The following is a 57,671-nucleotide window of genomic DNA, read 5'->3' on the forward strand; positions in this document are numbered from 1 at the left end:
CCGTTTTGCGGAATAACACCGCCATGGGTAGTGACTGCAATTTCTTTTATGACACCACGTACTGGTGCTTTAAACACTGCACGATCTAAACTGTCACTACGACCCAGTACGACTTGTTGCTGCGTTTCAATATCAGTATTGGCTTTCGATAACTCTTCACGAGCCTGCACAAAATACTGGTTCTGCACATCATTCATTTTATTTTGCAAATCATTTGCTTCACGACGTAAACGTAAAACTTCAACCTCACTTGCCGCACCTTTAGCAACTAAAGGCTCCGTCATTGCCAGTTCTTGTTGTACCAGTTGCAAAGCCTGTCTAAAGCCTGCAAGTGTTTGTTCGAGATTAGCTCTGCGGGACGCATATAGCGCTGTTTCTTCATGTACAAGTTTTGGTTCTTTTAGCACAATTTCAGGAAAAGCTAATGGAGTACCATTCACCTCTGCACGTAAGCGTGCTGAAGTTGCCTGAGCGGAGATCAGTAAAGATCTTGATTCACCGACATTCGATGCCAAACGGGTTGGATCTAATTGCGCAAGAATTTCGCCTTTTTGAACAATGTCGCCTTCTTGTACATTTAGCTTGGTTAAAATACCACCTTCTAAGGACTGGATGACCTGTTCCTTAGACGATGGAACTACTTTACCCGTGCCGGTAGAGACTTCTTCAAGTTTAAATACCCATGCCCAGATAAAGAAAATAACTAAGCCAATCCCCACAATCCAGATCACTAAACTGGCACGTGGTAACGGTGGCTCACTATAAGAGACATTCATTGAACGGGTGAGTTCTTGTTTTGGTTCGCTCATGAATTATCCCCTTGCACTTGTTTTTGTTGGGCTGTTGATTGATTAAGGACCTGATCTCTTGGACCATCCATCACGATTTTGCCGTCGTTAACGACAATAATACGGTCCACCAGTTCTAAAACAGCGCGGCGGTGAGTCGCAACCACCAAGGTTCGATGGGCCAGCCAGCCTTTTAAATGATCAATCAGTTGTTTCTCTGCCACATCATCAATCGCTGCTGTCGGTTCATCCAGCAATAAAATGTTGGGTTGACGAATCAATAAACGAGCCAATAACAAGGCTTGTTTCTGACCACCCGAGAAACCAACCCCGCCCTCTAAAATCAGGTGATCGAGCCCTTCTTTTTTCTCTTGAACAAAAGGTAATGCACCCGTCACCACTAGAGCACGAAGAATATCTTCATCGGTTGCAAGCGGTGCGCCCAAAGTTAGGTTCTCACGAATCGTACCGTAGAAAAGATGTGCGTTCTGGTTAAGTAAACCCATATCACGACGTACATCAGATGGGTCAATTAAAGAAAGATCCAGACCATCTAAATGCACTGCGCCTTGAACAGGGACTTGCATGCCAGATAGAAGCTGAAGCAGTGTCGATTTACCAGCACCATTGCGCCCCAGAATTGCAATTTTTTCACCAGCACGAATTTTTAAATGGCGGATTGCTAAACTTGGTTTCGGGTCTTCTTCTCCATATTGGAACAAGACATTTTTTAATTCATAGTCGCCATTTAAAACTGCTTTATGTACCAGATGTGAACGCTCAGCCTGATCAATCGGGCGTTGCATGAGTTCATCCAGACTCTGTTTAGCCACTTTCGCCTGCTGTAAACGCCCCAATACACCCGTAATTTGCGCAATCGGCGCCAACATGCGTGAAGATAAAATTGAACAGGCAACTAAAGCACCCGTGGTCATTTCACCCTCCATCACTGCAAAACATCCTACCAAAACCACAATTGCATAGGTTAAGCCCTGAATCTTTTGGGTCCATGCCATTAAGGTACCGACAATTTTACGTTGTTTCATACCAATATCGGCTGAAACTTCATTCATGTGATTCCATTGGTTTTGGAAACGCGATTCGGCACGCAACAACTTGATATCTTCAATACCCTGCACCGCTTCAACCAGAATGGCATTCCGGATTGAAGATTCTCTCATGCCTTCTTGTGCCAATTGCGCTAACTTTTTCTGCACCAGAAGACCCGGCAAAATCATAAGCGGCACAACCAGCAACATCACCCAAAACAGCTTTCCGCCAATAATGGCAAAGATGGTCAGGAACAGGAAAAAGAATGGGAAATCGGCAATTGCACTAATGGTGGTAGAGGTCACCAGTTCACGAACACCTTCGAGCTCGCGAATCTGGGAAATAAAACTACCTGTAGACTTTGAACGATCTTTATTTTTGATTCTTAAGGCGTGACCAAATACACGGTCAGAAACAAGTAAATCTGCTCGTTTACCAATAATATCGGATAGATAAACTCGGGACACACGTAAGATAAACTCAAAAATAGCGGCAATCAGTACACCACCAGCCAGCACCCATAAGGTTGGAACAGACTGTGAAGGCACAACACGGTCATAGACTTGCATTGAGAAAACAATGGTTGCCAGTGCCAGCACATTGGCAATGAGTGAGGCAAACATAATATCAACGTAGCGCTTCCAGTCTCTTAGAACAATTGACCAGAACCAGCTTGCTTCATAGGGTTTGATATATTCATCAATACGCGCATCGGGAATAGAACTTTCAGGACGCAGGATATAGACATTCTTAATTGTATTTTTTAAGACATCTAAGCTTAAATTTTGAGAAAGTCCCTGATCCCCACTAAACTGGATACTGACATTACCTTGGGTATCGGCTTTATCAATAATGCCGACCTGTCCGTCATGAAACTCGACCATAACAGGTAGCCGCCACGGGTTCAGCAGCTCTAAAGAAAACGGTACTTTACGTAGGTTTAGCCCAACCTGACGTGTCATTAACTGTAAAACATCATCAAGGTTTTGATTCTGGTTCCAGTCAAGTTGTAAACGGATTCTTTCTTCTGAAGGCTCAATTCGATAATGTTTAGCAATCGTTAAGACCGCCTGTAACCAGGGCTGGTAATTTATTTTTGTCATCATGGTTGTACTTCGAACCCCTGAATTGAAATATTATTCAAGCCATAGGCTTGGCGGGAACGTCCTGTTGCCGAAATGTACTGAACAATACTGTTGTAGATGTCATAACGTGCGGTTTCGAGTTCTGAATTAGCACTATGAATGGCCTGCTCTGCATTCAATAAATCGACCAATGAACGTGTACCAAGTTTGTACTGCTCTTGATAAAGTTCACGTGTTCGAACCGTAGTGGCTTGGCGATTGGTCAGTACCTGCATTTGACGTTGTTTATTTTCAATTTGCTCACGGCTGGTTCTGATCTGATCAAGAACATCCAGATAGACTGAATTGACTTTAGATTTAGCTGCTTCTTCTGCATAACTCGCCATTTTGACCTGAGAAGAAACTGCCCCACCTTGATAAAACTGACTGGTTGCTTCAAGCATGACAGAACTGTACAGACCGTCATCTTTATCATTGTTTGGGTTTCTGCCGTTAATGGCCTGACTTAAAGAACCTTTTACCGCCAAAGTCGGATAACGACTCAGTCGGGTCTGTTCTTTTTGTGCTTTGGCAACTTCAACACCCGCTTGCGCCGCGATCATTTTTGGAATGGTATTAAACTCAGGCTCATTATAGAGGCCAGATTGCTTTACCAAATCATCAGGAATGACCCATGCCTTATTAAAAACATCTACTCCTACCAGAGTTCTTAGATGTTGCTGGTACTGACGTAATAAAGATTGCTGTGCAATGAGTGTCGACTGTGCAGACTCTAAATATGTTTGTGCCTGAACTGGATCAGCTTGGCTACTAATACCGGCATTTGCACGTAAATTGGCAATTTCCTGAATACGTTGAATCCCAGCAATTTGCTGCTCGGCAATTTTATTTAATTGAAGGTAACGCTGAATATTGACAATCGACTGTGCCACATCAAGTGCAATATCATCAATGCTAACCAGCACGTTGGCCTGCTCGACTTGTACTTTGGCACGCTCAACAGATACACCTGATTTTACTTTGCCAAAATCAAAAACCATTTGAGTCGCAGATAACGTGAGTAACTGTCTCCCCCGCTCACCACTACCCAAATCACCTGTCGTTATTCCACCTGAAAGCTGTGGATAATAACCAGCCTTTGCATAATCAATACCTGCGTTTTGGCCAGCTAAAGTTGAAATGGCTTGAGAAATATTAGGGTTTCGTTGAACTGCATATTGAATCGCATCAATTAAACTGACTTGATTGTTCCACATCGCAGTAGACGACGGTAAATAGTTCCCATCATTTCCTAGTCGTTGAAATTGGCTCTGATCAAACCCTAAATTGCTTAATTTTTGGAAATCGACAGATCGGTAGCTTTCATCTGGCGTGGGTTTAAAGAGTTGAGAAACTTTTTTTGTTAAGCTTTTTCCCGAGTTAACAGACGCGGTCTCTGCCTTTGTAATTGATATTGATACACTAGAAGCAATACAAAAATATAAAAAAAACTTCGTACCTGATCTGATTATAAGTTGGAAATCATTGTGGGAAAAAGGCAATTTACTCATTAGAAGATCTAATCTCTTGAAATATTGTAAAACAATCCAAAACTCAGTTAAAAATTATCAAAAATATTCAATTCCATACTTTAAATAAATAATTTTCAGAATAATTTTCTTTGCGAAAAAATAAAGTAAAAAATGATTAATTTTTAGCATCAGCAACTAAATATCTAATTTATCTATAGTTTAAATTATAAAATTGAGTTTTAAACATATATATTTAAAACCAATTAAACACCTACAAAAAATATAAAATTCAATTATTAGAATAAATAATTTCCATAAAAAAAACCTACCTCTTGGGGAAGTGGTAGGCTATAAACTCTAAAAAATCATATTATTAAAAATATATTATTTATTTAAATTCATCAATAATGATTTATTTAAAATAAAATTAAAACACATGATTAAAAGCATATTAAATGCATAAAATATTTTCTATTTATATTAGAGTACAACATATATGCTTTAAAAAGGTTGCCAATAGTAGCCCTTTTACATTTACATCTTTATGTGAGATCCAAATAACCAAATACAGCCTTTTCAACTCGCTGCTTTAAAGAAAAGAACTTCTTTAAAACTCGCTTAACTAACTACCAAACTGGTGGTGCGTTAAGCTGGTAAGTTCAGACATCTGCCCGAAAAACAACAATTGAAATTTCCTTGAGTCAAAAGCCATCTCAGTAGATGGCTTTTGTTTTTATAAACTTAAATAATTTCACCCAAAGGCACACAAAGAGTCATTAATGCCCTTTTAAAAGCTTAGAGCTTTACAACAACTCTGCCTCTTATTTTTCCATCTAAAATTTCATTTGAAAAACTTAAAGCATCACTTAGCTGAATTTCAGTAGTTAAAGTTTCCAATTTTGTTTTATCTAATTCTGTAGCTAAACGATCCCAAGCTTCTTTTCTTAACTCGATTGGTGCCATAACACTATCAATTCCATATAAGGTAATCCCTCTCAGGATAAATGGAGCAACTGTTGCAGGAAAATCCATTCCGCCCGCCAGACCACAAGCAGCAACTGCACCACGATATTTTGTACTAGCACATGCATTGGCTAAAGTATGACTACCCACAGTATCAATCACACCTGCCCAAATTTCCTTGTTTAGCGGCTTTCCTTGTGAAGATAATTCAGCGCGATCAATAATTTCGTTTGTCCCTAAACCTGTTAAATATTCCGATTCTTGGGGTCTACCGGTTGATGCTGTAATCTCATAGCCAAGATGGCTCAAAATAATAATGGCAATACTACCCACTCCGCCATTTGCACCTGTCACTAAAATTTTTCCATCACTTGGCTTGATGCCATGCTTTTGCAAGGCCATAACACACAGCATAGCCGTATAACCTGCTGTACCAATAACCATCGTATCCTTAAAAGAAAAAGCCGAAGGTTTCTGTATGAGCCAATCACCTGAAACAGTCACTTGTTTAGCTAATCCGCCAGAATATTTTTCACCAACACCCCAGCCATTTAATAGAACTTCATCTCCTTGTTTCCATGCAGGATGTTTTGATTCAATTACAACACCTGAAAAATCTATACCCGGTGTTAATGGAAAACTACGTACTACTGGAGAGCGCCCAGTAATGGCTAAAGCATCTTTATAATTTAATGTTGAATATTTTACTTCAACTGTAACCTCTCCTTCTTGTAAAGGCTTTGGAGTAATCTCAGCAACCTTTGCCACATAACCAGCATCATCTTTAGTGATTACGATACCTTTATACATAAAGCTTCCTCTTCATTTAATTAGACTAACTGTCTAGAATTAATTAAAAAATAAATGCAGATGTCTGCATTTATTTTTTAATTAATTTTTTACGTAATTTAGTTGTTCTACAGCTAAAGAAAACAAGCGAAAAAATGCTTCTAACGGACTCGTAGATTTGGTTAAGCGTGCTCTAAGAACCGCACCTTCCCACCCAATCCAAAATTGGTAAGCCACTTCATTACAATCTACTAAACTGTATTGAAAATAAAATTCACGCAAACAATCAGAAACTATTGTCTGCCAAACCTGAAAAATACTTTCTATTCGAGCAATAATTTCAGGAGCCAAATAAGAAACTTCTTGCCCTAAGTTCCCCAGAATACAGCCCCTCTTAAAATCATATTTCTGTAGTTTTTCTCCAGCGTCTTTTACAAAGTTTTGTAGTTTTTCTAGAGGTGTAAGATCTGGTTGACTTAAAAACTTATTCAATCGTTTCACAAAATAAGTTTCATAAGCATCTAGGACTTCTAAAATAAATGCCTCTTTGTTTTCAAAATAATGATAGAACGAGCCTTTAGGAATTTGAATAGGCTTCATGAGATCATCTAAGCTCATGGCATTCATTCCACGTTCTGTAAGCAATTCAATACCACGACGTATTAATACGTCTTTCGTATCGGCATAATTAATGCCATGTTTAGTTGGCCGACCACGTGGTCTTTTGGGTAAATTCGAATAATTCATATCAATAAAATAGACCATCCATCTAGAAATAGCAATCTTGTTAGATTAAAATTGATTTCAACAACTTATATAATTTTTTCTGACAATGACTTTCGAAATTTTTAGATACTTTATGTATCTTCAACTTTCTTAAAAAAAGTATAATGTAGACTTATTTAAAATTAATTAGTTGTTTTAAATCAAGATGATAAAATATGAAAATCATTTTAAACTTAAGCTTTGTGTTCTTTGATAGAAGTTTAGATTTTCATGTTTAACTTCAATATTTAGGATAATTTTTAAGTATTCTCTAACTCTATACAGTGAGTTCCGATTGTAGGGACTTACCCAGCTTTTTATTCGTTACATCATTTTAAAGTGCAAAAAATTAGAAACTTTAAGTAGAAATATCAAGCTCTTCCACTTAGCGATAACAACAGAGATAAAATCATGTATAAACGAATTTTAGGGGTAGTTATTGGAACTACGCTCACGTGCTTTCAAGTACAAGCGGCCCACTTCAAATGCCAAGACGATGTGAAGCACATACCCGTTACCGCCGAGGAAAAAAAGCTGGTTGACCAGTTCTGGGCCGAGTCACTGGTCTATTTAGACCAATATCTAAAGGCACTTGAGACACCTACTGGTCAGTGCAAGGACTCAGCACAAGCAACGACCCAAACATATTCTTCCGAAACGGGAAAAGCACAAACACGTTGCATCATGAAGTACCGAGATGTAGAACTGGTCGCGAAACACCTCAGGGCTGTACTAGCCGAACCAGACAAAGCAAAGGCATGTTTCGACCCACAAAAGAACTATAAAGAATTCACACTCTATACCCCTAGCCTACAAGTGCAAAATTTGTCAGCAACCTCCAAATGGATTAACCGTCCATTACTGACTGATTACTACAAAAAAATGGGTGGCACAATTGGTGCAGCAGGCTTGGAGTTGAACGAAAATTTCTTAGCAATTACTTCACGCACCGACACTACTTCACACTGGACGAAGGATGTGAGCATCAAAGGACTACCAACACTTTGGTCTTCCGTAGGTTGGATCCCGCTATACGCAGAAAACTCAAATGCGGGAAGCGACCGTTTCCGTGGTGGATATCTTTATGCAGAGGTCATGGGTCCATGGGGTAACTTACGGATTAAGGAAATTGATGGTGAAAAAGTAGGTGCAGAAATTGGTATGACCGTACAATTATTCAATACATCCTACCCCTACCATTATCACCACCCTCAAGAGATCTATATGACACTGACCAAACCGCAGTGTATTGATCAAAATAAGTTTATGGTGATGCATTGGGACAGCGACCAGTTCAAACAGAAACGCAGTGATAAAGGTTGGAATGTACAAATTGACGGGTCAAAAGGTAAATGGAAAAAGTGGTTTTCCAATCAAGATCCAGACCAGAAATGGCTAACCTACTTTGAACGTAATTCCATCCATGCATTCCATGCGCTTGAGGGCTGTAATCAAACGATTCAAAATTCTGGTTTAGTCACAGTTTGGGCCCGTACAACAGGACAGGATAATGAGCAATCTACACGCTTATGCCAACCTATCTCTGGTGATCCAAAAGATATAAAGAAAATGAAACCCGAAGAAAAGGCAATTTGTGAATTACACGACTGGAAACCCTAAAAATCCTTTCAAGTTCTTCCTAAAATGAGTAGTTGAAGAAGGCTTTGTTACAGAAATATTTACAAGATAAACTTACTGCAAGCTCAACAAATGAATTTGCAGTAAATCTAAAAACTAAAATAGCGCCTGTTGTACCCTTCACAACAAAAAAGACAGCTATCGTGTTACTGCAAGGTTTTATCATTTATTTAACAGAATCAATCTTTTCCCGAGTACAAAACTGAGCCAACTAAAACCGCTTGTCCTGCAATGCTGACATGTAATATTGAATCTGTTTTCTCAACTGTCACTAGAACTCGCCCCGGTCTTTGTATTGCGAGGCCTTGATACCCCCAATAACTTACTTTCTGGTCACATTCGATTAAATCGTAGTGAACAAGGTATGCTCCTGCTGGACCATTTGCATTACCAGTTACAGGATCTTCATTAATACCGATTGCGGGTGCGAACATTCGACCATAAGTAATAGGTTCTTGCTTACTACCTTCCAAGACAAATGGAAAAAACCCATTGCAACCTATTTCAGCGCTAATAGCTTTCAATTTTTCATTGTTCGGAATTAATCCATCAAGCTTACTTCTGCTCAGCATTGGCACCATCACCTTGGAATGTCCCGTCGTGACAACTTGTATTGGCAAGTCAGCAAAATCACTTTCACTCACACCCAGTGCGCTTGCAAGTTCACTCCGTTGACTCACACTAAAAGGTGGTAAAAATTCTACGCGACCTTGGGTCATTTTCACCAATAACGCTTCTGGACTTCTAAATATTGAAACGGGTAAATGACCAGCCCCCGTTTTTGCGATTAATGGATAGTCTGATTGGTGGCCTGTAGTTGCACGTAAAAAATGAGTGGCGATCGTCGCATGTCCACAGATCGGGACTTCATTTGTTGGCGTAAAATATCGAACATGTATGTCATGGTTTTGATCTTTAGGTGATAAAACAAAGGCAGTTTCTGAATACCCTGCGAATGCAGCAATATCTTGCATCTCTTGAGTTGTAAGATGGTCAGCATCTAGAACAACTCCCGCTCGATTTCCTGTATTTGGTTTGGTGGTAAATGCATCAACCACATAAATGGTCGTCATGGCAGAACTCCTCTGTTGTTAATATTGTGATCTCAGAAATAGCTCCCGCCATAACCAGAAAATCTTATTTAATTGCAGCAAAACATGTCGTAGCTCTAAAAGGTTTATAGTCGTCTCATATCATTAGTTTTTGAGTCCCTGTAGTGGTTGTTTGAATTGTATAAATCTAAACATCAGGGATACTATAGTTTTTATTGCAAACGCATTTTCTAAATATGGAAAGGTATGAACTGGGACGATACTAAAATTTTGTTAGCTATTGGGCGAACTGGCGGGTTAAGCCGCAGTGCAAAATTGCTTGGTATTAGTGTTTCTACCGTACATCGCAGAGCTGTTGAACTAGAGAAAAGTCTCAATGCGATTCTTTTTTCTCGAGACAATGATGGCTATACACTCACCCACGTTGGAAAACATTTTTTTGCTTTGGCTGAAAAAGCAGAAGAGCATTTAATAGCGATGGAACGTTACAACGATCAAGGGCAACAATCATTGTTCCGCATTGCTTTACCTGAGTTAATCGGGCAACAGTTGCTTCAGTCAAAGCTAACAGCATTGCAACTGAAGCATCCAGATTTACAATTAGAAATCTCAACGAGTGTCGTTCCTGTTGATTTTTCCCGACGGGAAGCTGACATTATTCTTCGACTTGTTCGACCAGAAAGCGGGCGTTATATTATTCGACGCCTTGGCCAACTAGAGTATGGTCTTTATTGTAGTCAGGATTATCTCGCCAGTTTCACAAAGCATGCTGAAACGTCTGATGATTTACTGAATCATCGTATAATCGGTTGGGACCGAAGCCTTCAATATACGTTCTTAGCACAATGGATGCGTGAACTCACCCAAGATGCAGCACCTGCTTTATCTTTTGATAACATGCACTCGCAACTACGAGCAGTCATTGAAGGACAAGGAATTACAGCCCTGCCTTGTTTTGTTGCAAAGGCTTCTGGTTTAGTGCCCATACTACCTAAGCAAACTTTAAAACAAGATGTGTGGTTAATGCGTCATTTAGATACTAAGGATAGTGACTATTCAACGTTGATTAGTGAAACGATTGAAAAAGAACTTCAAGAATATCTGTTGTAATAAAACTTAGCTTTTATTCTGATATTTAAAACCTTTTAAAAGTAATATTGAAACAACTACTACTAACCAGATTAAAATTAAATACCTTATCAATAAGGTGGGGAACATAATCCAATTCCACCAAGAAGCAATTTTTTCTTCACTTGTTAAAAAATTAATTACACTCCCTTTTTCATCTTCAAAGCGAACACTACTAGCTACAATTTTGTTACCATCAAGAAATATTGAAGGATAAGGGAAAAAACTTCCTTCTAATTTAAGCAATTTTCTAGGTCTATATAATTCACAGAATGAACTATTCTCATTTTTAAAATATGCACAATTAATTAAAAATTTTTTATTTCTCCTTTTTATTATCAGTGATGTCATACGCCCATGTTTAATTTGAAATTCAGGTTCATAAACAACAAAACCCTCTTTTTTAGGAGTGAAAACTATACTTGGGTTAAGAGCACAAAGTAGTACGATCAGACAAAAACTTAAGGTAAGGACAAGAACAAAATTTTTATAAACATACGAATATAATGAAAAAAATGGATCAACCACCTCAGCAGAGATCCACATTTTAAGTTCATAAATCACATCTACCCCCCTATAAAACAACAATAAAGAACATCACAGATAAAAGAATCCCTATTAAAAGTGGCATAAAATTAGCTATATACTTATTTTCCTTAAAAACTTTGCTAAATATAAAAATGAGAAAACAAATTAAATATGACACGCTATAATTAAAAGAAGATAAATCATCAAAGTAATTTATTCCTTTACTTCGTTTAGCAAGTAGATAAAACATAAAAATAGAGTAACCTACTAAACCTAAAAAAAGCGAAGTAAATGCACTTACCTCTGCTTTACTCATAATTTCATCTTTCATAAATTCCCCAATAAAAAAATAATTATTTAATAAAATAAAAAATACTATTTTATAGCAAAATTAATAATTTTTAATATAGCTTTAAATAACCAAACACAGCCTTTTCAACTCGCTGCTGTAAATCATTTAAATCACTTTCCCCTGCTATGCCTGCCGCGTTAATCATTCCTTTACTTAAAGCAATCACATCTTGTGCGGCTGTCTGAGCATGTGAAACGCCAGAACGTATAAACAGATCAGAAATGATGGTCTCAAGTTCGTGTTGAAGTTCACTTTCCTCAATGTCTTTTCCAATGAGTTCAGAAGCAAATTCTAGTGTTCGTGCCAACTGTGGACGGCTCAATTGATGTTGTACAGCAGCGTGTATGATGAGTTTTAGTTTTTCTTTTAGGTCTGTGGCATCACTTTGCTGTATGGCTTCAACAATACAATTTGAAAGTTTAGTGCGCTCACGTCGAATTAACTCGACGATTAAAGCATCTTTAGAAGGAAAGTATTGATATAGGCTTCCAATACTTACGCCAGCGAGTTCAGCCACGGCATTTGTGTTAAATCCAGCAAAGCCTAAAGACTCCAAAATGCGAGCAGCCGCTTCTAAAATAGCTTCAAAGGTAGCTACTGAACGTGCTTGACGCGGGCGTTTACGTGGGTCTGAAAGGGTTTCTGACATGAGCCGAAATGCGAGTATTTAATATGAGTAATCACTCATATACTGACTGAGTCATGTTGATCTGACAAGCAAATGCTGTCTTTTCAGTTGAACTACAACTCGGCTCAGTCATGGAGTGGATATGTCTAGAACCTATACTTTTTTTATTCATTTAAGAGCATTGCCTGCTTGGTTGGCTTTAGCTCGTGAAAAGCGGGCTGAGTTTAGTACACAGAAACTTGAACCTATTTTTGAGAAGTACCCAACTGTAAAAGTTCGGTGGTATGACGTTGAAGCATTTAGCACTAAAGCCAGTGATATTGCGGTGTTTGAGACGACATCTCTGCAAGATTATTATTTTGTGATTGATGCAATTCGAGACTCTGAGTTTTGTACAGTGCCCTACTTTGAATTTGTAGAAATTATTCCAGCCATTGAAGATGGGTATGTGGAGTATGAAAGTTCTTTATAGAGGTTCGTAAATGATCTTTAAGTTGCACGACCAGTAGCTATTCTGGTCGTAATTGGCAAACTCTATCAATTTAAAGACTATAATAATTATGTAAAGTTTCAATCATTTCATTACTCAAATTTTTAATTACTATTAATGAAAGCTCTTCAGATTCATTAACACCAAAAATAATTTCATCAGAACCAATTAATTTTAGTGAAGTTCCCTTTTTTAAAAAACTTATAAATAAAACATTATCTAATAATTGAATAGTAAAATTTTCACTAAAATCATCGCGATACTCTATTATTTCACTTACCCAAAGTGAAGTATCAAAAATTGGAAATACAGATTCAACGTTTTCAATTTCATTAATTTTTTTAGTTACTAAATTAATATCTGAATTTTCAAAACAGACTAAAGTTATTGAGTTAAGCTCACCTGACTTTAATAAACCTATTTCAAGAAGTGAAGAAATATCATCCCCAGCTCTCCAATAAAGTTCAGAAGCAATATTTTCAGAAAAATTTACAGTTAATGGTACATATTTATCAACACTTATCTATATATTTTTTACATTCGATTTTTTATAAAATTTCAACATAATCCCCTTACAATTATTTCTACTATAAATTTAACGATTGATGTGAAGATAAGATTTTATTTAAGTATTAATTTAAAAATAAGGATATTATAAGAAACATCTAAAATTATTAAAAATGATTGATAAACCCATGTTCAACAAACCAAGTCGTAAGATTATTCTCTAATTTATCTAAATCAAAATCATCAAACTTGTACTTTCTAACAATCGGCGGCATTTCTTGCAATAATTTTTCACACAACGCTGTAACACGTTGTTCGTGCGTCATTACGACAAACTTATGATAATCCAGCATGATATCCATATATAAAACCTGTTCTTTTTTAGAATGTCTTATCCGTTGCTTAAATTCGAGATGGGGAGAACGACACATAAAAATTATGCTTAATCTTTTTAAGCTTGTGCCATAATCCTGTTTTTCGATAAATTTACAAAAGTTCGTAGAAGCCATTGACATTGAGGCAGTCCCAACACCTGTTTCGATATTTGAGTCTGCTGTTATAAAAAATCTAAACATTTCTATTTCACCATTTTATTGCCAAATTAAATGATTAAGTTGATCGATTATTTTCTCAAGCTCAAGTCCATAACTTGTAGGTTCAGAAGTATCATCAAATCCTTTATCACACAATTCAATCGCAACTAAATTCATTAACTCTTGATATTCTTTTTTTGTGCAATTCCCTTCAGACAGACATTTAACTAAGTGTAAATTATTAGATGAGCGTGACTGAAGAATTTCTCTAATCACAAGTAACATTTTATTATTCATTTTATTCATACCATCTTTAGGTTTAGGTCATAAATTTTTAAGAACTATCTTTACACTTTTAACTCCATTAGTTTTCTACAAAAAATCTCTAATAATTCAAGTTTATCCACACAATCATCTGGAGCAATCAAAGAATTTAATATCTCTTCATCATTCACTAGATTAATTAAATGAATGCCCAATCATCCTGAACTCCAAAATTCGATTCCCCCTAAAATTTTACTATCTTCGACCTCAACTCGCTCTAAATCACCGAATCCCAAAACTTCTCCCTCCTTAAAACTAGTAAAAGTTATTTTATAATTTTCTTTAATTATAGGAAGATATACTTTATTAAAATAATTCAATGAGATATCCATGATTACTCCCTTTTAAAAATCATAATAAAATTTCTACATTAAGTACTAACTTATACTTTGCCTATAAAATTAATCTTCTTAATTTAATCAAATGCTCCAAATAAAATTTGAAATAGATCTAAATTATTTATTTGAAAAGTTTTCAATTTTTATTCCAATCATAATTCCTATAAAGAAAGATATATAAAAATAATTCCATGAACTATCAGAAACAATTGGTAAAAAGATCAACCCTATTAGAAAAAATAAAAAAGTAAAAACACATGCAAAAAGCAATGAAATCAATTTAAAAAAATTATGAACAAAAAATATTTTATAAAATACTTCACTCATTTTATCTAAAGTTAGGACAAATACCTTTTTGTAGAAAAAACCAACTCCTATTCCTACTACTCCCCCTAAAACACTTACTAAAATTAAATTATCCAACATAATCATTAACTCTACATGTTCAATAAATGAATTTGCTTAGAGGTTTAGTTCCCAGAACTCTAGTTATTTTATTTAATTACTACTCAAAATCAGGATATACAAAATCGTATTTTCCTGTTTTTATACGCTCAACAATATCGTAAGGATTCACAACTACACCAATTTCTGCCTTACGATTTTCTCCCTCTAACCTCCCTACACGAGTAAAATCTTCATCATTTATATGCCATACATACCAATTGTTAGATACTTTAATCTTCTCTGCCCCCACTTTTGCTCCATAGTCATTCGTATCCCGAAAAAGAATATTAGAAATATCACCAACCTCTCTAATATTTCCAACTTTTTCCCATAAATTCATTTTCAATCCAAACTTAGTCACACAGTGAGCATAAAACTCTACTTCACCGTTTACGATTTCCAATAAATCAATATCAGCTTCCAATGGGTATAATTTTTTAAAGCTTCTGATCACATCACTATTGAGTTGAGTTAAATCAAAAGCAATTAATTGAAAATATTTTTTCTCATCATTATCTAACTTAACTATAAATACATCACCGATCTTGGTGTTTTTCCTTATCATTTTTCGATTCCAGACTTTTCCCAATATTTCGGGCTAATTAATTTTCTCTTTCAATAGCATACTGCCATTTTACCCAAGACTAAACTGATTAATTAAGCGCTACTCTCTTCACTTTAGCTAATCAGGCACCCCATCATAAAAATTCAATTTCAAACTTTTAGCCTCAGTTTCCCTCCCCCAAAACCGCTCCAATACCACATCCCTTTCATCCACACTATTTGAACTCAACACTTGTAGCATCAAGCCATCAATTAGGTTTAGAACCATGTTCGCATCTGGATTGAATGCAACGGTTTCCAGACTAAAGACCAGATCAAAAAGCTCTTGAAGTAGCCATTTTCGATATTCAACTGCCATACGGTAAGCCCTTGGGTAAAGCTGTTTTATTTCAAAAATAGCCTTAAACAAAAGGTGGTAAAGGCTATTTACATCAACATGTAAACGCACAATTTCTTTGAGTTTATCGCTTGGTTTTGAGTAGTGGTGTGAGTAGACAATTGCCAGCACTTCTTCTTTGAGGCGGCTTTTTTGAAAGCTTATGCATGTTTCTATGAGGCTTTCTTTGGAGTGAAAGTAGTTATAAAGCGTGGCTTTCGGAATTTTAGTTTCTTTGGCAATCAGGTCTACGCCCGTGTTGTGAAATCCATAGAGATTAAATAGATCTACTGCGCTATGAATAACTTTTAATTTTTTTGAAGCCGTTTCTAAAGTTGGCATAGTTTTACCATTATAAAAATAAGTTGTTATGTCTGGCTGAGATAAAAAGCTTGTGCCCTTTCTGGGAGAAAAAAAGGCACAGCAAAGCCGTAAGACGGTGCTTGGCACATCTCAAGTTTTATTGTTGATATAAGTTTTTAGCCGTAATGACTTAAAGTCTGAAAAGCGGTTAAGCCTTCAAACTGTTTAAAGATGAATTAAGTGGTGTCGTTATAGCTTTTGGCAATGAGTGCCAAGAATTGATGGATGTGCATAGCCAACTCCTGATTTTGGGAGTTCTGCCAAAGCATTCATTTGGAATTATGGTGGCAGAACGAAAGAGGGTTGACAGACTGAACCTAAGAATCAGCACACCCGAGGGTGTCCCCCTTCCGTCCTACCGCAACAAAAGGGGGACGAACGAGTCTACATCAAAAAAATGATTTTTTTCAATGTACTTAGGTTCCGGCCTGTCAAAGCCGGCTGGCAATGTGGCCAGCAGGCAAAGGATAATCTGAGAGTTGGTAGGTGTCAATGTAGCTTTTATGACAAGTATTTAAATTTATTATTATTTTTCATTAGATTAACTTAATTATTATTTTATATATTATATTTAATTATATTTTTAAATTAAGTGAAGCGATCCATGCTTATTAATTTCTATCTTTTAACTTTTAATGTGAGAGTACAAAGCGGAAAGTCTGTTTAGACAATCTCGGTCTGCCCCACTTGGTGATAAGCACGATTAAAATAAACCAAACTTTGGTCATGCTCGCTTTGCTTAATCGCCACAATCGGACAAATAAGAATAGTGTGTGTACCCACTTGTTGAATTTGCTCAATCTCGCAATCGAAACTCACCAATGCATCATCCAACACAGGTGAACCCGTTTCTAACTCAATCCATACGCCATGTTTAAAGCGCTCTTCTGGTGTGAGCTTAGATGAAAATGCTTTTGAAATATGTTCGTGGTGTGCGCCTAAAACATTCACAGTTAAGATTTTGTTATCTAGGAAATGTGCATGTGAGCTCGCAGATTGGTTCATACACACCAATAATGTCGGCGGTGTGTCTGTCACACTACAAACAGCAGAGGCAGTAAATCCAAAACGGCCAGACATGCCTGCCGTAGTCACAACACTAACCGCACTTGTGAGTAAAGACATTGCATTTCTAAAGTCTGTTGCTTGAACCATGACATTATTCCTAAATTGAATCGTACCTTGTCCTGAGTGTTTGCTATACCGCCCAACTCCATCAGGAAGGTACTTTATCGACATGCATTCTGAGTAGAACGACATGTAGTAAGTAAAATGAGGGTTACTTGTTTGATTATCAACTGCCATCAAAAAAGTAACCCTTTATACCACTTATTGGTAAAGATTAAGCAGAGAGTTCAAAACCCGTAAGTTCTCTACGAACGATTTCTGCACCTGCACTTAAGGCATTTAACTTGCCACGTGCAACTTCACGAGAAAGAGGCGCCATACCGCAGTTTGTGCAAGGGTAAAGCTTGTCAGCATCTACAAACTGAAGTGCTTTACGTAGTGTGTTGGCAACTTCTTCTGGAGTTTCAATCTGGTTAGATGCGACATCAATTGCGCCAACCATTACTTTTTTACCGCGAATGAGTTCAAGTAAATCGATAGGCACATGTGAGTTGTGACACTCTAACGAGATGATATCAATGTTAGATTTTTGCAGTTTCGGGAAAGCTTCTTCGTATTGACGCCATTCCGAACCTAATGTCTTTTTCCAGTCTGTATTGGCTTTAATGCCGTAACCGTAGCAAATGTGGACCGCAGTTTCACATTTTAGACCTTCAATTGCACGCTCTAAAGTCGCAACGCCCCAGTCATTTACTTCGTCAAAGAAGACATTAAATGCAGGTTCGTCAAACTGAATAATGTCTACACCAGCAGCTTCTAACTCACGCGCTTCTTGGTTCAAAATTTTAGCAAATTCCCAAGCAAGTTTTTCACGGCTCTTGTAATGACCATCGTAAAGCGTATCAATCATAGTCATTGGGCCAGGTAATGCCCACTTAATTGGTTGATTGGTTTGCTGACGTAAAAACTTAGCATCTTCAACAAACACAGGTTTTTGACGAGACACAGCACCTACAACAGACGGTACGCTTGCATCGTAACGGTCACGAATTCGAACTGTTTCGCGTTTCTCAAAATCTACGCCATTTAAGTGTTCAATAAATGTGGTCACAAAGTGTTGGCGGGTTTGTTCGCCATCGCTCACAATGTCGATGCCAGCAAGTTGTTGTTCGTGCAACGCCAAACGTAAAGCGTCTTTTTTACCTTCAATCAGGCCTTCGTTTTCGAGTTTCCAAGGCGACCAAAGCTTTTCAGGTTCTGCAAGCCAAGAAGGTTTAGGTAAGCTGCCAGCAGTTGAAGTTGGTAATAATTTTTTCATGATCAATGACCCGTATGTTGATTAATTAGGAGCGTAATTAGCAGACCACTGCTCAAGAATCGCTTGGTATGGTTTGATAAATTGCTCTTCAACAAACTTCCCCTGCTCAATAGCCAAACGGCTACGTTCTTCTCGGTCATACACAATTCGAGTAAGTGAGTAATCTTCATTTTTCAAGCTTGGCTGATAAGATTTTCCAGCAACTGAATTTGCATTGTAAATTTCAGGGCGGTAAATCTTTTGGAACGATTCCATGGTGCTGATAGTGCTGATCAACTCAAGGTTGGTGTAATCACTCAGCAAATCACCAGTAAAATAGAACGCCAAAGGTGCAGCACTGTTTTTCGGCATGAAATAGCGAACTTTTAAGCCCATTTTCTGGAAATATTCATCAGTTAATGAATAGTCTTCTTGCTTGTATTCCACACCCAAAACTGGATGTTCATTTTCAGTGCGGTGATACACTTTAGTTGTTGAAACACTTAAGCAAATCACTGGCGCTTTTTTAAAGTTTGCTCTGTAAGTCTCAGAGTTAATAAAGCTCTTAAACAAGTTACCGTGCAATTCGCCAAATTTCTCTGGAGTGCTAAAGGTAGACTGATTTTTATTGTGGTCTAACAAAAGCACACTAAAGTCATAGTCACGTACATAAGACGAGAAGTTGTTGCCTACAATGCCTTCAATGCGTTCATTGGTCTTTTTATCAACAATATTGGTTTTCAATATTTCGATTAAAGGAAGCGCACTGTTATGGCTTGCAGCATCAACATTCATTTCAACTGAAATGATTTCAAGTTCAACCGCATAGCGATCGCCTTTAGGGTTATCCCAATGAGCTAAAGTATTAAAACGATTGTCGATCATCTGTAATGTGTTGCGCAGATTCTCTTGACGGCTCATCCCTCTCGCCAAGTTAGCAAAGTTGGTTGTAATACGCGTATTGTCTGCTGGACGATAGTTTTCATCGAAACAAATACTCTTAATCGTAAATGTAAATTCTTTACTCATTTTGATCAGTACCCTAATTTCTGAGATAAACCTAAAAATATTTCGAGCTCTTTTTAAACTTTCCAGCCTTGTCAGATTTGTGCCTTATGGTCTTATCAAAACTGAATTACTGGAACGCTTCAGAGCGTGAATAGATTTATACCGCAATACCAACATGAATAAAAATGATTTAGTCTCATTCAAAACTGAGTGAAATTCACGTTTAGAGTTTAATAAAGAAGTATGAAGTTAAATATTTTTCATCTTTGGGAATTTTAGACAGTAGAAATTCAACATACGACGGACGTGTAAAGCCCTTACCAATTTTAAAATTTATTATTATTTTCAATATATTAATCCATAAAAACTTAGGGAGAATGGCTAGACCTAAAGTAATTTATACTGACTCTCGCTCATCTCTGTTTTTAGCCATTCTAGAAATATGGTTTTGCGTGAATCTTCCTCGAAAGTGCTATGAGAAAGTAAAAAATAGGCTGAACCGTCTTGTACGACTGGTGAAATTTCTTGCAGTAAGTTCCACTCTAGCTCTTTTTCAATCATATAAATTGAGATTACGGTTGCGCCGAGTCCAGCTAAGCAGCCTTCTAAACATAGATAAAAATGTTCGAGTTCGACTTTAGCGTAGCCTTTTAAAATCTGCTTTAACTCAGCAATGCGGCTAACGCTTTTGAAAAAATTCGGTCTAGAGGTCGAAATGAGTAAGTCATTTGTTTCTGATGGCTTAGTTGCTTGAACTAGAGCGATATATTCATCGGCAATTTTCTCGCTATAGATATGCTCTCCCCAATCAAAATCATTTCTGCGAATTGCGATATCAATATTATCTTTTTCAAAGTCGACCACTCCACCTGCTGTTAGTAACACCACCTCAAAATCATGACCGAGCTTTTTAAATTTTGATAACCGTGGAATGAGCCATTTCATGGAAAGAGTCGGTTCACACGACAAGACCAGTTGTTTGTTTTCAGTTTTAGGCTGACTTAGCTCTATTAAACATTCATCGAGTTGACTAAAAACTTGATGGCAACAATTCAATAAAATTTCACCCTGCTCAGTCATCACAAGTGTTTTATTTTTTCGATCAAACAAAGTCGTATTTAAAGCTTCTTCTAAGTTATAAATCTGTTTACTAACCGCACTTTGCGTCACAAATAATTTCTTTGCAGCTAAAGTGACGCTGCCATACTTAGCCACAAAATAGAAAAATTTTAATGAATTCAGCGATATTCTTTCTATCATTCCAAAAACTCATAAGTGGTCAGTCGTTTTTATCGATTTTTATTTCTAGGTTTCTGTTCAAAATAAAAATCATCTTTATTAAAACCTATTTTAGATGATGAAAAACATATTGAATATCGATATCTATCTTCACAGCCGTATAGATGCGACTTCTTACTCTGAAAAAATAGCTACTTTAGGCAGTGCTTTCACTTTTCCCAACACATTCCAAAAAGTACAGATCAATCCCCCTCGTTTTCAGTGAGGGCACAAGATAATGGCAGAGTTCATTGCGGTTATTTTGATTACGATTTTGGCTGTTATTAGCCCCGGCGCTGACTTCGCGATTGTCACGAAAAATAGTTACCTGTACGGTAGAAAAATAGGGGTTTTAACTTCACTCGGAATATCGCTTGGCGTGTTGGTGCATGTGACCTATACCCTAGTCGCTGTTGCATTTGTCATGACTTATACGCCGCAAATTTTGAATATTGTTAAGTATATTGGTGCGATTTACCTGATCTATATTGGCTATAAAACCTTTACTCAAAAACCTGTTTTAGACACTGCTGCCTTAACTTCTATAGGTACTTTTCAAGCGATAAAATACGGCTTTTTTACCAATGCCCTTAACCCTAAAACCACGCTATTCGTGATTAGTACCTATACGCAAATTGTGAGTTTAACCACGCCTAAAACCATTCTTTTGGCTTATGGCTTTTTTATGTCATTTGCGCATTTTGTATGGTTTTCACTAGTGGCTGTGCTTTTTTCATCCATGCTGTTAAGGCAAAAAATGTTAGCTAAGCAAGTGCAAATTAATAAGGTGATTGGTTCAATTTTATGTGCTTTAGGTGTGATTCTTCTTTTTACTCAGTTTCAATAGAACCAATGAATTTTAAGAAACTGTAGAGTGTGGACTGAGCCCTGTGTACAGAACTCAGTCCATTCAAGCGAGTTAAGAATCTATTTTTTAAGTATTCGATTCAGATAAATTATTTACATTCCAACGATTTGCTCTTTTAAAGGTTCCGACATCGTTAAATCGAACTCCCATATCACGCATAACTTTATGGGCAACGGGTGCAGTCATTTGTCGAATGTAGAATGGTTCTTTCACCACAAAATGATGGATGGCATGCGTCGAACCAAAGTTAAAGCAAAAGAGTTGGAACGGCATCATCCACCACGGTGTTAACACTTGCGTTTGTTGAATCACATTGCCTAATTCTACATCACCGTAGTAATGCATATTGCTTGTCACAAAGTGTAGGCAGAAAGTACGCAGCACATTTGGCGCAATCCACACCACAGTCAAAATATTAATCACATGCATAATATTTAGCGTTGTAGCTGACCACGCAATCGGTGTATTTGCCAAGCTTGAAATCATATCAACTGCATGGAAGCCTAAGAAGATATACCAAAGAGACCAATGAATAATTCCAAGTGGAAAATAAGCTAAGAACGCACGTTTAAAAATAACTTTTCTAACAGTCCAATTGCTTGCAGCAATAATGCGTAGCAAAACTGCAAAGCCATTGTCACCGATGGCGACGAGTCGGCGTATGCTCCACTGCTCTCCATTGGTGAGCGCTCTTTCTTCTAAATCGACTTCAGTGCCTGAATTTTTATGGTGATTAAAATGAAGCTCACGGCGTTTCCACGGGTTAATGGTACTTGGGCGAGCTAACCAGACTAATCCCATCATAAGGTGATGTGCCCATGGTTTCTTTCTAAAATACATCCAGTGAATGAGGTCGTGTTCTAACTCATGGGTAAGAGATGCAAAAAACGCAATAATGGGAATTGCGAACCAAGCTGAAAGCTGATGATTGATATAGAGTACGGCTGTAGCAATCATTCCAACGATGGAAACAAATAGAATCATCGCCCCTATTGCATTTTGATGGTTCAAAATGGGGTGCCGCTTGCGTAAAGCCACACCTTCCGCTGTGACCACTTTTTTAATGTGTTCCGTTTTTTCGCTATCGCTCATTCCAGCAGGATTTTTATATATGTAGGTCATCCGTTATTCCTCAGTTTTCTCATGTCCCTACTTTATTTATATCTATCTTTGTACGCTTAGCTCGAAACGCCAATCTATTGGCTATGGATGCCAAAATAGTAAGATTCAAAACAAACAAAAGATTTTTTGGTTTTGAATCTTTTATACTGCTCACAGGAATATGAATCACAAGTTATAGGACATAACATGCCACAGACAGCAACGGCACTGGCTAGCTGGGTTAAAGCGATTCAAAAAGCGCTTGAAAAAGCAGGTGTGGATAGCCAACCTTTATTAAAACAAGCAGGTTTAGATGTTCAGGCCCTAAATGATCCAGATGCACGCTATTCATTAAAACAAACTGCGAATTTATGGAAATTAGCCGTTCAAGCGACTCAGGACTCGTGCTTTGGCCTTAAAGTTGCCAGCCAAGTCAACCAAAATACATTTCATGTGTTGGGCCATTCACTCATTACCAGCACAACACTAAAAGAAATGTTTTTAAGAATTATTCGTTACTTCCGCATAGTGACCGACATTCCTGAACTCGAGTTTTATGGCGAGGGGAAAAATCATTATTTCGTTATTCATGTTCCCGATGAAGTTCAACCCGAATCTATCGATGCTTTTATCTCTGTTTTTATTCGTTCAAGTCGTGCGTTACAAGGTTCTGTTTTTTCGCCCTTACGCATTGAATTAAGACGCTCAGAGCCAGAAGATTTAGAAACTTTTCAGAGTATTTTAAAAGCCCCGATTGTGTTTAATGCACCCAAAGACATGATTGTGTTTGACACAGCAACCATAGAGCAGCCTTTAGATGGTGGGAATCCGTCCCTCACCCAAGAATATGATGAGATTATTAATCGTTATCTTGCACGGTTTGATAAAGAAAATATATTGGCTCGTGTGAAAGTAAAACTCATTGAAAAATTATCTACAGGTGACTTTCAACAGCAAGACGTTGCAAAAAGTTTAGGCTTAAGTATACGGAGTTTGCAACGTAAGCTATCGGCAGAAAATACGTCTTATAGCGAGCTACTCGACAATACACGGCACGAACTCGCTTTGTCGTATATTAAAAATTCAAGCCACAATATTACCGAAATTGCCTATATTCTTGGCTTTACCGATGTGAGTAGTTTTACCCGTGCTTTTCGACGCTGGACAGATTTATCACCGCTACACTATCGGGAAAAACATCTGTCTTGTTCTTAAATTTCTAAAAATTTTAGATAAAAAAAGATGCACATGAATGCATCTTTTTTATGAACATCTTATTTTTTATTTAACAGTTCGAGCATAGAGACTGTGGTGACTTTAGCCCCGACAGGCAAGGCTTTTAAATCTACAACATAGTTCGGACTATGCGGAATATAAGGCACAGGTTTGCCTTGCTTGACTGCATTGGCAAACACAACCGGATCTGCCACGCCAATAAACATAAAGTTAAATGGAATGTCTTTTTGATCACCTAACAAATGGTGAACATCTTCAGAACCCATAATGGCGGGATAATCAGTTAGAACATGTTTGTCGCCTAGCAAAGCTTTTAAAGGTCCATTTAAACGCGCAGAGAACTCTTTATTATTAACTACAGGCGTACTTGAACCCTTAAAGGTAAAAGTAGGCAATTGATCTTTACCCATGCCCTGCATTTCGGCAGCACCATCACTCATGAACTTAATGTTATTTAACATGGTTTCGCGTATTTTTGGATCAAACCAACGCAAGTTCATTTTGACCAGTGCAGTAGAAGGAATCACATTATTCGAATTTCCAGCTTGGATTGAGCCAATCGATAAAACTGCTGCTTGTTGAGGGTCGACTGCGTTACCCATAATAGTTTGATATTGAGTTACTGCATTTGCCGCCATGCTAATTGGATTTTTGGTTAGCATTGGTAATGACCCATGCCCACCCACGCCTTTAAATAAAACATCGAGCTGATCGGTTCCCGCCATGCGTGGCCCCGGCGCATTAATGACCACTCCAACAGGTGCAGGTGTGGTATGTACTGCAAAGAAATAATCGGGTTTTGGCAAATTGTATTTTGTCCACAAACCGTCAGTCACCATGGCTTTAGCACCCGTTATAGGCTCTTCAGCAGGTTGTGCGACTAAAATAATAGTTCCGCTCCATTCTTTTTTTAAAGCGACTAAGGTTTTTGCCATACTGAGCATCCATGTCACATGTGCATCATGACCACACATATGTGCAACAGGCGTTTCGGTTCCATCGTCAAGTTTTACCCGCACTTTACTTGCATAAGGTAAGCCAGTCGCTTCTTGAACAGTATTGGCATCCATGTCGGCACGGTACATGACCGTTGGCCCATCACCGTTTTTTAAAATGCCAACCACACCTGTCTTGGCTATTCCAGTTTTAACATCAAACCCTAATGACTTAAGCTCTTTGGCAACAATGGCAGAAGTACGCGTTTCCATAAACCCAAGTTCAGGGTGTTCATGAATGTCTTTATAAACCTTATTTAACCACTGTGTTTGCCCATCAATAATCGTTAACGCTTTTTGTGAAACCGCTGGCAAAGTTGTTGGACTTGCTTCTGCATGAAGGACCGTTCCATAACCAGAAATCAAAGTCGATAACCCTATAAATAGGCTGTTTTTAAAAAATTTGTTCATTATGAATAAAGCTCCGTTTTAATAATCTTTGCAGTTAGTTAATAATTATTTTGTTTTTAGCTAAATCTTTCTTTTCTAATCGATTCAATAATGTGCCAAATAGTGTTGCCATTACATACATTAAGATTGAATACACGGCTGCCGGCATAGCTGCGTCTGAACTCGCCATAACAGTTAAAGCAATTGTTAACGCTAAAGTACTGTTATGAATTCCTATTTCAAAAGCACAGGCTTTGGCTTGAAAGCTATTAATACCAAATAAACGAGGCACCAAATAACCAATCAAAAGACTACAAATACAGAAAAGCAAGGTTGCCCCACCCACTAGCCCAATGTAATTGAGAAGTTTTTGATAGTCTTTGGCAATCGCGAGCGCAATAATAAAAAGTAAAAATACAATTGCGAAAACACGAACAGGGTTATTTAACCTTTCTGCAAATTTTGGTGAGAAATGTCTGATCAACATCCCAATGATGACGGGAACCAAAATAATAACAAATACTTGAATTATTTTAGAAAATTGCAATCCAACGTGTTGTTCACTTGCAACGAAATGTAGTAATGCAAAGTTCACAATCAATGGCAATGTAAAAGCAGCAAGCACTGAATTTATCGCAGTTAAAGTAATATTAAGTGCAATATCACCCTTATATAAATAGCTAAATAAATTTGCAGTGGCCCCTCCCGGTGAAGCCGCAAGTAACATCAGCCCGACAGCAATCATTGGTGGTAAAGCAAAAACCTTACAAATAATAAATGCGATAGCCACTAAAATAATGAGCTGACAAAACAATGCAATAAATACGGCTTTGGGGTGCTGGCGAACACGTTTAAAATCTTTAAGGGTTAATTCTAGCCCCATACCAGCCATAATAATAGCCAAGGCTATGGGTAAGAATATAGTAATTATCAATGAATCCATTCTCTATTTCCTCTTTTAATTTTTTGTATTATTTAGAATTTATATCCTATTTTTAATCCATAGCTTAAAGAGTGATTATCCTTAAACTCCCCTACATAATAATCACTACCGGCCTGCGCGCCAAGCTGACCTTTTGCATCGCCTAACCAGTAATATTTCACACCACCAGAAATAAAGTATTGTGATGTTGGACTGTATTGGGCTCCCACTCCTAAGTTGTAATATCCCTTGGTTGGGCCACCCGTTGAAACTTTATCACCCGCACCAGAGTCCCACCCCACTGACACAGAGCCTAACCATTTAGGTGAAAAACGTTGCCCTACTCCCAAATTTAAAGTCCATTGGTCATCATCATAACGAACCAAATTAAATCCTTCTGGACGGCTTGGTGTCGATAAGCCCCCGACAACTTTTGAAATTTCACCAAAACGATAAGGTTGTAGCGCCAAATCACTCCAATTTACCCAACGCAAGCTACCGAACAGTAAAATTCCCTGACGTAAACCCGTTTGAAACTCTAAATTCACTGAGTTTGGAGATTTAAATTTGGTTGTACCAGAGCCTTCGCCATTAGGTAACGCTGAAATAATGTGATTTAAATAGTTTTTCTTTTGCTCAGTCATCTGCCCGATAGAAATCATATAGTCGAGATGTTGGCTAACTAAATCGCGTCCTTGCTGAGTGGTTAACATATCAATTAACGGCGCATTTTCAGTTGCGTTTACTTTGTGGGTAATGGCAGAACGATAGGTAAGTGAAACTTTAACGGCCTTTTCGGGAATTTGATAAGCCAGTCCAGCTAACCAGCCCCAATCACCCACAGTTTTAGTTTGAAAGTCATAGCCATTATAAAGACTAAATACATTGCCTCTTAAATTGACCTGACTTTTGAAGGTTTGATAAACCGGCCCTGCAAAAATATTCCAGTTTTTATTAGGTTGATATCCAGCAATGAAGCTAAAACTTTGAATATCAAATTCTGATTTTGCATTTCCTGTGGGAACTTGACCAGAAGTAGCATTTACAAGGCTTGTAGTCGTAATACCGGGAAGCATAACTGTATCTTTCGGGGTTGCGACAAAGCCATTTACTCCAGAATATTCGGTGTCAGCCCCAAAAGGCTGATCGTAAAGCAACCCGAATGAATACTGCGGTGCCAACTGTAATTTTAAAGCCGCAGTCGGCCGATAATCTGTATTGGCAATATCGGAAATTGACTGATGTGAAGGGTTAGTACCAGATTCCACTCCTTTTAAATCAGTATCTGTCACACCTAAACTTGCTTCAAAGTAATTTCCCGGTTGTAAAAATGCTGAGACGGATTGGCCTGTTTTATCAAATGCCGCAGCATGTAATGCACTTGTACAAATTGAAGCGATTCCCAATACTAATGTTCTATTTCTTACTACAAAAATCATGGATCCATCCTGGATTTTTTTATTTTGATTGTTCACTTTATTTAGATTTTGAGTGATGCGCTTAGCCCCAAACGCCAATTCGTTGACTGTGGATGCCATATTTAAAAATTATAAGATTGCCTCTCTGAAATGAGATAATTCGCTTTGAACTCAAGATTAAAGACGACGATGATTTAAAACTTTCAGATAATTTTTTAAGAAACTTTTGTATTTATTGCTGTTGATATTAAAGCGCACGATAGATTTTCCAATCCTTCATATCTCTATAAATCACGGCGCACCAAACTAGAAAAGCTAAAGCGATGATATTTATATACCTTCGCTTTAGCTTATAAATTTATCGGATATACAGTCTGTAGATTAAGATAGTACATACATCAGCAATCTAAATCTTCCACTAAAATTCATATTTCGCCATCATTTCTATACGCTTATCTTTCCCTACTTGTTGACTTACAGTGTTGCGCTCGCCATAGACATATTCGACCCCAAAAGTTAAGGGTTTATTGGGTTTAAACATCAGATTAGCCCAACTCTGTTGTAACTTTTTATTGGCATCTTTTGTTATTACGTCTTTATCTTCATAGATCAATGCACCATGACCTATTGTGCCCCTTAGTTTTTCATTAAATTGATAAGTAAGGCCCATTTGAAATGCATCAAAATCAATTAATTCGATATCATCTCCGTTTTGGATATGACGAACATTATCAGAGGTAGCCAGTAATAATTTATTGTCTCCAGAAACATGCGAATAGTTACTATTAAATAATAAAGATGGTGTGATTTTATAGCGAAGACCTAGTGCAGCCCCCCATCCCATTTTAGTTTCATCATTTTCATTACGTAGACGGACTTCCTGAACTAAACCACGTGCAGTCATTACGCCTTTATCAGTGGCAAATTCATGTTTCAATTTACTTGCCAGTAAAGGCAGACGGTTCTCGTCATTACCTTTTTCTAAGCTTAAGAAATAAGAGGTGGATGTATTGATTGGCCCTGAATAACGCACCATTGGATTACGATTGGTACCACCACCTAAAGCGGTATTTGAATCTAGCATTTCTGGTGCTGTTTCAGTTGAAAGAAAAGTAGACGTCGTTTGACCGATCAACCAACGATCATAATTTAAATAGACATGTCGCAGACGGGCATTGTCTTTATTTGTCCCACCACGAAAATCTATTTCAATTTTCCCTTTTAACGTCTTTTCCCCTACAGCAGTATTAAAATCTAAACCAATACGAGAGGCATTTACGGTCGAATCCAAACGATCTTCAGTCGATTTTTTATCAGGATCCCCTTCTAGTAACACACCATTAATGCGGTTAAACATACCTTTCGCGCCTTCAAACTGATATGCAGCATCAGCACGAACAAAGCCATACAAATTAACATCGGCACCAGATTTTGATTGCCATTTGAATATAGCTTGAGGATTTTTTTCTGGCGGCGTGATAACACTTGCTGTTGGTACGTATGGAACCTGTACGCTAGTTGTAGATGTTGCTTTTTGAGTCTGAAGCATTTGTCGAAGTTCATTCACTTCTGCACGCAATTGTTCAATTTCACTGTTCTGATCGGCATGGGTAAATGTGGTGAGAGTGGTTAAGCTAACGATTAGCATTGTCTTAGCTGAGTTAAATTTCATTTCGCATTCCTTTGTTTTATTTCAATAAAGCGTGCTGTTCATCCATTTACAAAAATTGTAGATATAGTCTCCCCTTAAATAGCTTTTCAGCTCTTTAAAAATGTCTTACTTACTTTTTAGATTTAAAAAACAATTGCAGACTGTATTGATAAAAAAAGCGTGTAGTGAGAATTACGAAAATTAATCTTGAGAGCTGAAAGGCAACTACAATAGGTACTGCGAGTCCGAGAGCTTTAGCCATCAGTGACATTTCTGCGATGCCTCCGGGTGAAAGCCCTAAAATCAAGTTTTGTTTTTCAGTATGGCTTAGGTTGACCAGTAATAACGCAAAGCTGATCGATAACACTAAAGCCAGCAGATTGAATATCAGTGTTATCCCAATAAACTTTTTATTTTTCTTTAAAAAGCTAAATGGAAATTTGCTGCCTAATGACCAACCAATACAGACTTGACCAAAGGCAGTAAACCATTCGGGCAATTTCATCTGAAGTATTCCGCAAAATGACAACAACCCAATAATGGCAAGTGGTCCCAAAATCCAAGCATTCAAAAGATTAAAAAATTGAAAAACTTTACCCACAAACAGGGCCATACAAAACAGCAATACGACCTGAAAAAAGCTAAATTGATCCGACTCTGGTATTTTTAAACCAGTCCATTCAACTTGAAAATAAAGTTCCATAAAAATTGGAACCAACACAACTAGAACTACAATTCTCAAACTATGGGCAGCAACGACTTTCTCAACTTGAGCTTGATAGCGTTCTGCAATATTCACCATTTCACTGGCACTGCCAATGGCCGAAGAAAACCATGCAGTTGCCCAATCCAATGCATTAACTCGATATTGCAAACCAGCCAGCAACGTACCCAATACAAGTGACCATACCAACCCAATTAGAATAAAGCCCCAATATGCCGCCACTGCCTGTACCAAGGCTGGTGTAAAGTATAAGCCTAAGGCCATACCAATAATGACCTGCCCTATGCGTCGCCAATGCGGATCACAAGCAAGTGGATGACCAACGCTACCGAACAATAAAGCCGTCAATAAAGGTCCAAGCAACCAAGGCAAGGGAATATGCAAATATTTGGCAATTAAAGCTCCGACCAGAGCAATTGCTAATCCTTTGAGATTTGAGCTTATTTTTTCCATAATTCTGAGCAATAATAGTCAACCAATGCTGACTATTATTGTTGTCCTATTAAGCTTGTTGTTTTTTGATAAACAAGTACTTACGAACGATTGGCAATATCAGTAATAATCCTGACATGATCCAAAGCCCCATACTGATGTTACTGCTCCACAAGATGCCAAGTTCCCCTTGAGAAATCGACAAGGCACGGCGTAAATTTGATTCCATCAACTCTCCAAGTACGAAACCAAGAATCAGCGGTGCCAATGGGAAATCAAATTTTCGTAAAATATATCCAAATACACCCAAGCCCATACATAACAGCAAGTCAAAGATATTGCTATGAATAGCATACACACCAACAAAACTAACACTTGCGATGATCGGGATCAGAATATAATTAGGAATACTTAACATGCGGGCAAAGAAACCCACCAGTGGCAAGTTCAATACCAACAGAATGATATTACCCACCATTAAAGATGCAATTAGTGACCACACCAGTACAGGTTGCTGAACAAATAACTGTGGACCTGGTGTTATGTTGTACATAAGCAACGCGCCCATCATTACCGCAGTCGTCCCCGAGCCTGGCACACCTAGTGTCAACATTGGCACAAATGAACCACAAGCCGCTGCGTTATTAGCACTTTCTGGTGCAGCAAGCCCACGTAAGTCACCTTTACCAAACTTGCTACTATCCTTTGCCATTTTGCGTTCAGTGGTATAGGCCATTGCACTTGCAACTGTTGCACCTGCTCCAGGAAGAATACCCAAGAAGAAACCAATCACTGAACTGCGGATAATAGCAACTAACGAGAAGAAGAACTCTTTAAGATTAAAAAGAGAACGCTTTCCTTGTTTTAAGGTAACTTGACCAATTGTGGTACGTTCGAGTAATAATAAAATTTCACTTACACTAAATAAGCCAATAACCAAAGTTGTAAAAGCAATTCCGTCACTTAAACCTACACTGTTAAAGGTAAAGCGATACACACCTGTAATTGCATCCATTCCCACAGTTGAAAGTGCTAAGCCCATGAGCGCCATAATTAAGGTTTTAAAAGGCTGCGTACTGACCAGACCAGTTAAACAAACAATTGCAAAGACCATCAGCGCAAAATATTCAGCGGGACCAAACGCAATTGCCCATTTCGCCAGTATAGGAGCAAACAACACAATCCCAATAAAGGCGACAGTACTCCCAACAAAGGAACTGACCGATGACAAAGACAGTGCGATTCCTGCTTTTCCTTGCTGTGCCAATGGATAACCATCTAAAGTGGTCATAATGGCCCCAGCATCTCCGGGTACGTTTAACAGAATCGCTGAAATACGTCCGCCGTATTCACAGCCCAAATACACTGCTGCCAATAAAATCAAGGCACTATCTACGGGTAAACCCAAGGCGTAAGCAAACGGCAATAAAATTGCCACACCATTAATTGGACCTAAACCTGGCAATAACCCTACAATCGTTCCAATAAATGCGCCAATCAAAGCAATTAAAAGATTCTGTGGTTGCAAGGCAACCTCAAAACCCATCATTAAAAAACTTAATACATCCATATCGGGTCATCCTTAACCAAAAAATCCAAGTGGTAATGGCACATCCAAGAAACGGTCAAACATATAATAGGTACTCATGCTAAGTACCAAACCTGTCACCAAAACCGGTATGGTTTTGCCATGGAAAAGTTTGCCCACTGCAATGGTCATTAATAGGGTTGCAACAATAAAGCCTAGCCATTCAAAAACTAATGCATATAGCGTTAAAGCCACCACACACAACGCTAACTTAACGACTAGATGTTTTGTCCACCCCAACTCAACGGGTTCAAACATAATGGCTGGTCGAATAGTTAGATACGCTGCACTCGCTGTAATTAACCCCATTAACAGAATAGGAAAAGCTTTAGGGCCCACTGGATCGTAGGAAATTGGCGCTTCAAAATTGCTCGCATAGATCAACAAAAATAATCCGCAAACCGTAATAATGGCGGTAAGAATCCGTTCAGATTTCATTATCTATCCTCAGAAAAAAACTGAGCTGAAAAATAGCTTCTCAACCCAGCCTATTTGTTATTGTGATAATTTATATTCTTGCGATAACTGCCGCATTTCTGCGGTCTGTTTATAAACATAAGCAGTGAGTTCTTCACCTGTCATCTGAAATGGGAGTAGATCCTGATTTTCACGGACTGCATCAAATTTCTGGTTAGCCATCATTTTATCAAAGGCATTTTTCCACCAACCATAGGCTTCATCACTGACCTTTGGTCCCATATAGAAACCACGGATGACTGGCCACTCTATGTCGTAGCCTTGCTCTTTTGCAGTAGGTAATTTTGAGAACTTCCCGTCTAAACGCTTGTTTGCAAAAACTGCCAAAACCCGAATATCACCAGACTCTAGGTATGAACTTACTTCACTGATATTCCCTACCCCGACTTGAATATGCTGCCCCAGTAATGAAGTCAGCACTTCCCCACCACCTTCAAGTGCAACAAATCTTAAATTAGCAGGACTAATACCTGCTTTTTTTGCCAACATTGCTGTTTGCATCCAGTCTTGACCACCCACACTTCCGGCACCACCAAAGCTCAGTGCTTTTGGGTTTTCTCGGAGTGCTTTCATCAAGTCATCAAGGTTTTTCAATGGTGAGTCTTTATGTACCGAAACCAGACCATAATCGACGGCGACCCCAGATAACCATTTCACATCTTTTTCAGTGAAGTGTCCGAATTTTCCTTGTGCTAAGTTCAAGAGTGAACCAGTGGAAAATGCAACCACGGCATTATTATTCGCAGGATCACTGTTTACGATTTTGTTATAGGCTACGGCACCTACCCCACCTGGCATATAGGTTACGCGTATTGGGTCTTTGAGCTGGTCTGTTTGTTTAAAGCCAGATTGGATTAATTTACAAGTCATATCAAACCCACCACCTGGCTTTGCTGGGGCTATACATTCCGGACGTTTTGGCTGACCCGCCTCTTTAGAAGCATTTCCAGAACCACACCCAGCCATTGTCACACTGACGCATGTTAATGCGAGTAAAGTTAAATTTTTCATGTTACATACATCCTTATAACGTTTTGCTCTATTCATATTTTGATTTTTACCAATCTCCATAATCGACCTCCTTGGCACGATCATGTTTACTGGTTTTTAGTTTTAATCTTGTGTTTTGAAATGCGCTTTTTCACAGCGAACTTCAGCAATGCTGCGTTACTATAAAAATTAAGAATCAACCGACTAAAAGAAATAGCTAAGTGGGGGGAAGGTTATGACAATCACCAGATCTATAATGAGTAATTAAAACCTTTGCAAAAATATCCCAAAATGCTGGTTTTAATTAATACTGATGAATAACAATAAGATAGTAAAAATATAATCTATTGAGTTGTCTTTTGCATATCCATGCTATGGGTAACGTTTAATATTCAAATAAATAAACCTATTTACCCAATTTTCCCTTCTGATCAAATGAGCTAAATACTCATATGTTTTTCCAATAGTTATTTAATCAGGTACGCTTCTTCATAATTTGCAAACCCATCATATTTTTTAATGCATCATGCATTTAATGCTCTCCCTTTCTAATTTGAGAAGATTAAAGCACAGAATAAGAAATCATCGTGATACCAATAATTTAAAGGGGGCATTAGTAAAATTAAATAGGCTTAAAATTCCAAGCAAAGAGAGCGAGATAAACTGAAAAGGGTCGTTTTATTATTATTGGAATATGAAGTTAAAGATCACTTTTATGAGAATGGATAATTATTTATAAGAGAATATACAGCTGTTAATATACAAAAAATCTATGAAAATTTAACGCTTACTAAAATTAATACGGACATTTATATATGGAAATCAAGCAAATAAAGTATTTTTTGACGGTCGTTGAAGCAGGCAGTATTGGTAAGGCAGCCCAAAAACTTGATGTTGGTGCTTCGGCAATTAGTCAACAAATTAGTAAACTAGAACAAGAGTTAAGCATTCGTTTGCTGCAGCGTAATGCCTTTGGTGTCACACCAACTCCCGCAGGTCTCGCATTTTTAAAACATTCTCAACTTATTTTACGTCAAGTGAACTTTGCAATAGATGCTGCACATTCTGCAAGACTTTCTGGACATGTCAGCCTTGGGTTTCCACCGACCATTACCGCTTTGATTGGCATCCCTTTAATGAAATTAATGTCTGAACGCTATCCAGATATTCGTCTTGAAATTGTCGAAACACTGTCGGGTAATCTCATTCAAGCCATTAACTCGCGTCAGCTTGATATTGCCATTATTTTTACCAATGAAATTGACAAGCAATGGTCAATACAACCATTGGTACGCGAGCAAATGTATTTAATGGCACGCAAAGAAGTGCTCGAAAAATACGGTCTTGCTGAGTGCATCAAAAGCGGCATTATTCAGTCTCAACAAATTGGTGACATTCCTTTAGTGCTGCCACGCCAGCGCCACAGTCTAAGAAAATTACTTGAACACAAGATTGGACAGCTTAATGTCGTCTATGAAATTGATGGCCTACACTTACTCATGGATAGCCTGATTCACCTTGAACTTGCCAGTGTCCGCCCCGGAAGTGCTTGTCTGCAAGAGTACAAACATAAGCTTCAATTGCTCAAACTGGTTGACCCTGAAGTTGAGCGAATCAATTACTTGGTGAGCCTTGCCGAAGAAGAATTATCCCCTGCAGCACTCGCTGCTAAGTCTGCAATTAAAGCGTGTGTGAAAGAGCTTATTCAAAATCAAATCTGGCCATGTTCTGAAATTATTTTATAAAAGGCCATTAATTTTATTAAATACCCAATTAATTTTGCCCTCTCACTCCCTCCTGCTTTTTGAGATTACATTTTCGTCCGAATGATAAGTGGTTTTCTGTTTATCAAAATATAGATGTGTAGTTTGAACTGGAAACAAGGCATCACATTTTCTACGAAGGGTCTCTCTAAATCTCATCTCAAACCCATTTTTATTTAGGTTTATTGATTGAACCGATTTAGGTCCGACCTCGAAAATCGTGAATGTTTCCATTCTGTCAGGCCAAGGAGGTCTCCAATGGATGTCGTGAATAACCCTAGGGCTACTTTTAAAAAAATATTAAATGTAACGAGTGGCAACTTTTTAGAACAGTACGATTTTTTTCTTTTTGGTTTCTATGCCACTTATATCGCAGCAAAATTTTTCCACTCTGAAAATGAATATGTCTCTTTAATGATGACATTTACCGTATTTGCTGCGGGCTTTCTTATGCGTCCTCTTGGCGCTATTTTCTTGGGTGCTTATGTCGACAGAGTTGGACGACGTAAAGGTCTTATTGTGACCTTAAGCCTTATGGCAATCGGAACCATCTTAATTACCTTTGTGCCAGGTTATGAAACCATTGGTATTATTGCGCCAATTTTGGTGGTGATCGGACGTCTATTGCAAGGCTTCTCGGCAGGCGTTGAATCTGGCGGTGTTTCTATTTATTTAGCTGAAATTGCAACAGATAAAAACCGTGGATTTATCACAAGCTGGCAGTCTGGCAGCCAACAGATTGCTGTTGTGTTTGCCGCATTACTTGGTTACTGGCTCAACACCATTTTAACTACTGCTCAAGTGGGTGAATGGGGCTGGCGTATTCCGTTCTTAATTGGTTGTTTAATTATTCCTTTAATCTTTTTATTCCGCCGTACTCTGGAAGAAACCGAAGACTTTAAAGCTCAAAAAACTCATCCAACCTCTAAAGAGATTTTCAGCACACTCGTGAGCAACTGGCGTATTGTGCTTGCCGGTATGATGATGAGCGCGATGACAACGACTACTTTCTACTTTATTACGGTTTACACCACAGTATATGCAAAACGTACTTTAGAAATGTCGGTAACAGATAGCCTGTTAGCAACAGTATTTGTTGGTTTGTCGAACTTTTTCTGGTTACCAATAGGTGGACTACTTTCAGACAAAATTGGTCGTCGTCCTGTTTTGGTCGGTATTACCACACTTGCTCTCTTTACAAGTTATCCAGTTTTAAGCTGGTTAGTGAGTGACATTAGTTTCACTAACCTTTTGATTACACTTGCTTACTTCTCGTTCTTCTTTGGTCTGTACAACGGAACCATGGTCGCAACGCTTGCCGAAGTGATGCCAAAACGTGTACGTACAGTCGGCTTCTCTTTAGCGTTCAGTCTTGCAGCAGCTATTTTTGGTGGCATGACCCCGATTGCCTGTACATATCTAGTCGAAAATACGGGTAATGCAAGTGCACCAGCATTTTGGCTGATGTTAGCTGCGGTATGTAGCCTCATCTCAAGCTTATATCTATGCCGTGGTTCTAAACAGAAAAATTCTGAAGCAATTGCTGAACCTGTGAAGGTTAGCGCTTAAAACAACTACTTAACCTGAAATTTTAATGAACAGTACGGCGCATGTTTCAGCCGTACTGTGCTCTCCTATCATTAAAGCGAGATACTATGAAAAAGTCCCCTATCTTCATGACCATTTGCCTAGCCAGTGCAGGCTTAGGCTCAACCCTTGCTAACGCAGATACAATCGAAGTGATTAGCTCAGGCGGTTTTTATTCATCTATGGAAAAACTCATTCCAATATTTGAAAAGCAAACTGGTCACACAGTTCACCTCTCGTCTGGTTCATCAATGGGTGCATCGCCAACGGCAATCCCAAATCGACTCGATCGTGGTGAACATTTTGATGTTGTGGTATTAGCTGCTCCTGAACTAAACAAGCTTGCAGAAAAGGGTTATGTAGACCCAAATTCACAAAGTGCTTTAGTTAATTCAAGCATTGGCATGGCTATTCCTAAAGGTGCCCCAAAACCAGACATTAGTTCTGCTGCAAAATTCGAAAAGGTTTTATTAAATGCAAAGCACATAGGCTATTCGGCAAGTGCGAGCGGCACACATCTTGAAAAGAATGTTTTCCCAAGCTTCTCGCCTGTGGAATACAAAGTAATTTCTGGTAAAGCAGAAAAAGTGGTAGGTGACCGAGTTGCAAAACGTATTGCGGAAGGACAGTTTGATATTGGCTTCCAGCAAATCAGTGAAATCAAACCTTTCACTGGCAAATATGGTCAAGTTGAATTAGTCGGTCCAATTCCAGCACCTTATCAAAAAGTCACCGTGTTTGCGGCGGGCATTGGTAAAAACTCTGAACATGAGAAGGTTGCAAAAGAGTTAATCAAATTTGTGAAATCGCCACAAGCAACACAAATTATTGAAGAACAGGGTCTTGAGCAGGTTAAAGAATAAAAGCTCTAAAAGGCAACATCTTGAGGTGATGTTGCCTTTACTCTATTGCCCGTTTACTCAAAGCAATAGAACAAAATATATAGCGATAAACCAGTGTAGAATTAATCCATAAAGGTTAATGTAGTATTTCCAGTGGAACTCAAACAATTAAAGTATTTTATTGCAGTGATCGAGTCAGGAAGCTTGGGTAAAGCTGCAAAAAATCTCGATATTGGAACGTCTGCATTAAGTCAGCAAATCTCAAAATTAGAAAGCGAACTCTCCATTCGCCTTTTGCAGCGCACCGCCCTTGGTACAGTTCCCACCCCTGCGGGTTTAGCTTTTTTTCAACAGGTTCAACTCGCACTTAGGCACCTAGACCATGCCGTAGATTCTGCTCATTCTTCACGTTTAAGTGGACATGTTACCGTCGGTTTTTCGCCAAGTGTTGCAGCGGTTATTGGTACGCATTTTCTAAAACTCATGAGAAATCGCTATCCCGACATTAAAGTCCGTTTAATTGAAGGGTTATCGGGTGACCTCAAAGCATTGGTCAATGCAAGACAACTCGATGTTGCTATCATCTTTAGTGATGATGTCGACCCGCAATGGGCCATACAGCCTTTAGTCAAAGAGCAAATGTTTTTAATTTCGCCAAAAGAAGTGCTGAGTCAGTACCATCTTGAAAGCTGTATCGACACTCAAACCATTAACCATCCACAGCTGAAAGAACTTCCACTGATTTTACCGAGTCAACGACATGGACTGCGCTTGTTACTCGAACAGAAAATTCATCAGCTTAAAGTGGCCTATGAAATTGATGGGCTACATTTGCTAATGGAAAGCATTAGCCAACTCGAAATGGCAACTATTCAACCTGCGGGTGCAGCATTAAATTCACGGCAAGACTTATGTTTGCTGCGCGTTGTAGAACCTGCAATTGAACGGATTAACTATTTAATTAGCTTATCTGAAGAAGAAATCTCGCCTGCCACCTTAGCCACGAAAGTGGTGATTCGCGCCTGTGTAGCAAACTTGATTAATGAAAAACGTTGGCCGGGTGCGGAGATAATAAACACTTAAGCCATTAGTGTTTATTTTTACTAAACACCCATTCAAGCCCAGCCTCTCACTCCACCTTCTCTTTTAAAGCTACATTAGCCCTAGCTGAGAAAGGGAGAAATCCATGCATGATGTGATTGTAATTGGTGGTGGGAATGCCGCACTGTGTGCCGCGCTCACGGCAAAAGAAAGTGGCGCGTCTGTGCTAGTAATAGAAGCAGCACCTAAAGAATGGCGTGGTGGTAACTCACAACACACTCGTAACCTTCGCTGCATGCATGACACTCCTCAAGATGTATTGGTTGATGCCTACCCCGAAGAAGAATATTGGCAAGACCTACTTAAAGTGACTGCAGGCAAAACCAATGAGCACTTAGCCCGTCTGGTCATTCGTAGCACGGCGACCTGCCGCGACTGGATGCGTAAACATGGTGTGAATTTTCAGCCGCCACTATCGGGTGCTTTGCATGTTGCACGTACTAATGCTTTTTTTATGGGTGGTGGTAAAGCCCTCATTAATGCGTATTACCGTAGTGCTCAAGAACTTGGTATCGAAATTTTATACAGCACAAAAATTAAAGATCTAAAGTTAAATCAAGGACATTTTGAAGCTGCAATTGCTGAAGATGGACGTGTGTTTAAAGCAAAAAGCTGTGTATTGGCCGCAGGTGGTTTTGAGTCAAATCTGGAATGGTTAAGAGAAGCATGGGGACAAAATGAAAACGGCGAATGGCCTGCCGATAATTTCATTATTCGTGGTACCCGCTTTAATCAAGGCAACTTGCTTAAATTTATGATAGATCAAGGTGCCGATATTATTGGTGACCCATCGCAATCGCACTGTGTCGCCGTAGATGCACGCGCACCGTTATATGACGGTGGTATTTGTACTCGTATTGACTGCGTTTCCTTGGGAATTGTGGTCAATAACAAAGCTGAACGTTTTTATGATGAAGGCGAAGACTTCTGGCCAAAACGTTATGCGATTTGGGGCCGTCTTGTTGCCAAACAGCCACAGCAAATTGCCTATTCCATTATTGACTCAAAAGCCATTGGGCGCTTTATGCCGCCTGTTTTTGCGGGTGTAAAAGCAAATAGCATTCAAGAGTTAGCCGAAAAAATCGGGCTAGACGCAAAAACCTTATGCCACACCGTAGAAGAGTTTAATCAAGCCTGTGTGCAAGGCACCTTTAACCATACTGTTTTAGATAACTGCACCACCCAAAATATTGTTCCTAATAAAACCCATTGGGCCGTTCCGCTCGATCAACCACCCTTCTATGCTTATGCCCTTAAACCCGGCATTACCTTTACCTATTTAGGTTTAAAAGTCGAAGACGATGCCGCTGTGCGTTTTAACAATAAAGCTAGCCGCAACCTGTTTGTCGCAGGTGAAATGATGGCAGGTAACGTACTCGGTCAGGGTTATACCGCAGGCGTTGGCATGTCGATTGGCACAACCTTTGGACGCATTGCCGGAAAAAATGCAGCCCACTATGCACTTTCACAAGGAGTTGAACATGAATGCTAGTACTAAAGCCCTAATTCCAGTTGTTCAGCTCTCTGACCATGAGCAGGAAGTTCAAAGAGCGCTACAGATTTGTAATGCTTGTCGCTACTGCGAGTCATTTTGTGCTGTATTTGCGGCCATGACCAAACGTCTTGAGTTTAATCAAGCCGATATTCATTACCTCGCAAACCTGTGCCATAACTGTGGTGCATGTCTACATGCTTGCCAATACGCCCCACCACATGAGTTTGGTGTAAATATTCCACAAGCGATGGCGCAAGTACGTTTGGAAACTTACCAAGAGTTTGCTACACCTCAGCCTTTAGGCCGACTTTATAAGTCTGTGGGTATTCCTTTTGTCTTGGCATTAACACTTATTTTCTTTTTATGTATGTTAGCTGTGGTGTGGTACAAAGGCACCGACCTGTTTGCAGGCTATCAAGGTAATTTCTATGCGATTTTCCCGCATAACTTTTTAGCACTATTGTTTGGAGCGACCTTTACAGTTGCGATTGTTTTGCTCGGCATTGGAATTAGCAAATTCTGGCGACAAACATCTAAAGTCATTCATGGCAAAGTTGAAAAACCTGATCTTGTTCAAGCTACTCAAAATGTATTAACACTTAAATATTTAGATGGTGGGCATGGCAAAGGTTGTAATGAACAAGATGACCGTTACACACAAATCCGCCGTGTGTTCCATCACCTGACGTTTTATGGCTTTATGCTCTGCTTTGCAGCTACAGGTGTAGCGACTTTATATCACTATTTTCTTGACCTACATGCACCTTATCCTTACCTAAGCTTACCTGTGATTTTAGGAACTTTTGGTGGAATTGGCTTAGTCATCGGACCATCTGGCTTACTCTATTTAAATCTTAAACGCCATCCATTACATGGTGACCGTGAGCAAAAACCTGTAGATCGAGGCTTTATCTTCCTTCTGCTTATCGTTAGCGCTTCAGGGTTAGCACTCATGGCATTTCGCAATACCCCTTACATGGCACTTTTACTGATTTTCCATTTAGCCACGGTCATGACGTTCTTTATTACCATGCCATTTGGTAAGTTCGCACATGGCTTTTACCGCAGTGCTTCTTTACTCAAATTTGCCATCGAAGAGCGTATTTCGAAGAAGTCATAATTTCATTCAAAAGTATTCACTATCTTGGCATAGTGAATACTTTTATTATTTTTCAGCTCAAAATACTTCATGCCTTCCCTACTTTTTACTATTTAAAATTCCCAAGCCATACATCGGCCACTTGGTGCTCGCTTTAATATTATTAATCAGCATCGCAACAAAAACTAAAGACACTGCGCCGACCAAAACAGGGAAAATTAAGAAGCTCCACTCGTAATGTATGCTGCTCGCAGTAAGCAAAATAACCAGAGGATTGGCCCCAGCAGGTGGATGAACGCATTTAAAAATCTGCATGAGTGCAATAGCACAACCCACTGATAAAGCAATTGTAAAAATGGAAACACCGACAAATTTTAGAAAAAATAAGCCCACAAAAGCCGAGATAAGATGCCCAAATATGATATTTCTCGGCTGTGCTAAAGGAGACTGTGACACGGTATAGAGCAGTACACAGGTCGCGCCAAACGGCGCCATGATAAAGATATTGTGTGTGAGCTTACTCAACCACAAAAGTATAAAGATGCTCAATGTTCCACCAATAAGGCTTCTTAAAATATCAATTTTATTGGGCGATGGAGCCAGTTTTTCTTTGCCATAAAAGATCGAGAACATGGGTTGTATTCCTCAAACAAAAAGTTGCTTTTTAAAAAGCATATAGATAAAATTCCAAATAGTACAGATCTGTACTATTTTATTTTTTGGAAAAATTTTATGTCAAAATCTGCCTTAAAAATATTAGATACAGCCGAGAAGTTATTTAATGAAAATAGTTTTGTCGGGGTTGGCGTCGACTTGATTCGCGATGAATCGGGCTGTTCCAAAACCACCATGTACACGTACTATAAAAATAAAAATCAACTGGTTCAGTCTGTGCTCGTTGCACGTGATGAACGGTTTAAGCAAAGTCTTTTAGGCTATGTGGGAGATGCAACGGGGTTAGAGGCCATCAATAAAATTCTTGATTGGCATACCAATTGGTTTAGGCAAGATTTTTTTAAAGGCTGTTTATTTGTAAGAGCGGTCGCTGAGTCTAACCAAGATGATCAAGACATTATTTCTATTTCTAAAGCCCATAAACAATGGATTAAAGTACTGATTGCACAGAACTGCAATGTACCGAATGGTGAAGCTTTATCTGAGCTGATCTATACGGTGATTGAAGGCTTAATTAGCCGCTTTTTAGTCGATGGTTTCGATGAAACACTTGCGATAAACATGAAAAATTCTATTAATCAATTATTTAATATTCATCAAAATTAACATGAGAACTTAAAATGGAAGTGGACCATATTTTTATTTGTGTACAATCAGGCGCTCCCGAAGCTGAAACTTTAAAAAAATTCGGTCTAACAGAAGGTTCATCCAATAAGCACCCGGGTCAAGGTACAGAAAATAGACGCTTTTTCTTTAAAAATAGCTTTATCGAATTAATCTTTTTAAATAATCCAGAAGAAGCCTCAAGTGATCTCACAAAACCCACCCTGCTTTTTGAACGACTAAGTACTCAAAATAATATCGCGTCCCCTTTTGGTATTTGTTTTCGCCCTAAAAATAAAGATGATAACGGCGCAAAATTTCCTAATTGGGTGTACAAGCCAAGCTATTTACCAGCCAGCTTAGAAGTAAATGTTGCCAAAGATTCTATGGTATCTGAACCGATGTGGTTCTTCCTTTCATTTGCTTCACGACCAGACCTTGCTGCAAAAGAAAAACAACAACCACTTGTGCATAGCAAAGATTTATCAGAAATCACCGCAATTAAGGTTTCTATTCCAAACCTTGAACAGCACCCTACTTCGTTACTGTTCAATACGCTTGATAGTTTTGAAGTGACTGATGGATCAGAGCATTTAATGGAAATCAGTTTTGATCATGAACCTCAAGGAATGATTCATGATTTCAGACCAGAGCTGCCACTTATTTTTAAATATTAAGGCTCTTATTTTCCAATAAAAAACTGTGATTTATTTCAAATCACAGTTTTCATTAAAATTGAATCACATTAAAAGCGGCAATAGCTTAAGCAATTTTCCCATCAATAATGCCTTTCTCTTTTAACGTAGCCAGCTCTTCTACTGTTTTAAATCTCGATAAGATTTGAGCAGTATGTTCACCAAGCTCTGGCGGTGCATGATGATATTCAACTGGAGTATCAGACAACTTGATTGGTGAGCCAATGGTTTGAAAGTCTTCATTTAAACGATGAGGAATATTCACCACCAAATTGCGATGTACAATTTGTGGTTCAGCCAAAGCATCTTCAATAGAGTTGATAACACCTACTGGCACTTTAAGCGCATGAATCCTCTCGACCCATTCTTTGGCAGTTTTCTGCAAAAAATGCTCCGACAATAAAGGAATCAGTTCATCTCGATATTTGACTCGGTCTTGATTACGCACAAACTTTTCATTTTCGAGTAGCTCTGGATAACCAATCGCAATGCATAAGTCTTTAAACTGTTTGTCGTTACCACACGCAATAATAAATTCTTTATCTTTAGCCTTAAAAGTTTGATACGGCACAATACTTGGATGTTGATTGCCCATACGCTGCGGTGCTTTACCCGAAGCTAAATAATTCATTCCCTGATTTGCCAATGCTGCGACCTGCACATCAAGTAGTGACATATCAATATATTGACCGCGCCCCGTGTGCGAGCGTGCAATCAAAGCAGCTTGAATGGCAATGGTCGAATACAACCCCGTTTGAATGTCTACCACAGCCACACCAACCTTTTGTGCCCCACCACCTGCCACATCATCAGGCTCACCAGTAATGCTCATTAAGCCAGACATACCCTGAATAATAAAGTCATAACCGGGTTCTTCTGCACGTGGGCCATCTTGTCCAAAACCAGTAATCGAACAATACACAATGTTCGGGTTCAGCTCACTTAATGACGCGTAGTCCAAACCATATTTAGCCAAAGAGCCTGTCTTATAATTTTCAATCACCACATCGGCAGTTTTGGCAATTTCATAAATTAAGGCCTGACCTTCTGGTGTGGTAATGTCTACCGCAACAGAATATTTATTGCGGTTGGTACACTGAAAATAGCCAGATTCACGGGTCATGTTTCCGTCTTCATCGGGCATCCATGGCGGTCCCCACATGCGGGTGTCATCACCTACTCGAGGACGTTCAATTTTAATCACTTCCGCGCCAAGGTCTGCAAAGATTTGCCCACACCACGGTCCCGCAAGCACACGACTTAAATCTAAAACCCGAATCCCTTGTAATGCACCCATAACGATACCCTTATTTTTTAAAAAGGCACTCCCGAAAGAACACCTCTATCTTTTAAAAATGAACGAGTTAGTTACTAAATGCTGCGATGCCTGTTTGTGCACGACCTAAAATCAAGGCATGAACGTCATGTGTGCCTTCATAGGTATTCACGACTTCAAGATTAACCAAATGACGTGCCACACCAAACTCATCGCTAATACCGTTTCCACCCATCATGTCACGTGCCATACGAGCAATATCAAGCGCCTTTCCACAGTTGTTACGCTTAATTAAAGATGTACCTTCAACTGACGCAATACCTTCATCTTTCATGCGTCCGAAACGTAAAGCTATTTGCAAACCTAATGCAATTTCAGTTTGCATATCTGCCAGTTTCTTTTGAATCAACTGATTTGCAGCCAAGGGACGACCAAATTGCTTGCGGTCCATTGTGTATCGATGTGCGGTATGCCAACAGAACTCGGCAGCACCCATTGCGCCCCATGCAATGCCATAGCGAGCACTATTTAGGCAAGTGAACGGACCACGTAATCCTCGAACTTCAGGGAATGCATTTTCTTCAGGCACAAAAACGTTATCCATCACAATTTCACCCGTAATAGATGCACGTAAACCGACCTTGCCATGAATGGCAGGCGCAGATAGCCCTTCCCAGCCCTTTTCTAAAATAAAGCCTCGAATATCACCAACATTACCTTCAGCAGAAACTTCTTTTGCCCAGACCACAAATACATCAGCAATTGGACTGTTGGTAATCCACATTTTTGCGCCAGTTAAACGGTAACCACCGTCAACTTTTTTAGCACGTGTAATCATACTGCCCGGGTCTGAGCCATGGTCAGGTTCGGTCAAACCAAAACAGCCAATGTATTCACCAGTGGCAAGTTTAGGCAAATACTTCTGCTTTTGCTCTTCGGTACCAAATTCATGAATTGGAACCATCACCAATGAGCTTTGCACGCTGGCCATAGAGCGGTAGCCCGAATCGACATATTCAATTTCACGCGCAACCAAGCCATAACTCACATAGTTCAAACCCGCGCCGCCATATTGCTCAGGAATGGTTGGCCCCAATAAGCCGAGCTCTCCCATTTCACGAAAAATAGACGGATCTGTTGTTTCATGACGGAATTGTTCAAGTACACGTGGTTGCAAGCGTTCTTGGCAATAGGCATGAGCCGCATCACGAATCATGCGTTCATCTTCGGTAAGCTGTTGCTCAATTAAAAATGGGTCTTGCCAGTTAAATTGAACTTTTGCTTTTTTTGTTGTCACCATGTGATTCATCGCATCCTCTGCTTGATTTGATCTTCTTTATTTAACTCGATGTTATGCGTGAAAAATGCAGTAATCAAACGATAAATCTTCATGCAGATATGCGACTTACGCATATTTAAAATAAGTCGCATTAAATTTAGATATTTAATTCATTGTATTTCATTAAAAATGGCTTATTTTTAGACTAAACTCTGATATCTGCATTTAGGTCATATGCTGTTTTGAAATATGACAACAAATAAAAGGATTTTATTTATGCGAAGAAGTATCCCATCCATTCAGGGCCTGATTTGCTTTGAAAGTGCAGCAAAACATCTAAGTTATACCTATGCTGCGCAAGAGTTATGCATTACCCAAAGCGCGGTCTCTCGCCAAATTCAGCAGTTAGAAGATTTCTTGGGTGTTGAATTATTCATACGCACCCGGCACGGCGTCGAGCTAACTATTGCGGGCCAACAATATTTTAAAAGCATTAAACCCTACTTGTTAGGTTTAGAAAAATGTACAGCAGATGTGATTTCTCATAAGGGTTTAGGTGGAACATTAAAGTTAGGTGTTGTTCCTACATTTGCAACGCGCTGGCTATTACCCAAACTTCATCTTTTAAATCAAAAACACCCTGAAATTACGGTTCACTTAGAGACCAGTACCAAACCTTTTTTATTTAATGACAATATTTTTGACGCTGCTATTTTTGCAGGCACACAACAGCAAATTGACCACTGGCCTGGCATACAAGCGCATTATTTAATGGATGAAGAAATTGTACCTGTATGCTCCCCAAGGCTGATCGAAAAGTATTTTCCAGATGCAGTGATGATCAATGAAAATACCTATGATTTAAGCTCCGAAGATTTACTAAAAATTCCCCTGCTGCAACAAACCACTCGGCCTAGCATTTGGCAAGAATGGTTTCTGACTCATCACATGCAACATCCAAAACCCTTTGATGGACAACGTCATGAGTTATTTTCGATGCTTGCTGTTGCTGCCAGTCATGACATGGGAATGGCTTTAATTCCGCAAATGTTGATTGAGTCTGAACTACAAAAAAAAGAACTAGTGATTGTTTCCAATAAAAAATTAAAAGGCAGCCGAAAGTACTACCTGATTCACTCGAGCCAAGACATCACACCGACCATTCAGAAATTTGTTGACTGGATTCACCACGAATTAGAGCAGCTAAAAAGTAACACAGCTCTATAGCTATTATTGAACACCCAATATTGCGATTTATACTCATAAAAAAAGATTGTGATTAATGAGATCACAACCTTTTTTTAGTTAAGCGTAAATGACTGTGAATTAATGACTCATCAATTGAATGTCTGAACCACTACGTTTCGGGTCAATCAAGATTTTGGCATGTTGTTCAGGGTCGCGTAACGCTTCAAATGCACTCGTAACACCCTCTAAACCTACAACACCGGTAATCAGTGGTGAGCAGTTCACTTTACCTTCTGCAATCATATGCAGGGCATCTCGAAACTCAAGCGGTGTATAGCCCAACACGAACTGAATTTCTAACTCTTTATTAATCGCAAGTGCAGGTTCTATTTTGTCACTTTGCATGCATACGCCCACCCCGACAATTCGGGAAAACAAAGGTGCACCTTCAATAATTTGCTGTAAAACACCTGGTACGCCCACACACTCAAAAATAACCGGACGTTTTGGCAGAGCACCCAATTTATCAATCATGCGCCACCCATGCCACCAAGGTAAGCGTGTCGCTTGTAACTTATCAAACAGCCCCATTCCCATGTTAATTGCATCAGAAACATTGCCAAGCAAACCAAACTCTTTCCAGTTAGCAAAAGGCGATGTTTCTTTCGGATCTACCACAATATCAGCTCCGCATTGCTCGGCAAGCTTACGGCGGTTTGGCGAAAAGTCACTGGCAACCACGGTTTTAACCCCAGCCGCTTTAAGCATTAATATAACACCTAACCCGACAGGACCACAGCCAATCACAATAGCAGGCTCACTGGTTTTCACACGACTACGGCGAACAGCATGCAATGCAACCGCCATAGGTTCAGTCATGGCCGCACTATCTGCATCTAGGCCATTGGGTACTTCAAACATCAAGCTTGATTGAGCAAGCACTTGTTCGGCATAACCACCTGAAGCATTTGGAGAAAGCCCTGTAGACAAGTAACCATGCTGATCTACATTCAAAAGAGGCATTGCACAAACGAGTGTATCGGCTTTAAATTTATGACGAGTTTTTGGGCCATAATCCAAAACTTTGCCACAAAACTCATGTCCTAGTACAAACGGGTCCGTAGACTTAGCTAAACCATTAAACCCGACACGTGCGGCTAAATCATGCATGTGGTCGCAGTGATGTTGCATATGCAAATCAGAGCCACAAATCCCGCATCGAACCACTTCTAATAACACCTGTCCTTTTGTAGGAGTTAATTTCGGTTGGTCCACCACTTCTAATTTTGCTTGATGACAAAGTACCGACTTCATTTGAACGCTTCCTATTTCTTCTTTTCATTTACTTGCCAGAAATAGATTTCTACAGATAAATTAATCGCCTTATCAGTTTGGTCTTTAGCAAGCCTTCACTCATATTTACAAGTAACAGACGAAATACCAATGACCATTCTTTAGCCAATCCATTGTTAAAGAGTCAACAGAGGTAGGCTCAGCGAGATTAAAAACAATAAAAATCTTAGTGCTTGTATCTTACACAGACTGCGTTATCTTCTTAGGCCAGAACAATGTCATCAAAATTAAAACTTAAACGAATATCTTAAGTTCAAAAAACTCAACTAAACCCATTTTCACAAAAACATAGCAAATCCAAACTTTTATCAGTAACCCTAAACAGGCATGATGAATTGATACGAACAGATAAGAAGAAACCTATGATTACAAAAACACTTCCCCTTACAGATATACATCGCCACCTTGATGGCAACATCCGCATTCAAACTATTTTAGAATTAGGGCAACAATACCATTTAGATTTGCCTGCCTACGACATTGAATCTTTACGCCCACACGTACAAGTGATTGACAACCAACCTGACTTATTAAGTTTTTTATCGAAGTTGGATTGGGGGGTAAAAGTATTAGCCAGTTTAGATGCCTGCAAACGCATTGCATTTGAAAACATGCAAGATGCAGCACAACAAGGCCTAGACTATGTAGAACTTCGTTTTTCGCCGGGTTACATGGGCATGACGCATCAACTACCGCTTGAAGGCGTTGTTGAAGCGGTTATTGCGGGTGTGAAAGAAGGCAGTCAGACTTACGGGGTAAAAGCTAACCTAATTGGCATTATGAGTCGTACTTTTGGCCAAGAAGCCTGCGCAAAAGAATTAAATGCCCTACTTGCCCATAAAAATGATATTAAAGCATTGGATCTTGCTGGAGATGAGCTTGGTTTTCCGGGTAATTTATTTATTGATCACTTTAAAAAAGCACGTGATGCAGGTTGGCACATTACGGTACATGCAGGCGAAGCTGCCGGCCCAGAAAGTATTTGGCAAGCCATTGAAGAATTAGGTGCTGAACGAATTGGTCATGGTGTTAAAGCAGTTCAAGATTTGAAGCTGTTAGATTATTTAGCAAAACATGAGATTGGTATTGAATCTTGCCTGACTTCGAACATTCAAACCAACACAGTACCCTCACTAGCACAACATCCATTAAAGACTTTTTTAGAGCATGGCGTTCTTGCAACGATTAATACGGATGACCCTGCTGTAGAAGGCATTGAGATACAACATGAATATTTAAGTGCTGCCCCATTGGCAGGATTAACCCCTGAGCAAATTTATACAGCTCAAGAAAATGGACTTAAAATTGCATTTTTATCAGATCAAGAAAAAGATGAGTTAAGACAAAAATATCAGTAACAGAGAACAGAGAACAGAGAACAGAGAACAGAGAACAGAGAACAGAGAACAGAGAACAGAGAACAGAGAACAGAGAACATATGTATATAAGGAATACGAGTTCAAATATTGGAATGCGTTTGAATTAAAATTTCGAATTAGAAAACAAAAAAATTCCTTCTATCGATAAGATAAGAAGAAATTCTTTTTAATCTTTGGGATATTTTTTAAAGCTTGACCGCTTTTAAAATATGGTCGGAGCAGTAGGATTCGAACCTACGACCCCCTGGTCCCAAACCAGGTGCACTACCAGGCTGTGCTATGCTCCGAAATTGGGGTGAATGACGGGATTCGAACCCGCGACAACTGGAATCACAATCCAGGGCTCTACCAACTGAGCTACATCCACCATCAAATAGTTCTATGTACCAAGCTACCGAGTGGCGCGCCTGACAGGATTCGAACCTGTGACCATCCGCTTAGAAGGCGGATGCTCTATCCAACTGAGCTACAGGCGCTTAACCGATGATGCTTATCATGCGATACTTCGCCGATCTTAAAATATTATTTTAAGTGGTCGGAGCAGTAGGATTCGAACCTACGACCCCCTGGTCCCAAACCAGGTGCACTACCAGGCTGTGCTATGCTCCGATCTATCTCAGCTTTTGCTGTATCGCACATCGTGCGGTACGGTGTGCATTCTAGGCGCGACGCCCTCAGACGTCAACACCTATTGTCAAAAAAAGTTAAAAATCCTTATCAAATGTATATTTAACAAGCATTTTGAGGATTTTTAACGCTTTAACGATGCACTAAAGGCTAACATTCGATCTAAAGGCATTTTGGCACGTTCAGCAAGTGCTGGATCTACGTGTATTTCCTGATCACCCTTTTGTAAAACTTCTAAAATTCCATCGAGTTCATTCATAGCCATCCACGGACAGTGAGCACATGAACGACAAGTTGCGCCCTCACCTGCTGTTGGTGCTTCAACTAAAATCTTATTGGGTACCGCTTGCTGCATTTTGTAGAAAATACCACGGTCAGTTGCCACAATAAGTCTTTCATTTGGCAAAGTCTGCGCAGCTTTAATCAATTGAGAAGTACTACCTACCGCATCTGCAATGTCTACAACCGATTCTGGTGATTCTGGATGTACCAATACGGCTGCATCTGGATACAGTGCTTTCATGTTGGCAATACCACGTGCACGGAATTCTTCATGCACAATACATGCACCGTCCCAAAGCAACATATCAGCACCGGTTTTCTTTTGAATATAACGGCCTAAGTGCTGATCTGGTGCCCAGATAATTTTTTCGCCCAAGCTATCTAGGTGCTCAACAATTTCGACTGCACAGCTTGAAGTCACCACCCAATCTGCTCGTGCTTTAACAGCAGCCGATGTGTTGGCATAAACAACTACGGTGTAGTCAGGGTGCTGATCACAAAAGGCAGTGAACTCATCAACCGGACAACCTAAATCGAGTGAACAAGTCGCTTCGAGTGTCGGCATTAAAATTGTTTTTTCAGGAGACAGAATTTTTGCTGTTTCTCCCATAAATTTAACACCTGCCACAACCAGTGTAGAGGCAGCATGATCTCGTCCGAAACGTGCCATTTCTAAAGAGTCAGAAACGCACCCACCTGTTTTTTCGGCAAGTTCCTGTACTTCAGGGTCGCAATAGTAATGAGCAACAAGGACAGCATCACGTTTTTTGAGCTCTGCTTCGATCTGAGCAAACTTTTGTTGTTTTGCTTCTTCACTTAAGCGGTTGTCTTTTGGCTCACCTAAACGGTCTAAATGCGCTTGTACAATGTTTTTTGCATCGTTGGCAATTAAAGTCGCATCACTCATAAAACGTCTTCTCTATCCTTCATGCTGGCATACCTGCTCGCATATAACGTTACTGCTTAAATGATTTACTAACTCGAATCATTTAATATCAAAAGATGGGGCTAATAAAAAAGCCTCTTTGTCGAGGCTTGATTATAACTGATATTTAAGAACGGTAATCAGCATTAATTTTGACATAGTCGTAAGATAAGTCACAGGTATATACCGTGTCTTTGGCCTGACCGCGTCCTAAATCAACTCGAATGGTAATTTCTGTTTGTGCCATAACACGCGCACCCGCCTCTTCGGTATAGTCCTCGGCAGCTCCACCGTCTTTACAGATTTGTACATCATCTAACCATACCTGAATTTTAGACACGTCTAAGTCTTTCACTCCAGCATAGCCAATTGCCGCCAAAATACGCCCCCAGTTCGGGTCAGATGCAAAAAGCGCGGTTTTTACTAACGGCGAATGAGCAATACTATAAGCAATATCGCAACATTCTTGAGTGTTGCCACCGCCTTCTACAGCAACAGTAATAAACTTCGTTGCACCTTCGCCGTCACGTACAATTAACTGTGCTAAACGATTCATAACACGAGCCAGTACTTCTAATACCCGAACATATCGTGCATCGTTAATTGAAGTAATTTCAGCTCCACCTGCCTGACCTGTTGCCACAAAAATACAAGAGTCATTGGTTGAGGTATCGCCATCAATCGTAATACGGTTAAAAGAATGCTCAACTGTTGTCTTTAATAAGCTTTGTACTAAATTACGGCTAATAGGTGCATCTGTAGCTACAAAGCTCAACATGGTTGCCATGTTCGGACGAATCATGCCAGCGCCTTTACTAATACCTGTCATGGTGTAAGTAATGCCATCTAGCTCAAATTGTTCAGATGCACCTTTAGGCACTGTATCTGTGGTCATAATGCCAGACGCTGCATCATACCAAGCAGCCTCTTGCAAAGTGTTTAATGCCGGTCGAAGTCCAGCGAGTAAACGCTCCATTGGAAGCTGCTCACCAATTACACCTGTAGAAAACGGTAAAATTTCTGAGCTATTTACCCCAGCAATCTCAGCTAATTTTGCGCAAGTATCTTGAGCATTTTTCAAGCCTGTAGGTCCAGTACCTGCATTGGCATTACCCGTATTAATCACTAAATAGCGAGGATTATCTTGGGTAAGATGGGCTTTAGAGACATGAACAGGTGCTGCACAGAATGCATTTTGAGTAAATACACCAGCAACATTTGAGCCTTCTACAAACTCAAAAATGACTAAATCTCGTCGGTTTTGGTAACGTACATATGCTTCTGTTGAGCCAATTTTTACACCTTTTACCACATGCATTTGTGGCATTGTTACGTCACCGACAGCCATTTTTAGAACATCCAGAGTTTGTTGAATAAGATCAATATTTCAAAAAAAGCGATGCAATAAAGCACCGACCTTATAAAATATCATTGTGAACAGCTTAGTAGAAAAGTCTAAAAAAATCGAGCGCAAAAACGGCTCATTGTTGCTCTAGTTTTAATAAAATATCTTTCTTATCAAGCCCACCAGCAAAACCAACTAAAGCTCCCCCCGCACCAATGACTCGGTGACAAGGTGCAATAATGGAAATCGGGTTTTTGCCATTTGCCGCGCCCACTGCTCTCACCGCTTTTTCATTGCCAATTTGAAGTGCAATATCTTTATAACTTCTTGTTTCCCCATAAGGGATGGTCAGTAAAGCAGACCAGACCTGCTTTTGAAATACGGTTCCTTCGAAATCGAGTGGTAATGTAAACTCACGGCGTTTACCTTCAAAATATTCTTTTAATTGTTGTTCGGTCTTTAATAATACTGGATGCTCAAGTTGTTCGACTAGCTCGGCCAGTCGAACACGTTTTGGATTTTCATTGTCCCAAAGTATTGCCACCAAAGCATTTTCATTCGCAACCAGCTTTAATTGCCCAACAGGTGAATTGATATACTTATAAGACAGCAACATAATTTATTCTCTTAGGAAGGCGATGAAATTTTCATTAAAACCAAACCTGACACAATTAATACGGCGGCAATCATTCGCATAGCGCCAACAGGCTCATGAAGAAAGAAAATACCGACTAGAAATGACCCGATTGCGCCAATTCCTGTCCAAACCGTATAGGCAGTGCCAAGAGGTAAAGTTTTCATGGAAATTGAAAGTAGAACTACACTCAAAATCATAAAAACTACGGTAATAACACTAGGGGTTAAACGTGTAAAACCTTCAGACATTTTCATAGAATATGCCCAAATGATTTCAAATACACCTGCTAAAATTAAAATAGCCCAAGCCATAACATTCACTAATTTTTATAGCGTCAGGTCGTCCCGACATGATGTCCCATTATGGGGGAGGTCGTTCCTCCTTTATGTGAGGACTCAGTTTACTTTAAAATAAAAAATGAAGGCAAACCCTGACACAAGCTTACGTCTATCAGAAAATATTATTCATTTTTTAACTGTAAAATTTTTCGTGCACCATTTAAAACAAACAAAACAATAATCAATCCAATCATTAAATCAGGATAACGCGAACCTGTAATGGCAACCAATATTCCCGCGACAATGACACCCAAGTTGACGATGACATCATTTGCAGAAAAGATATAACTCGCCTTCATGTGTGCCCCGCTCTCCTTATGATCTCTCATTAAATAAAGACAAGTAATATTCGCCGCAAGGGCTAATCCACCAATTAAAATCATTAAAATTGAAACAGGTTCACTGCCATATATAAAGCGGCGCAGGACATCAATTAACACAATTATGGCTAAGCCGAACTGCAACCAACCAGAAAGATGTGCAGCCTTTAATTGAGCATTAAGATTTTTACCTACCACAAATAAGGCAATACCATAGATTGCAGCGTCTGCGAACATATCGAGTGAATCGGCGATTAACCCTGTCGATGATGCAATGATGCCTGCCATAAACTCAATGACAAACATGACCCCATTAATGAGTAACAACCATTGTAAAACTTGCTTTTGTGCTGCATTCATTGAAGAACTGGCTCTAACCTTTTTAGGTTTTTCAACAGGTTCATAATGTGGCTGCGTTTGTTGTAACTCGGCTCCTAATCCTAAACGTTGTAGGCTTTGGGTAATCATTTCAGCTTGAGCACTGTGATAAATCGCCAAATGGCGTGCCGGTAAGTCAAAATTAAGTTCCTGAATATCGTCAGCGTAAGAGGCTAAAGCCATCCGTACCATTTGCTCTTCGGCTGCACAATCCATGTGAGGAATATGATAATAACTCACCCATTGGCTCTTCTTAGCCCCGAGTTCACTGGGCGTAGAATACTCCTGAGAAGGCATGCTTGAGCACCCGCAGCTAGAGCTACTTTTACTTAAATGTATTTGATTCTCTTGTTTTTCTAAAGCCATCTGTGCACCATAACTGACACAAAAAACAATGCCATTAGTATAAACCAATGGCATGTCGTTAAGCTTACTTTTTGTTCTGCAATTAGAATTTAAGTGTTAACCCTGCTCCATAATACCAACCATGTTCAGAGTCGGTTCCAGTTTGCCAAGCAGTTTGTTTTAAGCCTTTTTCATAGCCATAACCGATATCAACAAATGGCATGACCTTTTTGTTGATTTCATAACGGGTTTGAAAGCCTGCTTGTAAACTCGATAGACCTGTTTTACTGGCATAGCGAGATTCATCTTGCAAAACAACATCTGCTTTTAAATAAGGTTTACCAATTAACTTTTGGGTAAAGAGTAAGTCTCTTTCAGTTTCTAAGCTTAGCTTCCACAACTGATCTTCACCGGCATAGAGATAGGCATCGGTTTCAAAAAAGTAAGGTGCCATGCCATGTAAACCAACTACACCAGCCCAGCGATCTTGCTTTTGGTCTTCCCGCTGTAAACGCTCGTAATTTACCCCAGCCTGTACATCCCAACAATCAGCTACATTTCGGCTGTAAAGTAATGAGCCACCGTAATTAGTATCTTCTGACTCGGCCTTTTCAACATGAGCTTTGATAAATAGTTTGTTTTCATCAGTTCCCACCCAACTTTCTAATTCAGAAGAAAAACTACCTTCCCCTTCTTCATTTTGAGTCCAGCCCGTATCAATCGTAGTCGCCTGATAAACCTGACCACCATGTTCGCGTAAATGATCATGTGTTAAAGGTTCTTGAGCAAAACTAAATATAGATACGCTCGAGAAAGCACTGCAACATATCATTTGAGAAAATAACTTAGTGATGCGCATGACTAGCTCCTTTCTCATTTTCAGATTGAACAGGTGCTTGAGATGCTGGTTGTGCCCCATCATTCACTTGAGCCACAATCAACTTATTCATCATTCCGGCACTCATGTGATAGAGCAAATGACAATGAATCGCCCATTCTCCTAATGCATCGGCTGTCAATAACGCAGTAACTGTCTTTCCTGGTGGAACAATAACGGTATGTTTATTTGGCAAGTTTTCAGCTTGTTGACCATTTTCCAATTGCATGAACATGCCATGTAAATGCATTGGGTGAGCCATCATGCTGTCATTTACAAACTTCAAGCGAATACGTTCACCATATTTAACTTGCAATGGCTCAGCTTCGCTAAATTTCTTGCCATTAATGGTCCAGATATAACGCTCCATGTTTCCGCCTAAACGAATGACTAACTCTCGTTCCGGCGCACGGGTGTCTGGTTGAGGTGTTAAAGATTGCAAATCACTATACTGCAATGCTTTCATACCGACTGGTGTTGAAGCATTTGCCCAGCCATACACCGGCTCATCTTTTTTAACTGTAGTTTTAGGTTGAGCAGGCATCTCATGATTCATATTCATCATAGCGTGATCATGCTCACTAGATGGCTTTGCCTGCATATCGTGTTTCATTTCAGGCATAGCTGACATGTCGTGCTTCATTTGCATCATGGAATGATCATTTTTGTCAGATGACATGTCTTTCATGCCATGGTCCATGTTCATCATTGCATGATCATGATTGGCATGGCTTGTCTCTGTTTTCATTTCAGGCATGTTCGACATGTCATGCTGCATATTCATTTGATGGCCAGCATGTACATCACTCGCTCCATCACCATGACTCATGCCCATATCATCCATGGTTAACAAAGATCGCGGACGGGGCTGTGGCATTTGAATTGGACCAACCGCCTGAGTATTTTCATCATGCAAAGTACCGATAGCAAAGCCACTACGGTCAATTGACTCAGCCTCAATCTGATAATTTGCCTGTTTAGGTTCAACAATCACATCGTAGGTTTCGGCTGTGCCAATACGAAACTCATCAATTGCAACAGGTTTTACTGGCTGCCCATCTGCACTCACGACTGTCATTTTCAAGTTTGGAATTCTGACATCAAAAAATGACATGGCAGAAGCGTTAATGAAACGTAGTCGGACTTTATCGCCTGCCTTAAAATCACCTGTCCAGTTTTGCTGCGGTGTCTTACCGTTGACTAAGAAGGTATAACCCGTCACATCAGACATATCGGTTTTTAACATCCGCATCTGGTTCCACATCGAACGATCTTGCCAAGTTGCTTTTAAGCCTTGAGCTTTAACCTGCTTCCAGACATCAGATACGGTTTCACGGCGATTTTGATAATACTCAGCAGATTTTTTCAAATTCTTCATAATGCTATCGCTAGAAGAATTATGAAAATCTGAAAGCATCACAACATAGTCACGGTCAGTTTTTTCATGGGCTACAACTGGTGTTCTCCCTTTCGGGTAAATCACGAGTGGGCCATATAAGCCATCTTGTTCTTGGCCTTTACTGTGGGCGTGATACCAGTAAGTGCCGTTTTGTTTCACCTTAAAGCGGTAAACAAAATCTCCGTTTGGAGCAATTCCTTT

54 protein-coding genes and 4 tRNA genes (1 of these 58 running past the window's edge) are annotated in these 57,671 nt (G+C 39.2%); 15 read left to right on the forward strand and 43 right to left on the reverse strand.

Annotation, left to right across the window (positions count from 1 at the left end):
* From MKL38_RS17600 to MKL38_RS17620, 5 genes are all read right to left on the reverse strand, one after another.
* Positions 1–809, reverse strand: an 809-nt coding sequence (locus MKL38_RS17600) for a biotin/lipoyl-binding protein (protein WP_270903586.1), incomplete at its 3' end; no start/stop codon positions are given.
* Positions 806–2,944: a type I secretion system permease/ATPase gene (locus tag MKL38_RS17605; protein WP_270903585.1), complete on the reverse strand. Its 2,139-nt coding sequence runs from the start codon at positions 2,942–2,944 to the stop codon at positions 806–808. The genes MKL38_RS17600 and MKL38_RS17605, both read right to left, overlap by 4 nt.
* Positions 2,941–4,473, reverse strand: a complete 1,533-nt coding sequence (locus MKL38_RS17610; RefSeq protein WP_270903934.1) for a TolC family outer membrane protein — start codon at positions 4,471–4,473, stop codon at positions 2,941–2,943. Before MKL38_RS17610 ends, MKL38_RS17605 begins: the two co-directional genes overlap by 4 nt.
* Before the next feature lie 756 nt (positions 4,474–5,229).
* The gene (gene acuI / locus MKL38_RS17615) at positions 5,230–6,207 is read right to left on the reverse strand and encodes an acrylyl-CoA reductase (NADPH) (protein WP_270903935.1); all 978 of its coding nucleotides are present in this window, start codon (positions 6,205–6,207) and stop codon (positions 5,230–5,232) included.
* A gap of 81 nt (positions 6,208–6,288) precedes the next feature.
* Positions 6,289–6,933 carry a TetR/AcrR family transcriptional regulator gene (locus MKL38_RS17620; RefSeq protein ID WP_270903936.1) on the reverse strand — a complete coding sequence of 215 codons (645 nt, stop codon included), beginning with the start codon at positions 6,931–6,933 and terminating at the stop codon, positions 6,289–6,291.
* A gap of 429 nt (positions 6,934–7,362) precedes the next feature.
* Here MKL38_RS17620 and dddY point away from each other — a divergent pair, with 429 nt between their 5' ends.
* Positions 7,363–8,571: a dimethylsulfonioproprionate lyase DddY gene (dddY, locus tag MKL38_RS17625; protein WP_270903937.1), complete on the forward strand. Its 1,209-nt coding sequence runs from the start codon at positions 7,363–7,365 to the stop codon at positions 8,569–8,571.
* A 197-nt stretch (positions 8,572–8,768) separates the two neighbouring features.
* Here the strand turns inward: dddY and MKL38_RS17630 are convergent, their stop codons facing one another.
* Positions 8,769–9,662 (reverse strand): PhzF family isomerase, encoded by an 894-nt coding sequence (locus MKL38_RS17630; RefSeq protein WP_270903938.1) that lies wholly within the window; start codon positions 9,660–9,662, stop codon positions 8,769–8,771.
* A gap of 225 nt (positions 9,663–9,887) precedes the next feature.
* Here MKL38_RS17630 and MKL38_RS17635 point away from each other — a divergent pair, with 225 nt between their 5' ends.
* Positions 9,888–10,751, forward strand: coding sequence for a LysR family transcriptional regulator (locus MKL38_RS17635; RefSeq protein WP_270903939.1), 864 nt, complete (start codon positions 9,888–9,890; stop codon positions 10,749–10,751).
* Between the two features lie 6 nt (positions 10,752–10,757).
* On the opposite strand, the gene MKL38_RS17640 is transcribed toward MKL38_RS17635, so the two are convergent.
* The 3 genes from MKL38_RS17640 to MKL38_RS17650 form a co-directional block, all read right to left on the reverse strand.
* Entirely contained in the window at positions 10,758–11,333 is a 576-nt protein-coding gene (locus MKL38_RS17640) for a hypothetical protein (RefSeq protein ID WP_270903940.1), read from the reverse strand.
* A 10-nt stretch (positions 11,334–11,343) separates the two neighbouring features.
* Positions 11,344–11,628, reverse strand: a complete 285-nt coding sequence (locus tag MKL38_RS17645) for a hypothetical protein (RefSeq protein WP_270903941.1) — start codon at positions 11,626–11,628, stop codon at positions 11,344–11,346.
* Positions 11,629–11,698: 70 nt separating this feature from the next.
* Positions 11,699–12,298: a TetR/AcrR family transcriptional regulator gene (locus MKL38_RS17650; RefSeq protein ID WP_270903942.1), complete on the reverse strand. Its 600-nt coding sequence runs from the start codon at positions 12,296–12,298 to the stop codon at positions 11,699–11,701.
* A 121-nt stretch (positions 12,299–12,419) separates the two neighbouring features.
* On the opposite strand from MKL38_RS17650, the gene MKL38_RS17655 reads away from it, so the two are divergent.
* Positions 12,420–12,749 (forward strand): darcynin family protein, encoded by a 330-nt coding sequence (locus MKL38_RS17655; protein ID WP_016803340.1) that lies wholly within the window; start codon positions 12,420–12,422, stop codon positions 12,747–12,749.
* Between the two features lie 692 nt (positions 12,750–13,441).
* Here MKL38_RS17655 and MKL38_RS17660 read toward each other — a convergent pair.
* From MKL38_RS17660 to MKL38_RS17705, 10 genes are all read right to left on the reverse strand, one after another.
* The gene (locus tag MKL38_RS17660; RefSeq protein WP_270903943.1) at positions 13,442–13,849 is read right to left on the reverse strand and encodes a hypothetical protein; all 408 of its coding nucleotides are present in this window, start codon (positions 13,847–13,849) and stop codon (positions 13,442–13,444) included.
* Positions 13,850–13,864: 15 nt separating this feature from the next.
* Positions 13,865–14,104 carry a hypothetical protein gene (locus MKL38_RS17665; protein WP_270903944.1) on the reverse strand — a complete coding sequence of 80 codons (240 nt, stop codon included), beginning with the start codon at positions 14,102–14,104 and terminating at the stop codon, positions 13,865–13,867.
* 182 nt (positions 14,105–14,286) lie between these two features.
* A complete protein-coding gene (locus MKL38_RS17670; RefSeq protein ID WP_270903945.1) occupies positions 14,287–14,463 on the reverse strand; it encodes a hypothetical protein in 177 nt (58 codons plus the stop codon).
* A gap of 123 nt (positions 14,464–14,586) precedes the next feature.
* The gene (locus MKL38_RS17675) at positions 14,587–14,895 is read right to left on the reverse strand and encodes a hypothetical protein (protein WP_270903946.1); all 309 of its coding nucleotides are present in this window, start codon (positions 14,893–14,895) and stop codon (positions 14,587–14,589) included.
* A gap of 79 nt (positions 14,896–14,974) precedes the next feature.
* Positions 14,975–15,481 carry a hypothetical protein gene (locus tag MKL38_RS17680; RefSeq protein WP_270903947.1) on the reverse strand — a complete coding sequence of 169 codons (507 nt, stop codon included), beginning with the start codon at positions 15,479–15,481 and terminating at the stop codon, positions 14,975–14,977.
* Between the two features lie 117 nt (positions 15,482–15,598).
* Entirely contained in the window at positions 15,599–16,198 is a 600-nt protein-coding gene (locus MKL38_RS17685; RefSeq protein ID WP_270903948.1) for a TetR/AcrR family transcriptional regulator, read from the reverse strand.
* Positions 16,199–16,882: 684 nt separating this feature from the next.
* Positions 16,883–17,374 (reverse strand): flavin reductase, encoded by a 492-nt coding sequence (locus MKL38_RS17690; protein WP_270903987.1) that lies wholly within the window; start codon positions 17,372–17,374, stop codon positions 16,883–16,885.
* A 187-nt stretch (positions 17,375–17,561) separates the two neighbouring features.
* Positions 17,562–18,605: a methionine synthase gene (locus MKL38_RS17695; RefSeq protein ID WP_005048816.1), complete on the reverse strand. Its 1,044-nt coding sequence runs from the start codon at positions 18,603–18,605 to the stop codon at positions 17,562–17,564.
* A 21-nt stretch (positions 18,606–18,626) separates the two neighbouring features.
* Entirely contained in the window at positions 18,627–19,613 is a 987-nt protein-coding gene (locus MKL38_RS17700) for a DUF1852 domain-containing protein (RefSeq protein WP_005042907.1), read from the reverse strand.
* 366 nt (positions 19,614–19,979) lie between these two features.
* Complete coding sequence (locus MKL38_RS17705) at positions 19,980–20,852, reverse strand: LysR family transcriptional regulator (RefSeq protein ID WP_270903949.1); 873 nt, start codon at positions 20,850–20,852, stop codon at positions 19,980–19,982.
* A gap of 256 nt (positions 20,853–21,108) precedes the next feature.
* Between MKL38_RS17705 and MKL38_RS17710 the strand changes: the two genes are divergently transcribed.
* The gene (locus MKL38_RS17710) at positions 21,109–21,717 is read left to right on the forward strand and encodes a LysE family translocator (protein ID WP_270903950.1); all 609 of its coding nucleotides are present in this window, start codon (positions 21,109–21,111) and stop codon (positions 21,715–21,717) included.
* Positions 21,718–21,804: 87 nt separating this feature from the next.
* Here MKL38_RS17710 and MKL38_RS17715 read toward each other — a convergent pair whose 3' ends face one another.
* Positions 21,805–22,830 (reverse strand): fatty acid desaturase, encoded by a 1,026-nt coding sequence (locus MKL38_RS17715; RefSeq protein ID WP_270903988.1) that lies wholly within the window; start codon positions 22,828–22,830, stop codon positions 21,805–21,807.
* Positions 22,831–23,046: 216 nt separating this feature from the next.
* On the opposite strand from MKL38_RS17715, the gene MKL38_RS17720 reads away from it, so the two are divergent.
* A complete protein-coding gene (locus MKL38_RS17720; RefSeq protein WP_270903951.1) occupies positions 23,047–24,054 on the forward strand; it encodes an AraC family transcriptional regulator in 1,008 nt (335 codons plus the stop codon).
* Positions 24,055–24,113: 59 nt separating this feature from the next.
* Here the strand turns inward: MKL38_RS17720 and MKL38_RS17725 are convergent, their stop codons facing one another.
* From MKL38_RS17725 to MKL38_RS17760, 8 genes are all read right to left on the reverse strand, one after another.
* A complete protein-coding gene (locus MKL38_RS17725; protein WP_270903952.1) occupies positions 24,114–25,481 on the reverse strand; it encodes an amidohydrolase in 1,368 nt (455 codons plus the stop codon).
* Between the two features lie 34 nt (positions 25,482–25,515).
* Positions 25,516–26,403, reverse strand: a complete 888-nt coding sequence (locus tag MKL38_RS17730; RefSeq protein WP_270903953.1) for a bile acid:sodium symporter family protein — start codon at positions 26,401–26,403, stop codon at positions 25,516–25,518.
* Positions 26,404–26,435: 32 nt separating this feature from the next.
* Positions 26,436–27,821, reverse strand: a complete 1,386-nt coding sequence (locus MKL38_RS17735) for a long-chain fatty acid transporter (RefSeq protein ID WP_270903954.1) — start codon at positions 27,819–27,821, stop codon at positions 26,436–26,438.
* 397 nt (positions 27,822–28,218) lie between these two features.
* The gene (locus MKL38_RS17740; RefSeq protein ID WP_270903955.1) at positions 28,219–29,472 is read right to left on the reverse strand and encodes a DcaP family trimeric outer membrane transporter; all 1,254 of its coding nucleotides are present in this window, start codon (positions 29,470–29,472) and stop codon (positions 28,219–28,221) included.
* 109 nt (positions 29,473–29,581) lie between these two features.
* A complete protein-coding gene (locus MKL38_RS17745; protein WP_270903956.1) occupies positions 29,582–30,628 on the reverse strand; it encodes an AbrB family transcriptional regulator in 1,047 nt (348 codons plus the stop codon).
* A 49-nt stretch (positions 30,629–30,677) separates the two neighbouring features.
* Positions 30,678–32,177, reverse strand: coding sequence for a tripartite tricarboxylate transporter permease (locus tag MKL38_RS17750; RefSeq protein ID WP_003655925.1), 1,500 nt, complete (start codon positions 32,175–32,177; stop codon positions 30,678–30,680).
* Positions 32,178–32,189: 12 nt separating this feature from the next.
* Positions 32,190–32,636, reverse strand: coding sequence for a tripartite tricarboxylate transporter TctB family protein (locus MKL38_RS17755; protein WP_003655924.1), 447 nt, complete (start codon positions 32,634–32,636; stop codon positions 32,190–32,192).
* Between the two features lie 54 nt (positions 32,637–32,690).
* Positions 32,691–33,743: a Bug family tripartite tricarboxylate transporter substrate binding protein gene (locus MKL38_RS17760; RefSeq protein WP_005042955.1), complete on the reverse strand. Its 1,053-nt coding sequence runs from the start codon at positions 33,741–33,743 to the stop codon at positions 32,691–32,693.
* A 734-nt stretch (positions 33,744–34,477) separates the two neighbouring features.
* Here MKL38_RS17760 and MKL38_RS17765 point away from each other — a divergent pair.
* From MKL38_RS17765 to tcuB, 6 genes are all read left to right on the forward strand, one after another.
* Positions 34,478–35,407: a LysR family transcriptional regulator gene (locus MKL38_RS17765; protein WP_003655918.1), complete on the forward strand. Its 930-nt coding sequence runs from the start codon at positions 34,478–34,480 to the stop codon at positions 35,405–35,407.
* Between the two features lie 276 nt (positions 35,408–35,683).
* Entirely contained in the window at positions 35,684–36,994 is a 1,311-nt protein-coding gene (locus tag MKL38_RS17770; RefSeq protein WP_003655916.1) for an MFS transporter, read from the forward strand.
* A gap of 86 nt (positions 36,995–37,080) precedes the next feature.
* On the forward strand, positions 37,081–37,875 hold the full coding sequence (locus tag MKL38_RS17775) for a substrate-binding domain-containing protein (protein ID WP_209830053.1): 795 nt from the start codon (positions 37,081–37,083) through the stop codon (positions 37,873–37,875).
* A 132-nt stretch (positions 37,876–38,007) separates the two neighbouring features.
* Positions 38,008–38,937, forward strand: a complete 930-nt coding sequence (locus MKL38_RS17780) for a LysR family transcriptional regulator (protein WP_270903957.1) — start codon at positions 38,008–38,010, stop codon at positions 38,935–38,937.
* Positions 38,938–39,040: 103 nt separating this feature from the next.
* Positions 39,041–40,447, forward strand: coding sequence for an FAD-dependent tricarballylate dehydrogenase TcuA (gene tcuA, locus MKL38_RS17785; protein ID WP_270903958.1), 1,407 nt, complete (start codon positions 39,041–39,043; stop codon positions 40,445–40,447).
* Positions 40,437–41,570, forward strand: a complete 1,134-nt coding sequence (gene tcuB, locus MKL38_RS17790; protein WP_270903959.1) for a tricarballylate utilization 4Fe-4S protein TcuB — start codon at positions 40,437–40,439, stop codon at positions 41,568–41,570. The genes tcuA and tcuB overlap by 11 nt, the downstream gene beginning before the upstream one ends.
* Positions 41,571–41,648: 78 nt before the next feature.
* Here tcuB and MKL38_RS17795 read toward each other — a convergent pair whose 3' ends face one another.
* Entirely contained in the window at positions 41,649–42,182 is a 534-nt protein-coding gene (locus MKL38_RS17795; protein WP_270903960.1) for an HPP family protein, read from the reverse strand.
* Positions 42,183–42,281: 99 nt separating this feature from the next.
* On the opposite strand from MKL38_RS17795, the gene MKL38_RS17800 reads away from it, so the two are divergent.
* Together MKL38_RS17800 and MKL38_RS17805 are read left to right on the forward strand one after the other, a co-directional pair.
* Complete coding sequence (locus tag MKL38_RS17800) at positions 42,282–42,830, forward strand: TetR/AcrR family transcriptional regulator (protein WP_270903961.1); 549 nt, start codon at positions 42,282–42,284, stop codon at positions 42,828–42,830.
* Between the two features lie 14 nt (positions 42,831–42,844).
* Positions 42,845–43,504 carry a VOC family protein gene (locus tag MKL38_RS17805; protein WP_270903962.1) on the forward strand — a complete coding sequence of 220 codons (660 nt, stop codon included), beginning with the start codon at positions 42,845–42,847 and terminating at the stop codon, positions 43,502–43,504.
* Between the two features lie 85 nt (positions 43,505–43,589).
* Here the strand turns inward: MKL38_RS17805 and MKL38_RS17810 are convergent, their stop codons facing one another.
* Both MKL38_RS17810 and MKL38_RS17815 read right to left on the reverse strand, forming a co-directional pair.
* Positions 43,590–44,819, reverse strand: a complete 1,230-nt coding sequence (locus MKL38_RS17810; RefSeq protein WP_270903963.1) for a CaiB/BaiF CoA transferase family protein — start codon at positions 44,817–44,819, stop codon at positions 43,590–43,592.
* 67 nt (positions 44,820–44,886) lie between these two features.
* Positions 44,887–46,107, reverse strand: coding sequence for an acyl-CoA dehydrogenase (locus MKL38_RS17815; RefSeq protein ID WP_004641353.1), 1,221 nt, complete (start codon positions 46,105–46,107; stop codon positions 44,887–44,889).
* Positions 46,108–46,353: 246 nt separating this feature from the next.
* Between MKL38_RS17815 and MKL38_RS17820 the strand changes: the two genes are divergently transcribed.
* Positions 46,354–47,304 (forward strand): LysR substrate-binding domain-containing protein, encoded by a 951-nt coding sequence (locus MKL38_RS17820; RefSeq protein WP_205469841.1) that lies wholly within the window; start codon positions 46,354–46,356, stop codon positions 47,302–47,304.
* Positions 47,305–47,403: 99 nt separating this feature from the next.
* Here the strand turns inward: MKL38_RS17820 and MKL38_RS17825 are convergent, their stop codons facing one another.
* Positions 47,404–48,579, reverse strand: a complete 1,176-nt coding sequence (locus MKL38_RS17825) for a zinc-binding dehydrogenase (protein WP_270903964.1) — start codon at positions 48,577–48,579, stop codon at positions 47,404–47,406.
* Positions 48,580–48,980: 401 nt separating this feature from the next.
* Between MKL38_RS17825 and add the strand changes: the two genes are divergently transcribed.
* Entirely contained in the window at positions 48,981–49,976 is a 996-nt protein-coding gene (gene add, locus MKL38_RS17830) for an adenosine deaminase (protein WP_270903965.1), read from the forward strand.
* 231 nt (positions 49,977–50,207) lie between these two features.
* On the opposite strand, the gene MKL38_RS17835 is transcribed toward add, so the two are convergent.
* The 11 genes from MKL38_RS17835 to MKL38_RS17885 all read right to left on the reverse strand — a co-directional run.
* Positions 50,208–50,284, reverse strand: a tRNA-Pro gene (locus MKL38_RS17835).
* A 4-nt stretch (positions 50,285–50,288) separates the two neighbouring features.
* Positions 50,289–50,364, reverse strand: a tRNA-His gene (locus MKL38_RS17840).
* Between the two features lie 32 nt (positions 50,365–50,396).
* A tRNA-Arg gene (locus tag MKL38_RS17845) sits at positions 50,397–50,473 on the reverse strand.
* Positions 50,474–50,529: 56 nt separating this feature from the next.
* Positions 50,530–50,606, reverse strand: a tRNA-Pro gene (locus MKL38_RS17850).
* Between the two features lie 142 nt (positions 50,607–50,748).
* A complete protein-coding gene (nadA, locus tag MKL38_RS17855; RefSeq protein WP_003655894.1) occupies positions 50,749–51,813 on the reverse strand; it encodes a quinolinate synthase NadA in 1,065 nt (354 codons plus the stop codon).
* A 145-nt stretch (positions 51,814–51,958) separates the two neighbouring features.
* Complete coding sequence (gene argJ / locus MKL38_RS17860; protein ID WP_270903966.1) at positions 51,959–53,179, reverse strand: bifunctional glutamate N-acetyltransferase/amino-acid acetyltransferase ArgJ; 1,221 nt, start codon at positions 53,177–53,179, stop codon at positions 51,959–51,961.
* A 133-nt stretch (positions 53,180–53,312) separates the two neighbouring features.
* On the reverse strand, positions 53,313–53,792 hold the full coding sequence (locus MKL38_RS17865) for a methylated-DNA--[protein]-cysteine S-methyltransferase (RefSeq protein WP_270903967.1): 480 nt from the start codon (positions 53,790–53,792) through the stop codon (positions 53,313–53,315).
* Between the two features lie 11 nt (positions 53,793–53,803).
* The gene (locus MKL38_RS17870) at positions 53,804–54,124 is read right to left on the reverse strand and encodes a DMT family transporter (protein ID WP_032056956.1); all 321 of its coding nucleotides are present in this window, start codon (positions 54,122–54,124) and stop codon (positions 53,804–53,806) included.
* A 149-nt stretch (positions 54,125–54,273) separates the two neighbouring features.
* Positions 54,274–55,269, reverse strand: a complete 996-nt coding sequence (locus tag MKL38_RS17875; protein WP_270903968.1) for a cation transporter — start codon at positions 55,267–55,269, stop codon at positions 54,274–54,276.
* A gap of 28 nt (positions 55,270–55,297) precedes the next feature.
* The gene (locus MKL38_RS17880) at positions 55,298–56,053 is read right to left on the reverse strand and encodes a copper resistance protein B (RefSeq protein WP_270903969.1); all 756 of its coding nucleotides are present in this window, start codon (positions 56,051–56,053) and stop codon (positions 55,298–55,300) included.
* Positions 56,040–57,671 carry the 3' portion of a copper resistance system multicopper oxidase gene (locus MKL38_RS17885; protein ID WP_270903970.1) on the reverse strand. 303 nt of this gene lie beyond the right edge of the window, so 1,632 of the gene's 1,935 nt are visible here — the last part of the coding sequence; its start codon lies off the right edge, out of view; it ends in the stop codon at positions 56,040–56,042. The genes MKL38_RS17880 and MKL38_RS17885 overlap by 14 nt, the downstream gene beginning before the upstream one ends.

It is taken from the genome of Acinetobacter sp. AOR14_HL, from assembly GCF_027855175.1.
Lineage (GTDB): Bacteria > Pseudomonadota > Gammaproteobacteria > Pseudomonadales > Moraxellaceae > Acinetobacter > Acinetobacter calcoaceticus.

What these genes read in the sequence shown, in the direction of transcription:
- MKL38_RS17605 (WP_270903585.1), bottom strand. Translation starts at nt 2,944, where the DNA reads ATGATGACAAAAATAAATTACCAGCCCTGGTTACAGGCGGTCTTAACG.
- MKL38_RS17610 (WP_270903934.1), bottom strand. Translation starts at nt 4,473, where the DNA reads ATGAGTAAATTGCCTTTTTCCCACAATGATTTCCAACTTATAATCAGA.
- acuI (WP_270903935.1), bottom strand. Translation starts at nt 6,207, where the DNA reads ATGTATAAAGGTATCGTAATCACTAAAGATGATGCTGGTTATGTGGCA.
- MKL38_RS17620 (WP_270903936.1), bottom strand. Translation starts at nt 6,933, where the DNA reads ATGAATTATTCGAATTTACCCAAAAGACCACGTGGTCGGCCAACTAAA.
- dddY (WP_270903937.1), top strand. Translation starts at nt 7,363, where the DNA reads ATGTATAAACGAATTTTAGGGGTAGTTATTGGAACTACGCTCACGTGC.
- MKL38_RS17630 (WP_270903938.1), bottom strand. Translation starts at nt 9,662, where the DNA reads ATGACGACCATTTATGTGGTTGATGCATTTACCACCAAACCAAATACA.
- MKL38_RS17635 (WP_270903939.1), top strand. Translation starts at nt 9,888, where the DNA reads ATGAACTGGGACGATACTAAAATTTTGTTAGCTATTGGGCGAACTGGC.
- MKL38_RS17645 (WP_270903941.1), bottom strand. Translation starts at nt 11,628, where the DNA reads ATGAAAGATGAAATTATGAGTAAAGCAGAGGTAAGTGCATTTACTTCG.
- MKL38_RS17650 (WP_270903942.1), bottom strand. Translation starts at nt 12,298, where the DNA reads ATGTCAGAAACCCTTTCAGACCCACGTAAACGCCCGCGTCAAGCACGT.
- MKL38_RS17655 (WP_016803340.1), top strand. Translation starts at nt 12,420, where the DNA reads ATGTCTAGAACCTATACTTTTTTTATTCATTTAAGAGCATTGCCTGCT.
- MKL38_RS17660 (WP_270903943.1), bottom strand. Translation starts at nt 13,849, where the DNA reads ATGTTTAGATTTTTTATAACAGCAGACTCAAATATCGAAACAGGTGTT.
- MKL38_RS17665 (WP_270903944.1), bottom strand. Translation starts at nt 14,104, where the DNA reads ATGAATAATAAAATGTTACTTGTGATTAGAGAAATTCTTCAGTCACGC.
- MKL38_RS17670 (WP_270903945.1), bottom strand. Translation starts at nt 14,463, where the DNA reads ATGGATATCTCATTGAATTATTTTAATAAAGTATATCTTCCTATAATT.
- MKL38_RS17675 (WP_270903946.1), bottom strand. Translation starts at nt 14,895, where the DNA reads ATGTTGGATAATTTAATTTTAGTAAGTGTTTTAGGGGGAGTAGTAGGA.
- MKL38_RS17680 (WP_270903947.1), bottom strand. Translation starts at nt 15,481, where the DNA reads ATGATAAGGAAAAACACCAAGATCGGTGATGTATTTATAGTTAAGTTA.
- MKL38_RS17685 (WP_270903948.1), bottom strand. Translation starts at nt 16,198, where the DNA reads ATGCCAACTTTAGAAACGGCTTCAAAAAAATTAAAAGTTATTCATAGC.
- MKL38_RS17690 (WP_270903987.1), bottom strand. Translation starts at nt 17,374, where the DNA reads ATGGTTCAAGCAACAGACTTTAGAAATGCAATGTCTTTACTCACAAGT.
- MKL38_RS17695 (WP_005048816.1), bottom strand. Translation starts at nt 18,605, where the DNA reads ATGAAAAAATTATTACCAACTTCAACTGCTGGCAGCTTACCTAAACCT.
- MKL38_RS17700 (WP_005042907.1), bottom strand. Translation starts at nt 19,613, where the DNA reads ATGAGTAAAGAATTTACATTTACGATTAAGAGTATTTGTTTCGATGAA.
- MKL38_RS17705 (WP_270903949.1), bottom strand. Translation starts at nt 20,852, where the DNA reads ATGATAGAAAGAATATCGCTGAATTCATTAAAATTTTTCTATTTTGTG.
- MKL38_RS17710 (WP_270903950.1), top strand. Translation starts at nt 21,109, where the DNA reads ATGGCAGAGTTCATTGCGGTTATTTTGATTACGATTTTGGCTGTTATT.
- MKL38_RS17715 (WP_270903988.1), bottom strand. Translation starts at nt 22,830, where the DNA reads ATGAGCGATAGCGAAAAAACGGAACACATTAAAAAAGTGGTCACAGCG.
- MKL38_RS17720 (WP_270903951.1), top strand. Translation starts at nt 23,047, where the DNA reads ATGCCACAGACAGCAACGGCACTGGCTAGCTGGGTTAAAGCGATTCAA.
- MKL38_RS17725 (WP_270903952.1), bottom strand. Translation starts at nt 25,481, where the DNA reads ATGAACAAATTTTTTAAAAACAGCCTATTTATAGGGTTATCGACTTTG.
- MKL38_RS17730 (WP_270903953.1), bottom strand. Translation starts at nt 26,403, where the DNA reads ATGGATTCATTGATAATTACTATATTCTTACCCATAGCCTTGGCTATT.
- MKL38_RS17735 (WP_270903954.1), bottom strand. Translation starts at nt 27,821, where the DNA reads ATGATTTTTGTAGTAAGAAATAGAACATTAGTATTGGGAATCGCTTCA.
- MKL38_RS17740 (WP_270903955.1), bottom strand. Translation starts at nt 29,472, where the DNA reads ATGAAATTTAACTCAGCTAAGACAATGCTAATCGTTAGCTTAACCACT.
- MKL38_RS17745 (WP_270903956.1), bottom strand. Translation starts at nt 30,628, where the DNA reads ATGGAAAAAATAAGCTCAAATCTCAAAGGATTAGCAATTGCTCTGGTC.
- MKL38_RS17750 (WP_003655925.1), bottom strand. Translation starts at nt 32,177, where the DNA reads ATGGATGTATTAAGTTTTTTAATGATGGGTTTTGAGGTTGCCTTGCAA.
- MKL38_RS17760 (WP_005042955.1), bottom strand. Translation starts at nt 33,743, where the DNA reads ATGGAGATTGGTAAAAATCAAAATATGAATAGAGCAAAACGTTATAAG.
- MKL38_RS17765 (WP_003655918.1), top strand. Translation starts at nt 34,478, where the DNA reads ATGGAAATCAAGCAAATAAAGTATTTTTTGACGGTCGTTGAAGCAGGC.
- MKL38_RS17770 (WP_003655916.1), top strand. Translation starts at nt 35,684, where the DNA reads ATGGATGTCGTGAATAACCCTAGGGCTACTTTTAAAAAAATATTAAAT.
- MKL38_RS17775 (WP_209830053.1), top strand. Translation starts at nt 37,081, where the DNA reads ATGAAAAAGTCCCCTATCTTCATGACCATTTGCCTAGCCAGTGCAGGC.
- tcuA (WP_270903958.1), top strand. Translation starts at nt 39,041, where the DNA reads ATGCATGATGTGATTGTAATTGGTGGTGGGAATGCCGCACTGTGTGCC.
- tcuB (WP_270903959.1), top strand. Translation starts at nt 40,437, where the DNA reads ATGAATGCTAGTACTAAAGCCCTAATTCCAGTTGTTCAGCTCTCTGAC.
- MKL38_RS17795 (WP_270903960.1), bottom strand. Translation starts at nt 42,182, where the DNA reads ATGTTCTCGATCTTTTATGGCAAAGAAAAACTGGCTCCATCGCCCAAT.
- MKL38_RS17800 (WP_270903961.1), top strand. Translation starts at nt 42,282, where the DNA reads ATGTCAAAATCTGCCTTAAAAATATTAGATACAGCCGAGAAGTTATTT.
- MKL38_RS17805 (WP_270903962.1), top strand. Translation starts at nt 42,845, where the DNA reads ATGGAAGTGGACCATATTTTTATTTGTGTACAATCAGGCGCTCCCGAA.
- MKL38_RS17810 (WP_270903963.1), bottom strand. Translation starts at nt 44,819, where the DNA reads ATGGGTGCATTACAAGGGATTCGGGTTTTAGATTTAAGTCGTGTGCTT.
- MKL38_RS17815 (WP_004641353.1), bottom strand. Translation starts at nt 46,107, where the DNA reads ATGAATCACATGGTGACAACAAAAAAAGCAAAAGTTCAATTTAACTGG.
- MKL38_RS17820 (WP_205469841.1), top strand. Translation starts at nt 46,354, where the DNA reads ATGCGAAGAAGTATCCCATCCATTCAGGGCCTGATTTGCTTTGAAAGT.
- MKL38_RS17825 (WP_270903964.1), bottom strand. Translation starts at nt 48,579, where the DNA reads ATGAAGTCGGTACTTTGTCATCAAGCAAAATTAGAAGTGGTGGACCAA.
- add (WP_270903965.1), top strand. Translation starts at nt 48,981, where the DNA reads ATGATTACAAAAACACTTCCCCTTACAGATATACATCGCCACCTTGAT.
- nadA (WP_003655894.1), bottom strand. Translation starts at nt 51,813, where the DNA reads ATGAGTGATGCGACTTTAATTGCCAACGATGCAAAAAACATTGTACAA.
- argJ (WP_270903966.1), bottom strand. Translation starts at nt 53,179, where the DNA reads ATGGCTGTCGGTGACGTAACAATGCCACAAATGCATGTGGTAAAAGGT.
- MKL38_RS17865 (WP_270903967.1), bottom strand. Translation starts at nt 53,792, where the DNA reads ATGTTGCTGTCTTATAAGTATATCAATTCACCTGTTGGGCAATTAAAG.
- MKL38_RS17870 (WP_032056956.1), bottom strand. Translation starts at nt 54,124, where the DNA reads ATGGCTTGGGCTATTTTAATTTTAGCAGGTGTATTTGAAATCATTTGG.
- MKL38_RS17875 (WP_270903968.1), bottom strand. Translation starts at nt 55,269, where the DNA reads ATGCCATTGGTTTATACTAATGGCATTGTTTTTTGTGTCAGTTATGGT.
- MKL38_RS17880 (WP_270903969.1), bottom strand. Translation starts at nt 56,053, where the DNA reads ATGCGCATCACTAAGTTATTTTCTCAAATGATATGTTGCAGTGCTTTC.